Origin of the sequence: Chryseobacterium shigense, assembly GCF_014207845.1 — a bacterium.
GTDB lineage: Bacteria > Bacteroidota > Bacteroidia > Flavobacteriales > Weeksellaceae > Chryseobacterium > Chryseobacterium shigense_A.
In genome coordinates, this window is the sequence record NZ_JACHLC010000002.1 from 57,672 (window position 1) to 115,342 (window position 57,671).

At 37.8% G+C, this 57,671-nt stretch carries 49 protein-coding genes and 3 riboswitches (1 of these 52 only partly in view); of the genes, 19 read left to right on the forward strand and 30 right to left on the reverse strand.

Annotated elements, in window-relative coordinates:
- Positions 1 to 1,220, reverse strand: the 5' portion of a protein-coding gene (gene hutH / locus HNP36_RS10115) for a histidine ammonia-lyase (RefSeq protein WP_184162501.1). 301 nt of this gene lie to the left of the window's left edge; only the first 1,220 of its 1,521 coding nucleotides appear in the window; its start codon is at positions 1,218 to 1,220; its stop codon lies off the left edge, out of view.
- Between the two features lie 96 nt (positions 1,221 to 1,316).
- Between hutH and HNP36_RS10120 the strand changes: the two genes are divergently transcribed.
- Entirely contained in the window at positions 1,317 to 2,567 is a 1,251-nt protein-coding gene (locus HNP36_RS10120; protein WP_184162504.1) for an NAD(P)/FAD-dependent oxidoreductase, read from the forward strand.
- A 34-nt stretch (positions 2,568 to 2,601) separates the two neighbouring features.
- On the opposite strand, the gene HNP36_RS10125 is transcribed toward HNP36_RS10120, so the two are convergent.
- The 4 genes from HNP36_RS10125 to HNP36_RS10140 form a co-directional block, all read right to left on the reverse strand.
- On the reverse strand, positions 2,602 to 3,207 hold the full coding sequence (locus HNP36_RS10125) for a hypothetical protein (RefSeq protein WP_184162507.1): 606 nt from the start codon (positions 3,205 to 3,207) through the stop codon (positions 2,602 to 2,604).
- Positions 3,208 to 3,272: 65 nt separating this feature from the next.
- The gene (locus HNP36_RS10130) at positions 3,273 to 3,875 is read right to left on the reverse strand and encodes a hypothetical protein (protein WP_184162510.1); all 603 of its coding nucleotides are present in this window, start codon (positions 3,873 to 3,875) and stop codon (positions 3,273 to 3,275) included.
- Between the two features lie 17 nt (positions 3,876 to 3,892).
- A complete protein-coding gene (locus HNP36_RS10135; protein ID WP_184162513.1) occupies positions 3,893 to 5,185 on the reverse strand; it encodes a phenylacetate--CoA ligase family protein in 1,293 nt (430 codons plus the stop codon).
- Between the two features lie 89 nt (positions 5,186 to 5,274).
- The gene (locus HNP36_RS10140) at positions 5,275 to 6,957 is read right to left on the reverse strand and encodes a M23 family metallopeptidase (RefSeq protein WP_184162516.1); all 1,683 of its coding nucleotides are present in this window, start codon (positions 6,955 to 6,957) and stop codon (positions 5,275 to 5,277) included.
- Between the two features lie 228 nt (positions 6,958 to 7,185).
- Here HNP36_RS10140 and HNP36_RS10145 point away from each other — a divergent pair, with 228 nt between their 5' ends.
- From HNP36_RS10145 to HNP36_RS10185, 9 genes are all read left to right on the forward strand, one after another.
- Positions 7,186 to 9,801 carry a hypothetical protein gene (locus HNP36_RS10145; protein ID WP_184162519.1) on the forward strand — a complete coding sequence of 872 codons (2,616 nt, stop codon included), beginning with the start codon at positions 7,186 to 7,188 and terminating at the stop codon, positions 9,799 to 9,801.
- Position 9,802: 1 nt separating this feature from the next.
- The gene (locus HNP36_RS10150; RefSeq protein ID WP_184162522.1) at positions 9,803 to 10,108 is read left to right on the forward strand and encodes a hypothetical protein; all 306 of its coding nucleotides are present in this window, start codon (positions 9,803 to 9,805) and stop codon (positions 10,106 to 10,108) included.
- 17 nt (positions 10,109 to 10,125) lie between these two features.
- Complete coding sequence (locus tag HNP36_RS10155) at positions 10,126 to 10,446, forward strand: hypothetical protein (protein WP_184162525.1); 321 nt, start codon at positions 10,126 to 10,128, stop codon at positions 10,444 to 10,446.
- Positions 10,447 to 10,684: 238 nt separating this feature from the next.
- Complete coding sequence (gene ileS, locus HNP36_RS10160; protein WP_184162528.1) at positions 10,685 to 14,074, forward strand: isoleucine--tRNA ligase; 3,390 nt, start codon at positions 10,685 to 10,687, stop codon at positions 14,072 to 14,074.
- Between the two features lie 59 nt (positions 14,075 to 14,133).
- Positions 14,134 to 14,514 (forward strand): TraR/DksA family transcriptional regulator, encoded by a 381-nt coding sequence (locus HNP36_RS10165; RefSeq protein WP_002983772.1) that lies wholly within the window; start codon positions 14,134 to 14,136, stop codon positions 14,512 to 14,514.
- Positions 14,515 to 14,594: 80 nt separating this feature from the next.
- Entirely contained in the window at positions 14,595 to 14,840 is a 246-nt protein-coding gene (locus HNP36_RS10170; protein WP_184162532.1) for a DUF6576 domain-containing protein, read from the forward strand.
- A gap of 20 nt (positions 14,841 to 14,860) precedes the next feature.
- The gene (locus tag HNP36_RS10175) at positions 14,861 to 15,046 is read left to right on the forward strand and encodes a DUF2683 family protein (RefSeq protein ID WP_184162535.1); all 186 of its coding nucleotides are present in this window, start codon (positions 14,861 to 14,863) and stop codon (positions 15,044 to 15,046) included.
- Entirely contained in the window at positions 15,046 to 15,684 is a 639-nt protein-coding gene (locus HNP36_RS10180; RefSeq protein ID WP_184162538.1) for a lipoprotein signal peptidase, read from the forward strand. Before HNP36_RS10175 ends, HNP36_RS10180 begins: the two co-directional genes overlap by 1 nt.
- 15 nt (positions 15,685 to 15,699) lie before the next feature.
- The gene (locus tag HNP36_RS10185) at positions 15,700 to 16,344 is read left to right on the forward strand and encodes a vancomycin high temperature exclusion protein (protein ID WP_184162541.1); all 645 of its coding nucleotides are present in this window, start codon (positions 15,700 to 15,702) and stop codon (positions 16,342 to 16,344) included.
- A gap of 3 nt (positions 16,345 to 16,347) precedes the next feature.
- Here HNP36_RS10185 and HNP36_RS10190 read toward each other — a convergent pair whose 3' ends face one another.
- Both HNP36_RS10190 and HNP36_RS10195 read right to left on the reverse strand, forming a co-directional pair.
- On the reverse strand, positions 16,348 to 17,268 hold the full coding sequence (locus tag HNP36_RS10190) for a helix-turn-helix domain-containing protein (RefSeq protein ID WP_184162544.1): 921 nt from the start codon (positions 17,266 to 17,268) through the stop codon (positions 16,348 to 16,350).
- A gap of 101 nt (positions 17,269 to 17,369) precedes the next feature.
- Entirely contained in the window at positions 17,370 to 18,701 is a 1,332-nt protein-coding gene (locus HNP36_RS10195) for a hypothetical protein (protein WP_184162547.1), read from the reverse strand.
- A 343-nt stretch (positions 18,702 to 19,044) separates the two neighbouring features.
- Here HNP36_RS10195 and trpS point away from each other — a divergent pair, with 343 nt between their 5' ends.
- The gene (gene trpS, locus HNP36_RS10200) at positions 19,045 to 20,013 is read left to right on the forward strand and encodes a tryptophan--tRNA ligase (protein ID WP_184162550.1); all 969 of its coding nucleotides are present in this window, start codon (positions 19,045 to 19,047) and stop codon (positions 20,011 to 20,013) included.
- Positions 20,014 to 20,181: 168 nt separating this feature from the next.
- Here trpS and HNP36_RS10205 read toward each other — a convergent pair whose 3' ends face one another.
- The 5 genes from HNP36_RS10205 to HNP36_RS10225 all read right to left on the reverse strand — a co-directional run bounded on the left by HNP36_RS10205 (position 20,182) and on the right by HNP36_RS10225 (position 24,909).
- Positions 20,182 to 20,877, reverse strand: coding sequence for a YjjG family noncanonical pyrimidine nucleotidase (locus HNP36_RS10205; protein ID WP_184162553.1), 696 nt, complete (start codon positions 20,875 to 20,877; stop codon positions 20,182 to 20,184).
- Positions 20,878 to 21,082: 205 nt separating this feature from the next.
- Positions 21,083 to 21,673: an RNA polymerase sigma factor gene (locus tag HNP36_RS10210; protein WP_184162556.1), complete on the reverse strand. Its 591-nt coding sequence runs from the start codon at positions 21,671 to 21,673 to the stop codon at positions 21,083 to 21,085.
- A gap of 197 nt (positions 21,674 to 21,870) precedes the next feature.
- A complete protein-coding gene (locus HNP36_RS10215; RefSeq protein ID WP_184162559.1) occupies positions 21,871 to 22,362 on the reverse strand; it encodes a hypothetical protein in 492 nt (163 codons plus the stop codon).
- A gap of 81 nt (positions 22,363 to 22,443) precedes the next feature.
- Positions 22,444 to 23,724: a methionine adenosyltransferase gene (gene metK / locus HNP36_RS10220; protein WP_184162562.1), complete on the reverse strand. Its 1,281-nt coding sequence runs from the start codon at positions 23,722 to 23,724 to the stop codon at positions 22,444 to 22,446.
- 234 nt (positions 23,725 to 23,958) lie between these two features.
- A complete protein-coding gene (locus HNP36_RS10225) occupies positions 23,959 to 24,909 on the reverse strand; it encodes a LysR substrate-binding domain-containing protein (protein WP_184162565.1) in 951 nt (316 codons plus the stop codon).
- A gap of 132 nt (positions 24,910 to 25,041) precedes the next feature.
- Between HNP36_RS10225 and HNP36_RS10230 the strand changes: the two genes are divergently transcribed.
- The 5 genes from HNP36_RS10230 (at position 25,042) to HNP36_RS10250 (ending at position 29,345) form a co-directional block, all read left to right on the forward strand.
- Complete coding sequence (locus tag HNP36_RS10230) at positions 25,042 to 26,529, forward strand: catalase (protein ID WP_184162568.1); 1,488 nt, start codon at positions 25,042 to 25,044, stop codon at positions 26,527 to 26,529.
- A 104-nt stretch (positions 26,530 to 26,633) separates the two neighbouring features.
- Positions 26,634 to 27,401, forward strand: coding sequence for an enoyl-CoA hydratase/isomerase family protein (locus HNP36_RS10235; protein WP_184162571.1), 768 nt, complete (start codon positions 26,634 to 26,636; stop codon positions 27,399 to 27,401).
- A 42-nt stretch (positions 27,402 to 27,443) separates the two neighbouring features.
- Positions 27,444 to 27,866, forward strand: coding sequence for a deoxycytidylate deaminase (locus tag HNP36_RS10240; protein ID WP_184162574.1), 423 nt, complete (start codon positions 27,444 to 27,446; stop codon positions 27,864 to 27,866).
- 9 nt (positions 27,867 to 27,875) lie between these two features.
- The gene (gene xerD / locus HNP36_RS10245; protein WP_184162577.1) at positions 27,876 to 28,790 is read left to right on the forward strand and encodes a site-specific tyrosine recombinase XerD; all 915 of its coding nucleotides are present in this window, start codon (positions 27,876 to 27,878) and stop codon (positions 28,788 to 28,790) included.
- Between the two features lie 42 nt (positions 28,791 to 28,832).
- On the forward strand, positions 28,833 to 29,345 hold the full coding sequence (locus tag HNP36_RS10250) for an NUDIX hydrolase (protein WP_184162580.1): 513 nt from the start codon (positions 28,833 to 28,835) through the stop codon (positions 29,343 to 29,345).
- A gap of 64 nt (positions 29,346 to 29,409) precedes the next feature.
- Here the strand turns inward: HNP36_RS10250 and HNP36_RS10255 are convergent, their stop codons facing one another.
- The 9 genes from HNP36_RS10255 to HNP36_RS10295 form a co-directional block, all read right to left on the reverse strand.
- The gene (locus tag HNP36_RS10255; protein WP_184162583.1) at positions 29,410 to 29,868 is read right to left on the reverse strand and encodes a heme-binding domain-containing protein; all 459 of its coding nucleotides are present in this window, start codon (positions 29,866 to 29,868) and stop codon (positions 29,410 to 29,412) included.
- Between the two features lie 4 nt (positions 29,869 to 29,872).
- On the reverse strand, positions 29,873 to 31,633 hold the full coding sequence (locus HNP36_RS10260; RefSeq protein ID WP_184162587.1) for an Ig-like domain-containing protein: 1,761 nt from the start codon (positions 31,631 to 31,633) through the stop codon (positions 29,873 to 29,875).
- Between the two features lie 23 nt (positions 31,634 to 31,656).
- On the reverse strand, positions 31,657 to 32,919 hold the full coding sequence (locus tag HNP36_RS10265) for a serine hydrolase domain-containing protein (RefSeq protein ID WP_184162590.1): 1,263 nt from the start codon (positions 32,917 to 32,919) through the stop codon (positions 31,657 to 31,659).
- Between the two features lie 211 nt (positions 32,920 to 33,130).
- Positions 33,131 to 34,060, reverse strand: a complete 930-nt coding sequence (locus HNP36_RS10270) for a 2-hydroxyacid dehydrogenase (protein ID WP_184162595.1) — start codon at positions 34,058 to 34,060, stop codon at positions 33,131 to 33,133.
- A gap of 57 nt (positions 34,061 to 34,117) precedes the next feature.
- Positions 34,118 to 34,513, reverse strand: coding sequence for a GxxExxY protein (locus tag HNP36_RS10275; RefSeq protein ID WP_194304129.1), 396 nt, complete (start codon positions 34,511 to 34,513; stop codon positions 34,118 to 34,120).
- Between the two features lie 119 nt (positions 34,514 to 34,632).
- Entirely contained in the window at positions 34,633 to 35,184 is a 552-nt protein-coding gene (locus HNP36_RS10280) for an acyl-CoA thioesterase (RefSeq protein WP_184162598.1), read from the reverse strand.
- Positions 35,172 to 35,924 carry a hypothetical protein gene (locus HNP36_RS10285; protein WP_184162601.1) on the reverse strand — a complete coding sequence of 251 codons (753 nt, stop codon included), beginning with the start codon at positions 35,922 to 35,924 and terminating at the stop codon, positions 35,172 to 35,174. Before HNP36_RS10285 ends, HNP36_RS10280 begins: the two co-directional genes overlap by 13 nt.
- Before the next feature lie 138 nt (positions 35,925 to 36,062).
- Entirely contained in the window at positions 36,063 to 38,201 is a 2,139-nt protein-coding gene (locus HNP36_RS10290; RefSeq protein ID WP_184162604.1) for a TonB-dependent receptor, read from the reverse strand.
- Between the two features lie 103 nt (positions 38,202 to 38,304).
- Positions 38,305 to 38,393: riboswitch (TPP riboswitch) on the reverse strand.
- A 96-nt stretch (positions 38,394 to 38,489) separates the two neighbouring features.
- Positions 38,490 to 39,260 (reverse strand): WG repeat-containing protein, encoded by a 771-nt coding sequence (locus HNP36_RS10295; protein WP_228456338.1) that lies wholly within the window; start codon positions 39,258 to 39,260, stop codon positions 38,490 to 38,492.
- A gap of 451 nt (positions 39,261 to 39,711) precedes the next feature.
- Between HNP36_RS10295 and HNP36_RS10300 the strand changes: the two genes are divergently transcribed.
- Complete coding sequence (locus HNP36_RS10300; protein ID WP_184162610.1) at positions 39,712 to 42,492, forward strand: bifunctional aconitate hydratase 2/2-methylisocitrate dehydratase; 2,781 nt, start codon at positions 39,712 to 39,714, stop codon at positions 42,490 to 42,492.
- A gap of 300 nt (positions 42,493 to 42,792) precedes the next feature.
- Positions 42,793 to 45,060 carry an aconitate hydratase gene (locus HNP36_RS10305; RefSeq protein ID WP_184162613.1) on the forward strand — a complete coding sequence of 756 codons (2,268 nt, stop codon included), beginning with the start codon at positions 42,793 to 42,795 and terminating at the stop codon, positions 45,058 to 45,060.
- A gap of 60 nt (positions 45,061 to 45,120) precedes the next feature.
- Here HNP36_RS10305 and HNP36_RS10310 read toward each other — a convergent pair whose 3' ends face one another.
- Positions 45,121 to 47,865, reverse strand: a complete 2,745-nt coding sequence (locus tag HNP36_RS10310) for a TonB-dependent receptor plug domain-containing protein (protein ID WP_184162615.1) — start codon at positions 47,863 to 47,865, stop codon at positions 45,121 to 45,123.
- A 291-nt stretch (positions 47,866 to 48,156) separates the two neighbouring features.
- A riboswitch (SAM-I-IV-variant riboswitch) is annotated at positions 48,157 to 48,255 on the reverse strand.
- 123 nt (positions 48,256 to 48,378) lie between these two features.
- Here HNP36_RS10310 and HNP36_RS10315 point away from each other — a divergent pair.
- Positions 48,379 to 50,604 (forward strand): outer membrane beta-barrel family protein, encoded by a 2,226-nt coding sequence (locus HNP36_RS10315; protein ID WP_184162618.1) that lies wholly within the window; start codon positions 48,379 to 48,381, stop codon positions 50,602 to 50,604.
- Positions 50,605 to 50,891: 287 nt separating this feature from the next.
- Here the strand turns inward: HNP36_RS10315 and HNP36_RS10320 are convergent, their stop codons facing one another.
- The 8 genes from HNP36_RS10320 to thiS are packed head-to-tail and all read right to left on the reverse strand — an operon-like array spanning position 50,892 to position 57,506.
- A complete protein-coding gene (locus HNP36_RS10320) occupies positions 50,892 to 51,599 on the reverse strand; it encodes a HesA/MoeB/ThiF family protein (protein ID WP_184162621.1) in 708 nt (235 codons plus the stop codon).
- Positions 51,600 to 51,631: 32 nt separating this feature from the next.
- Entirely contained in the window at positions 51,632 to 52,750 is a 1,119-nt protein-coding gene (gene thiH / locus HNP36_RS10325; protein ID WP_184162624.1) for a 2-iminoacetate synthase ThiH, read from the reverse strand.
- Between the two features lie 14 nt (positions 52,751 to 52,764).
- Positions 52,765 to 53,541: a thiazole synthase gene (locus HNP36_RS10330; protein WP_184162627.1), complete on the reverse strand. Its 777-nt coding sequence runs from the start codon at positions 53,539 to 53,541 to the stop codon at positions 52,765 to 52,767.
- Positions 53,538 to 54,152 carry a thiamine phosphate synthase gene (gene thiE, locus HNP36_RS10335; RefSeq protein WP_184162630.1) on the reverse strand — a complete coding sequence of 205 codons (615 nt, stop codon included), beginning with the start codon at positions 54,150 to 54,152 and terminating at the stop codon, positions 53,538 to 53,540. Before thiE ends, HNP36_RS10330 begins: the two co-directional genes overlap by 4 nt.
- A 2-nt stretch (positions 54,153 to 54,154) precedes the next feature.
- Complete coding sequence (locus HNP36_RS10340; protein ID WP_184162632.1) at positions 54,155 to 54,904, reverse strand: hydroxymethylpyrimidine/phosphomethylpyrimidine kinase; 750 nt, start codon at positions 54,902 to 54,904, stop codon at positions 54,155 to 54,157.
- The gene (locus tag HNP36_RS10345; RefSeq protein ID WP_184162635.1) at positions 54,880 to 55,467 is read right to left on the reverse strand and encodes a thiamine phosphate synthase; all 588 of its coding nucleotides are present in this window, start codon (positions 55,465 to 55,467) and stop codon (positions 54,880 to 54,882) included. Before HNP36_RS10345 ends, HNP36_RS10340 begins: the two co-directional genes overlap by 25 nt.
- Positions 55,464 to 57,275 (reverse strand): phosphomethylpyrimidine synthase ThiC, encoded by a 1,812-nt coding sequence (gene thiC, locus HNP36_RS10350; RefSeq protein WP_184162637.1) that lies wholly within the window; start codon positions 57,273 to 57,275, stop codon positions 55,464 to 55,466. The genes HNP36_RS10345 and thiC overlap by 4 nt, the downstream gene beginning before the upstream one ends.
- 24 nt (positions 57,276 to 57,299) lie before the next feature.
- On the reverse strand, positions 57,300 to 57,506 hold the full coding sequence (gene thiS, locus HNP36_RS10355) for a sulfur carrier protein ThiS (RefSeq protein ID WP_184162641.1): 207 nt from the start codon (positions 57,504 to 57,506) through the stop codon (positions 57,300 to 57,302).
- A 58-nt stretch (positions 57,507 to 57,564) separates the two neighbouring features.
- Positions 57,565 to 57,662, reverse strand: a riboswitch (TPP riboswitch).
- Positions 57,663 to 57,671: the final 9 nt, after the last annotated feature.

The following is a 57,671-nucleotide window of genomic DNA, read 5'->3' on the forward strand; positions in this document are numbered from 1 at the left end:
ATCTGGCTTTCCGCCGTAGTAGATGTTGCCGTGAACTGAACTCCCTGCATTCCGAAATTGAAGCCTAATTTACCTAAATTTACAAAAGGAGGCAAGATTTCGTTGATCTTTGCATTTAAAAGGTAGTTCAACTGCCTTTCTGCCAACATGGTCAGTTTTGTAACAACAATTTTCAGCTTGTCCATTTCCAGCGAAATATAATCTCCGTGGAAATTTCCACCGTGGTATACATGCTTGTCTTCTACATTGATGATCGGGTTGTCATTGGCTGAATTAATCTCATTTTCAAGAACTTTCTCCGTATACTCTAACGTATCTAAAACAGGTCCCAAGATCTGTGGAACACATCTTAAAGAATAATATTCCTGAACTTTTTCCTTGAATACTTTTTCCTGCTCTTCAAAATGAGTATAAAGATGGTCTTCTCTTTTTCTGATTAGTTTACTGTCAGCCAAATGCGTACGCATTCTTTCCGCTACTTTCTGCTGTCCGTAATGTTTTTTTGTTCCGTTTAAAGCTTCGGAAAGGTGATCATCATAAGCCTGAACAATTTCATTGATTGCACAGGAAAGCCTGATTGAAATATCTGTTAACTGATTCGCTTTGTAGGCATTAACGATTCCTATTCCTGACATAACGGAAGTTCCGTTCATCAACGCAAGTCCTTCACGAATCTCTACTTTGATCGGTTCCAATCCTTCTGCTTCAAAAACTTCTTTTGTTGTTTTTCTCCGTCCTTTGTAGAAAACTTCTCCTTCCCCGATCAGAACTAAAGCAAGGTGGGCAAGCTGTACCAAATCGCCGCTTGCGCCTACTCCTCCGTGTTCAAAAATCAATGGTGTAATATCTCTGTTGATCAACTCTTTAAGTAAATGAACAACGGATTGATGTACTCCTGAATTTCCCAGTGAAAGTGTATTGAGCCTTGCGAGCATACAGGCTTTTACTTCCTGCTCCGGCAAAGGGTTTCCAATTCCTGAAGAATGGCTTCTGATCAGGTTATACTGAAGCTGGTGCGTATCTTCATCGCTGATCTTGAACTGAGCCATCGGCCCAAAACCGGTATTGACACCATATATTACTTTATTTTTCGAAAATTCCTTTAAAAACTGAAAACTTGCTTCTACTCTATCTAAAAGTGATTCGTCCAGTTCAATTTTCCCGTTCTCAATGATAATTTTTTGAAAATCCTTCAGTTCTAAAAAGTCGTTTATTTTCATCAATTAAAAGTAATAGTTGCTAATTTTGTAAAATATTAATTATTTGTCACTAATTTTGCGGCAAAGATAGAATTATTATTAAAATAAAAAATCAAGATGGACAAAGAATTTGTTGATGTTCTTGTAATTGGTGCCGGGCCTTCCGGATGCGTATCTTCTTCATACTTAAAGAAGAACAATGTTAATGTGAAGGTTGTAGAGAAGACAAAATTCCCGAGACTGGTTGTAGGCGAAAGCTTAATTCCCAGGGTAATGGATCATTTTGATGAGGCGGGACTTTTTCCTGCCCTGGATAAAATGGGTTTTGAAAAGAAGCTTGGAGCACGTTTTTTACGGGGAGATGAAGTCTGCATTTTTGATTTCAGTGATAAATTCGGAGAGGGCTGGGACTGGACCTGGCAGGTTCCGAGGGCTGATTTTGATCATACTTTGGCACAGGAAGTCATCAACAAAGGTATTGACCTGGATTTTGAAACAGAAGTTACTGGTATTCAATTCGACGGAACAAATTCTATCACTACAGTAAAAAACAAAGACGGCAAAACCAAGGAAATTCACGCTAAATTCGTGATTGATTCCAGCGGTTACGGAAGAGTGCTTCCCAGACTGCTTGATCTTGAAAAGCCTTCAAAACTGTCTCCGCACTCTGCTATTTTCTCTCATGTAGAAGATATTAACAGAGAGGAAGGCGAAGAAGGAACGCTGATTTCCTTTGATATTATAGAAACTGAGGTATGGCTTTGGGTAATTCCTTTTTCCAACGGAAACACGAGCGTAGGAATTGTAGGTCCTACAGATTATATTGAAAAACTTTCTGAAAACGGTGATACTGCGGAAGCTTTGAGAAAAGCAATTTCTCTTTCTGATTATTATGTGAAACGTTTTGGCAATGTGGATTTTCTTTTTGAACCAAGACATCTGAAAGATTATTCGTGTTCAGTAAAACAATTATTCGGGGACGGATATGCCCTGACAGGAAATGCTTCCGAGTTCCTTGATCCTGTTTTTTCATCAGGAATGGCATTTGCCACGGAAGGCGGAATTACGGCTGCAAAATTAGCTCTAAGACAATTGAACGGTGAAAAAGTTGACTGGCAAACAGAATTCGCAGATTATATCCTTTATGGTGTTGATGTTTTTACAACATATGTGAAGGAATGGTATACAGGAAATCTTCAGGAGTTATTTTTCCATCAACCTGAAAATCCAGATGTAAAGAAGAAGATCTGTGCGGTTTTAGCCGGGTATGTCTGGAATAAGGACAATCCTTTCGTGAAAAAACACGATACTGTTATTAAGAACCTTGCGAATCTTATTAAACTTGAAAAACAACAGGAACAATCATAAAAAAAACCGGTCTGAATTTCAGACCGGTTTTGTTTTATTTAATTACCTTTTTAATTTCTGCTCCAAGTTTTTTACCTGTAACTTCATATGCTCCTGCAATTCTTCCATATTCCCAGGCAAAATCTTTATTCATCTTTTTTCCCTGGATTTTATCGGCCTGCAACCTCATCACTACATTTGAAGGATTATCTGTTTCTACAAAGGTCATATCCGCAGTTAATTTCGCTTCCTGTGAACCGATCATTCCGCCGTACCATCCTGCATAAATCCATTTTGCATCGATGATTAAAGTATATTTCGCTTTGGTATCATTTTTAAAGGTTACCTTTTTTGATTTACTGTTGATTCCTTTAAAGAAATAATTCAAATATTCGGAAGCCTTAAAATTTCCCCATTGAAATTCCCAGTTTTTCCAGACCGCTTCACTTTTTTTAGCTGTAATATCTGCTTTCCTGTTTTCAATATACTGTGCTTCCGTAAAGTTTTTTTCCTGATAAACAGCATTATCGAACTTCAGCTGAACATTTACTTCAGTCTGATCCTTTAAGAAATCAAAATTTCCTGATTCAAAATTGATCTGATTCTGGGCAAAAGTTGTAGTTGCCATTGCTACAAACAGCAGCAATAATAATTTTTTCATAGTTTATACTTTTTCTAAAAATTTGAAGTTTCAAATATATTATAAAAAGTAATCCCAATGAATTATTATTTTTTTTCTTTGTAATGATTTGCTTTTAAAGCCAGCATTTTTGAAGTTTTTGCATAACATTCTGCAATCCTGTCATTGTGGTTGGGAATTCCAATTACGTTATCTCCTGTTGCTCCCACCCCTTCTACAACCAATAACACATTACCGGGATTACTGGTTTCTACAAAAGTCATTCTGGAATCCAGTTTTGCAGGCTCATTGATAACTCCCCCGAACCACCCCTGGGAAATCCATGTAGGCTCTACAATGAGTGTATATTTTGTCTGTTCAATGTTGGTGGCTGCTTTAATATCGATATTTTTATTCCATGAAGCTAAAAATTTATCCGGAAAGCTTGTTTCTTTGGAATACTCCCAGTCCTTTCTCCACTTTTCAGCTTCTTCTTTTCCACCGGACTGTTCAATATCTTCCATTCTGTCTTTAATATACTGTTCCTCACTAATTTTCTTTTTGGCAAAAGTGACTCCATCGAATTTAAAAACTACTTTAATGAATTTCTGGTCTTTCAGGAATTTGTAATCTCCGGAAACAACTCTTACTCTTTGAGCCGTCAAACTTGTAAAAAGGATTACTAAAATCAGAAGAACTATTTTTTTCATACTTATGCTGTGTTTTTTTATCTTAAATCTATAAATGTGATTGGCTTTCTGCTGTTAGGGTTGAAAACGGTTTTGGAAAGAATATCAAAATCTATGATTTCAATCTTAGGGCTTACCCTTAATTTCGCACGGAAATGGTCACGCACCTCATTTACAAAAGTTTCATGTTCCTGTTCTGTGCTCAGTTTGATGATAATTTCATCCAAACCGATTTCATTAGACTGAATAACAATCTGATAGCATGAAATCGTATTAAAATCATTTAAAATATCATTCATCGCAGGCGGATAAAGGGTTGTTCCCTTATATTTAATCATCTGCTGTTTTCTTCCTACAACCGGGCCGAGCCTCATGGTATTTCTTCCGCAGCCACAAGGTTCATAATGTGCTTTTACAACATCGCCTGTTTTAAAACGCAGCAAAGGAATAGCTTCTACTCCTAAAGTGGTGATGGTAAGCTCACCACTTTCTCCTTCTCGGACAGGATTTTCATTATCATCAAGGATTTCTGTAATGATCAGTTCAGGATGATGATGGCCTCCGATCTGGAACTCACATTCTGTGAATGCGGTACTCATTTCCGTGGAAGCATAGGTTGAGAATAATTTAATATCCCATTTCTCTTTGATCTTCTGGGAAAGGATATTATCCGTAAAATCCTGGTTTTTGATGCTTTCTCCAATACAGACTGCTCCGTAAACACTCGAATTTTTATAATCCAGACTATGTTTTTCGGCATAATCTATCATTTTCAAAAGAAAAGACGGAACGGTAATGAGGTATTTAGGCTTGTACCTGAAAATAGAATCCCATTGTAGTTCGGGAATTCCGGGCCCCATTCTTACCACGCTGGCTCCCATCTTTCTTAATCCTAAAAAATACGCCAGGCCCGCCATGAATCTCTTGTCGATTGTGGTAATCATCTGTACTACATCTCCCTTCTGAATACCTGCACAGGCAAAAGAAATGGCTTCGTTATAGGCCAGTCTTTCAAGATCACCGTCAGACAGCCCGAAAGTTACAGGATCACCTAACGTTCCGGAAGTTGTACTGTAGTCTACAATTTTATCCGGTGTTATGCAGAAAAAATCATGATTGTATTGCTGCAGATCGTTCTTTGTGGTTGTAGGGATCTTCTGCAAATCTTCCAGTGTCCGGATATCTGCAGGATTTATATTGTTTTCTTTGAATAATTTCTGATAAAAAGGTGAATGAGTTTCAAGATAAGGCATCAGTTCCTGAAGCTTTTGCTCCTGAAACTTTTTTATTTCCTCAATACCTGATTTTTCGATGGCCGGATAGAATTCCAATGATTTTTATTTTTAAGTAACAAATTTATTTATTTAAAATTAAAAGATTGAATGATTAAAAGATTTAAAAAATTATTAACCGCTATAATTTAACGCTGAAAGGTAAAAATTTGCGTATTTATGTTTCCGGCCGTATTGGTTGTGGTTACTTTTAAGGTATGTAAACCTGAACCTTTTGGACATTTTTCATCGAAAACATAAACAAAATCATCTTTTGTCCGGGCAAAACGAAGCCATTTTCCATCCAGTTCCGCACGGAATGAAACAATGTCGCCAATTTTTGCTGTTCCTTTAAACCTCAGTGAGCTTCCGCCAATAAGTGCGCCTTCTTTCCAACCTGCAGAAACAGAAGGCTGACTTTGATCCAACAGTAAAACTGCAGTTCCGAGCCTGTTAAATTCAGCTTCTACCCGGTCACCGTTCCATTTTCCTTTAACAACATCTTTATCACTTCCATAATCGAACAGCACAACTACTTTTCTTTTTTCTTCGTCCGACAATTTTCTGTTGGGTTTTATTTTCAGAGTATAATTATCATGAACAGGTATGTACGGATTCTGTATAACAATGGTATTTGACACTGCATCTGGATTGTTTTTTTCGTACATATTAAAATTCACGGCATCATATAATGCATTTTTGCTGAGACTGATTTCTGCATTTTCGGCAGTAATGGTTTTTCCTTCACCCGGCATTACAGTTTTATCCGTTGAAGAAATTTTATCTGAACTTTTATTTAAGCGGATTTTTGTGACCAGTCTGCCTGTATTTCCATTAACATCTTTCAGAACAATTTCAATGTTATGAATATTTTCATCCCGAAGTTTGATGATTCCATTTAAATCAGAAAGACTATAGTTCTTCAGTGTCATTCCCGGCAATTCCGATAAATGCTGAATACTCATCTTATCTCTTACAAATTTGGCATAATCTATACAGCCATTGATATAACGGGTATCATCATAACTTACTTTATCTATAGAAAAACTATAGATCAGCTTGTCGTCCATTAATAATTCTGCATGATAAATTCCAAGATTAAATCCTTGGTTTGCTTTATCCACAGCTTTCACGGCAAGGCTTATTTCCGGTGAACTCACCTGAATAACATCGGTTGTATAATTACTTCCGCTCTTTTTCACAGTGATTCCATTAGCTCCGGGCTCGTAAGTACTGAAACGCCTGTCGTACCAATAAAGTCCACTGACCGTTGGCACAATACCATCCGGAATCTTAAAGCCAAACAGTAAAGGATTAATGCATTCTTCTGTTTTCGTATCCCTGATCTCAAAATGCAGGTGCGGACCTGCCGAACCTCCTGTATTTCCGCTCAAAGCAATAGTTTGTCCTTTGGTTACAGGAAACTGCCCGGGAGAGAATGTGATATCCTGCTCCCATTTTTCATCTTTGTATTGTCTTTCTTTTACATATTCATCCAGTTGAGGAAAGTATTTATTGAGATGTGCGTATACCGTTGTATAGCCATTCGGATGGGTAATATAAATGGCATTTCCAAAACCATAACGCTCTACTTTTATCCTGCTTACATAACCGTCTGCAGCGGCAACAACCGTTAAATTCTCCTGGCTGTTGGTTCGCAGATCAAGCCCCATATGAAAATGATTGGAGCGGACGGCTCCAAAGTTGGCGGCCAGCTGCATGGGGATATTCAGCGGATTACGGAAATAGTTTTGCGGATAGTCAGTTTGAGCCTGAGTGATGATATTATTAATAAAACAAATAATAAGCATCAGTTTAGGAAGAATTTTCATCAGCATTTGGGTTTTAGGGTCTATTTAAATATACAAAATTTCGGCCAATAAACGGCTGCTGCCATAACCTGCTTTTAGAATCACTTTTATTTTTATACGCCAAGTTTTGTCGTTTCCAGCATTGATATTTGCTCTGTAAAGATTCAGATGAAAGAGTGATTCCTTTTTACCCGAATCTACATACCAACAATCAAAACATGAAAATATTATTAATGAAAAAATTTAACGATGAATTTTAAAGACCCCTTAAAAAGGATGGACGACTTTGATAAGATAAGTCGCGAAATATGGGCAGATATGAAAGGAGAGAAGGTCGCCACCAATTCTATAGAACCTTTTTTCACAAACCTATGGGTGGATGAGGGAAAGCTTTTCAGATTACTTGCTTCTTCCACAGATTTCAATACCTATCTGTTTGATGCAAAGAAAAACTTTATAGACTATTTGCAAGAAGTAGAAAAAGTAAACCTGGAAGAAATACCTCCTGCGAAAATTGACAACGTAAGAGTGAAGACCAAAATGATTGAGAAATTGGTCATCCAGGAACCTAAAATAGATCCAAAACAATTTCAAAACTCTTTTTTGGAGCGTATTGATCAAAAGGTATGGGTTAATGTAAGTCCCGGCTATATTGATCCTAAAAGTTACACTCATCACACGGAAATAGGAATCAGGGAGAGAAAAATTGACTGTACCATCAATATTCCCTATCGCAAATATAACAGGGAAGCCACACGAACTGTCATAAATGAGGTAGAAACCACCATAAACTATTCTTCAAAATCTCCTGATGCTATAAAAATTAATCTTAGTGATGTGGAAGATTATATGGATGTTATCACCTATCTTTTCCCTTATCACCGGGAGATGGCACAGGTAGGCCTGATTGCTCATTTTGAAGAAGCAGGAAGCGGGCTTACCTCAATTGATGATCTGATGTTCTTCTATAACCAGCTTCCTAATTTTGCCCTGACAGGTGTGGACTACAAAGGAAAAGCAAAGAAGCTTTCGGATCAGATGTTATGGGATCATTTTTTACAGTTCTTAAATTTTGATTCCCAATTGATTCGTGATGTAGACTCAATAGGAAAAGCTGCTGCCCTGGCAGTAGAACCTTTCAGAGACAAAAGCCGGTATGCGATCCGCATTCTCACAGCTATTTCCGGAGAATTCGTTTATAAAAAGATTAAAAATGATCCCAAACTCATTCTTCACATTTATCATTCTTTAGATGGGGAGAGCGTGTACATGGGAAAAGGTATTATTTCAGATACCAATCAGGTTGCCTATGGTCAAATGTTTGAAAACAAAGAACTTTTTGTCATTTACGTTACGGCTTTCATGCAGGCTCAGCATGCAATGGATGACGCTCATCAACCTCAGCAAAAAGGTTCTCTTTTCGCATTAGGAGTCAGCAGAGATTCTGATACGATAGAAAGACATTGTGAGCTTACAGGATATTTTATGGAAGGAGATCTTGATAATATCGTCACCCTGATTAATACCGTAAAAGTATTTAATCTAAAAACGAAGGAAATTGAAGCTGAAAATGAAATTGAAAACGGAGAATTCAGACCACTGGACATGCTGCATCTCAAAGTGTATGAAAAGGTAAAACTTCGTACGGGTAATATTCAAACTCTTGAAACAGATACTGAGGTTCCTGCATTATTTCTTTATCATATAGCTCAGAAAAAAGCCGCGGAGGATGCGCTAAGATGTCTTCGCGTTGTTGCTGATCTCATAATTATATCAGCCAGTCTTGCGACAATAGAATCCGGAGTCTCGGGATTGCCTTTATATGTAGCTTATGCAGATATCGGGGTTGCCCTTTCAGATTTTTATATAGAAACCCAGCTCAGAGATGAGCTTAAAATGACCACAAAAGGGAGAAAGCTTTTGGAATTATGGGATGATATTTATATGGCTCAGGGTACAGCAAGTGCAATGGCGAGCATGCTCCCTAAGGCAGAAAAGGCACTGGATGCCACAGTAGAAGTATTATACACTTCCAGGTATCCGCGGCAACAGGAAAGCATACAAAAGTTAATTAAAAATACATTATATTCGTTTCCATTAAGAAATTATTCTAAAAATGGATTAACAGTTCTTTTAAAAAACAGCGTTAAAAATATTACCAAGCATTCTTCTGATTTTGAGAAGCTGAAAATGCTTTTTGTAGAGAATGCGGCGAAAGAAATAGGTGTACTTCATAAAGGAAAATTATTTTTTAAAGGAAAGTCTCCTGCAAGGACTGATATTTTTTTAGATTATATCTACAGAAAAGCAGGCGGAAATCTAGCTAAACTTGAAGATGAGTTTAGCAGGTTCGCTGGGATGGCAGAGAATCTTACACCGCACATTAGCCTTACTGTTGAGGAGTTTAAAGCTGGGTTAAAAGTTCTTGAAGAAACCCAAATCACCCCAGAAAATGCAATTGATTATATATATGACGTATTACCATATTTTAACCATCATATAGTTAATAATGAAGTTGTGATGATTTCTGATTCCAATTGCGTCAATGTAGTTCAAAAAGTAATAGAATATTTAGCTACAGGAAAAATCTCATCAGCAATGCATTCCAAAGGCCAAAATGTTGAAATTTTGGAGGAAATATATGGAGGAGAATTTTCTTTGCCTGTTAAAATTGAGGATATTAGAACTATTGATATAGCTGAGGGCGAAATTGGAATAATGTATATTTATAAAAAAGGATATAAATATGGTCATGTTTTTAATGTTATAAAAACAAATAAGAGACTAATGCTTCTTAATGGGCAAAAAGGACTTATGCAAACATTTGAAAAAGCGGAATTTGTAGAATATTTAAAAGTAAAATAATATGTTAACAGACAACAAAATGCTAGAAATAGCTAATAAGTACGTCAGCCAAATAGGTCAAGAAATAAATATTGAGCTTATAGTTTTTAGTGAAATTAAAAAAAGTTATGGAAATGTTTATGGTTATGTCGCCAAAGATTCTACAAAACATCGTTTAGCTGGCAACGGCCCATTTCTTGTAAAAAATGATACGGGTATAGTCATTCAATTTGGAACATCTGACGATGTAGAGTATTATTTAAATGGGTATGAAGATGGTACATGGAAACCTAGCACTCATGGCGTTTGGGATCCTAATCAGAATTAATATTTATAAAAATCCACATGCTAACAGAACAAGAAGTAATAGAAATTGCGAAAAACTATCTAAGTAAGCAAAGCGAAAAAAGTGGATACGACCTCGTTATCCTTGATAATGCTGAAATTAAAAAACCTTACGGAATAATATTCAGATATAATACAAAAAAATTTAATCATACAAGAGATTTCAATGATAAAACTTTAATCGGGAACACCCCATTCTTGGTTGAAAATAAAACTGATAAAATTGTAATATTTGGATCTTCAAATGAACTTGATTATTACATTCAAGAATACGAGGCAGGAAAATGGCCAGATATGCCAAGACTTAGCGATTTTGAATAATTTACGGCCACCCTTCGGGTGGCTTTTTTATAGATAAAACAACTTTAATTTCATGCTCAAAACAGTCATAAAAATTTACTTATTGACTATTCATCATTCACTTTTTCTCACTTCCTTCATTTATATTTCTGAAATTGAACTTTTTAATAGATATTACCTAAATAAAACATATATTATAAACCGACAAAATTCACTAAATTTGCAGACTTAATTAATCAACGATATTGAGATATTTACAATGAGCCAATTTAAAGAATACAAAAACCTCAACCTTATTGACGTAGCCGAGAATGTAGCCGAATTTTGGAAACAGAATAAAACGTTCAGTAAAAGTGTTGAGATTCGTGAGGGTAATCCCGAGTTTGTTTTTTATGAAGGTCCGCCTTCCGCAAACGGTATGCCGGGAATTCACCACGTTATGGCCAGAGCATTAAAGGATATTTTCTGTCGTTATCAAACCCAGAACGGGAAACAGGTTTTCCGTAAAGCGGGTTGGGATACACACGGACTTCCTGTGGAACTGGGCGTAGAAAAAGAATTAGGAATTACGAAAGAAGATATTGGCAAAAAGATTTCAATTGAGGACTATAACAAAGCCTGCCGTGAAGCGGTAATGCGATATACAGACGTATGGAATAGCCTTACGGAAAAAATCGGATACTGGGTAGACCTTGAGGATCCGTATATCACCTATAAGTCAAAATATATGGAGACGGTTTGGTGGCTTTTGAAGCAGTTATACAACAAAGATTTACTCTACAAAGGGTACACCATTCAGCCGTATTCCCCAAAAGCAGGAACAGGGCTTTCTTCTGCGGAATTAAATATGCCGGGAACGTATCACGATGTTTCTGATACTACGATTGTAGCTCAGTTTAAAATAAAGAAAGAATCTTCTGATTTATTTAATGATATTGAAGGTGATGTGAGCATCCTTGCATGGACAACAACTCCATGGACGCTGCCTTCCAACACAGCACTGGCTGTAGGAAGAGATATTGAATATGTTTTGGTTAAAACCTTTAATCAGTATACTTTTGAACTGGTAACAGTTGTTTTGGCAAGAGTTCTTTTAGAAAAGAACTTTGGTAAAAAATATGTTGAAGGAACTCATGAAGACTTCGCTGATTACACATCAGAAAGTAAAACAATTCCTTATCAGGTTCTAAAAGAATTTACAGGAGAAAAACTAGCCGGAACCCAATACGAGCAATTAGTTCCGTGGTTTACGCCAAATGACACTCCTGAAAACGCTTTCAGAGTGATTTTAGGTGATTTTGTAACGACAGAGGACGGAACCGGTATCGTTCACATCGCACCTACTTTTGGTGCAGATGACGCAAGAGTGGCAAAAGAAGCCGGAATTCCGCCAATGCTTGTAAAAGACGAAAATGATAATCTTGTTCCGCTGGTAGATTTACAGGGAAGATTTATCAGGGGAGAAAATGTTCCTGAACTATTCTCAGGAAAATACATCAAAAACGAATATTACGATGACGGAACCGCGCCTGAAAAATCCTGGGATGTAGAGCTGGCCATTTTATTGAAAACAGAAAATAAAGCCTTCAAAGTAGAGAAATACGTCCACAGCTATCCGCACTGCTGGAGAACTGACAAACCGGTATTATATTATCCGCTGGATTCATGGTTTGTAAAAATGACAGCCGTGAAAGACAGGTTGGTAGATTTAAACAAAGAAATCAACTGGAAGCCCAAATCTACGGGAGAAGGACGTTTCGCAAACTGGATTGAAAATGTAAACGACTGGAACCTTTCCCGTTCAAGATATTGGGGAATTCCGTTGCCGATCTGGAGAACCGAAGATCTGAAAGAAGAAAAAATCATTGGTTCCGTAGAAGAACTGTGCAACGAAATTGAAAAATCTATTGAAGCAGGGTTGATGACAGAAAATCCGTTCAAAGATTTCATCATCGGAGATATGACTGAACAGAATTATGCTTCGGTTGATTTACATAAAAATATCGTTGACAAAGTAATTCTGGTTTCAGATTCAGGAAAAGCAATGAAGCGTGAAAGTGACCTCATCGATGTTTGGTTCGACTCAGGTTCCATGCCTTACGCTCAGTTGCACTATCCTTTTGAGAATAAAGAATTAATTGACAATAATAAAGCATTCCCGGCAGATTTCATCGCGGAAGGAGTTGACCAGACCCGTGGTTGGTTCTACACCCTTCATGCGATCGGAACAGCGGTTTTTGATTCGGTTGCTTATAAAAATGTAATGAGCAACGGGCTTGTTTTGGATAAAAACGGTCTGAAAATGTCAAAATCCAAAGGAAATGCAGTAGATCCGTTTGAAACACTTTCTGTTTACGGACCGGATGCAACACGCTGGTACATGATCTCCAATGCCAACCCTTGGGAAAACCTTAAATTCGACATTGAAGGCATTGATGAAGTAAGAAGAAAATTCTTCGGAACACTTTACAACACTTACTCATTCTTTGCTTTATATGCGAATGTTGACGGATTCAATTATTCTGAAAAAGAAGTGGAAAACCGTCCGGAAATCGACAGATGGATCCTTTCTGAACTAAACCTTCTGATTAAAGAAGTAAAAGCATTCTACGAAGATTACGAACCGACAAGAGTAGCCAGAGCCATCAGCACATTTGTGAACGACAACCTGAGCAACTGGTACGTAAGATTATGCAGAAGACGTTTCTGGAAAGGAGATTATTCTGATGATAAAATATCTGCTTACCAGACTTTATATACCTGTCTTGAAACCGTAGCGAAATTATCCGCACCAATTGCTCCGTTCTTTATGGATCAGCTGTATCAGGATTTAAACAAAGTAACAGGAAAAGACCACTATGAATCTGTACATTTAACAGACTTCCCTGTAGCAGATGAAAGTCTGATTGACCAGGATCTTGTGGAGAAAACACATTTAGCCCAGAACATCACAAGTATGGTTTTCTCATTGAGAAAGAAAGAAAATGTAAAAGTTCGTCAGCCATTGCAGAAAGTTTTGGTTCCGGTTCTTGATTCCAAAACAGAAGAGCAGATTTTAGCAGTTGCAGACCTGATCAAACAGGAAGTAAACGTTAAAGAATTACAGTTAATCAATGCAGAAGAAGCATCACATTTAATTGTAAAACAGATCAAACCCAATTTCAAAGCATTAGGCCCTAAATTAGGAAAAGATATGAAAGTGGTTGGAGCAGAAATCGCCAGCCTTGATGCAGAACAGATTACAAAGCTTGAAAAAGAAGGAAAATTAGATATCCAGGGATACGAAATTACGCCTGACGATGTGGAAATCTCTACAAAAGATATCCCGGGATGGACAGTAACTTCCGATGGAAAAACAACTGTGGCATTAGATTTGACATTAACAGAGGGATTAAAATCTGAAGGTATCGCCAGAGAGTTCATCAACAGAATTCAGAACCTGCGAAAAGAGAAGGACTTTGACCTGACAGACAGAATTAAAATCTTCATTGAAGAAAATTCACCTTTCATTGAAGATGTTAAGAAAAATGAGGAATATATTTCTTCAGAGGTCTTGTCAAATAAAATAGAAATTGTATCTTCACTTTCAAATTTTAACGAAATTGAAATAGATGAGGTTAATTTTAAGATAAATGTTGAAAAAAATTAACTTATAGTTAATGTATTTCGAATTCCATTTCATAATTTTATTAAAAAAGAGAAAAGAATATGTCAGACGAAAGAGTTAGATACAGCGATGCTGATTTACAGGAATTTAAAGCAATTATAAAAGAAAAAATAGAAAAAGCAGAGAAAGATCTTCAGCTGATCAGAGAAAGCTTTATCAACGACCAGAATAATGGAACAGATGATACTTCTCCTACCTTTAAAGCATTTGAAGAAGGAGCAGAGACATTGAGCAAAGAGCAGAACTCTATTTTAGCAGGACGTCAGGAAAAATTCGTTCGTGATCTTAAAAACGCTCTGATCAGAATTGAAAATAAGACGTATGGCGTGTGCAGAGTAACAGGAAAGCTTATTCCTAAAGAAAGACTTTTAGCCGTTCCCCATGCTACACTGAGCATTGAAGCGAAAAATATGCAGAAATAAACCGTAAGGTTTGTAAAAATAATATTGGGTTTATATCGTATTTACGGATACTTTATAAACCTAATTTTTAATGTATACCCATGACCGGAGTAGTTATTTTATTGATTATCGTCGCCGCAGTTTTACTGTTTTTCAACAGGGAATGGATCAAAAACAGATTCTTTCCTGATGAACATAAGAACTATACCATCGATGATCAGTTCAATTCCGATAAACGGGACAGGGAAAAAGAAATCGACAGACTTTTGAGTAAGATGGGCAAAAACGGCATCAATGATCTGTCTGCAAAAGACAGAAAAAGACTTGACGAACTGTCCAAAATGTAACCATATAAACAGAAAAGAAAATGGAATCTATCATAGTACATCCTAAGAATCCTATGGAGCTGAGTGCACTGAAAAGTGTTTTAAAGGAAATGAACATTAAATTTGAAAAAGCTCACACCAAAAATACTTTCCATACGGAAAAAGTGGCGAAGAAAATTTACGATAAGAAAAACCCAGAGAAACCTTCTAAACCAAAAGGGCTGTAATGAAAAAGATCTTAGCTATAACATTCCTGGTATTGTTAATTGATCAGGCTTCGAAGATTTATATTAAAACCCATTTCAATCTCGATGACAGCGTTTCTGTTTTCCCGGGGTTTAAACTGACTTTTGTAGAAAATCCGGGAATGGCGTATGGACTTCACTTCGGAGGAATTATCGGGAAATATTTCTTAGTAATTTTAAGAATTTTCCTGATTGGAGGGATGATTTATATGTTCAAGAAATGGCTTAAAGAGGGAGCTTCCAATTATCTTCTGATTCCTATGTCCATCATTTTTGCAGGCGCAATCGGGAACCTTATTGACGGAATGTTTTACGGAATGATTTTCGACAGCGGAATGGTTTACGACCAGAGTATCGACAGATGGATCGGGTACGGCGGAATTTCAAAATTTGCTCCTTTCGGACAGGGATATTCTGCTTTCATGAAAGGCTGTGTAGTAGATATGCTTCACTTTCCTCTCGTAGACTGGTACGTTCCTGACAGCTGGCCTATAATAGGAGGAAAACACATAGAGTTCTTTAAATACATTTTCAATGTCGCGGATTCCGCCATTACGGTAGGAGCTGCTTTATTATTAATATTCAGAAAAAAAGCTTTCCCTAACGGACTTGAGTTTTAAAAAACAGTATTCCGGATGAAAAAAGTAATTAAAAATATTTTTAAAATTTTCCTGCTTCTTCTTGTTGCGGGAATTATTTTTATCGCATGGGCCAACTACAGCATCAGAAAGGAAAGCAGCCCTTTTATTTCGTACAGCATCTCTGACGTCCCGGAAACCAAAGTAGCCTTACTGCTTGGAACCGGTAAAACGCTAAGTAACGGAATGCCTAACGCCTATTTCTACAACAGGATACAGGCTGCTGTAGATTTATATAAAAGCGGAAAGATCAAATATATTATCGTAAGCGGAGACAACAGTACCAAAGATTACAATGAGCCGGAAGATATGCAGCTCACCCTGATGAAATACGGCATTCCAAAGGACAGCATCATCATGGATCATGCCGGATTCAGAACACTGGATTCTGTAGTGAGGGCTAAAGAGATCTTCGGACAGACCAGACTGGTTATTATCTCACAGAAATTCCACAATGAAAGAGCGGTCTTTTTAGCCAAAGAAAACGGGATAGAAGCTTTTGGCTATAATGCCAACGATGTGAATAAATATGCAGGGTTAAAAACAAATCTCAGGGAATATCTTGCCAAAGCAAAAGTATATTGGGATCTGCTTTTCGGGGTGCAGCCCAAGTTTGGAGGGGATAAAATCCTAATTCAATAATAATTAACTTACACTCCTGTATTGGGCAGGTGTAACAGCCGTATGTTTTTTAAAGAAATTCACAAAGTGTGAAGACTCCTTAAAACGAAGTTTAAAAGCTATTTCTTTTATGGATAAATCTGTTTGCTGCAGAAAAGTTTTTGCATTATGGATCAGTTTAGCATCCAGATGTTTTTTTGCAGATCTTCCGGTTTCCGTTTTTAGTTTCGAGCTCAGATAATTAGGATGAACAGCCAGTTTTGATGCAAAATAAGCAATATTATAGTCTGTGTTTTCCGAGCTTTGAGAATCTTCATGAAGCAAAGTGAGAAAGCGGTTGCTTAGAGATTCTGTCTTTTTTACGGCCCCTTCATTATGTTGCTCTTCCTCTAATGAATATTGGTTGTACAGCCGTCTTATTTTCATGAAGAAAGTAAGAATTGCAGACGCCATAATTTCCACAGAATCAATTCTTTCTTCTTTTTGATATTCTTCATATATATAATCAAATATCTTAATCAGCTCTGCCATTTCTTCATCAGAAATAATAATTGGAGTAGATTTCTCAGCCTGAAAGTATTCGAAAACAGAAATAAAATGTTTTAGCTTTAAATATTTTTCAATAAACTGATCAGAGATGATTACGGAATACTCCAGGAAATCAGCATGAAGCATTGTACAGGAAACAATCTGATTGGGCGGCGAAATAAAGATGGCGGGACCTTTTAAATTCTGTTTCCACTTTCCAATTCTCATAATTCCCTCTCCCTTTAAAAGTAATTTAATAGCATACGAATTATGTTTAAATGGCGGAACTTCCAACGAAGGATGCGTCCAAAGTTTATCCATCACGTCTAAATACAGCCCTTCATATCTTGAAGGCGGCATATTCACAGCATTAAAAAAATCATCAAAGGTTTCAAAATAAGGAATATCATTTTCCATGACAAGAATTTTAAGTAAAGTTATCAATAATTAAACAAAAAAAATGGAATATGAACGAGATTACCCCATCCATATTCCTGAAAAAAAACACAAATGATAAACTATTTTGAAATCAATTGCTCTAATCTTTCTAATTTTTCATGTAAAGCAGCAATTTCAAACTGTTGCTTTTTAATGGATGCTTCCTGTTCAAAGCTGTGAAGATATAATTCTTCTATCTTTTCCAGTTGCTGGATGCTTAGCTGCGTTAAATCAAAATCAAACCCACCTTCAGATTTTTGTAATTCTTTAATGGATATCACACCTGGTAAATGATGATTCTTTTTTACAAAATCTCTTACCTCCTCCAGCTTACTAAACTTATACTCCGGATCAATATCAGAAATACCGGTAAAATACTTTTCAAAAACGTAATCCGGATATGTTGCTCCCGTAGTAACAATACTTCCGTTAACTTTCAGTTTCTGGGCTCCGGTAAAGGTTTGCTGTTCGCTATAGCCAATACTCAAAGTATTATTAATATTAAATCTTCCGTCAGTTGCAATTTCAGCTTTGGTAATTGAATTTGTATTAAATTTCAAAGGTGATGAATTACTTGTTCCCACCAGGAGTGAAGTGGCAGATCCCCCTCCGGAAACCTGTGCAGCCGCATTAGAATCTACATAAAGCTGTAAGCTACTAACTCCAGAACTTAAAACAATATTAGCTGTACCAGTAGCAGATTCATGTGTAATCGAAGCTCCACCACCGTTATTGGAAAAATCGGTATTTCCTGTACTTCCCTTAAAGGAAAGTCTATTTCCAGCCATTGTCACTACCCTATTACCTGTTAAAGTTCCATCACTATTATAAATATTTTTAACAGCAACCGGGGTACTGCTTATGCCATTAATAGTGGTCGTAAGAAAATTAGTGGCCGATACATCATTACTTACTGACTTCACAAGATTTACACTCGCACCAGTCACTCCATTTACCGTAGTGGTTAAAGTATTACTGTTTGCAGTAGAAGTATTACTCACTGAATTAACAGCCGGAGCAGAAGCCGAAACTCCATTTATAGTAGAAGTAATTGTATTGGCAGAACTTCCAAGAATATTGGTTGTGTTTGGCTGAAAAGCAATCCATTTTACGGCAGCTGCATCATAATAAAAATACCCGGCCTTTGTAACCTCAATTGTTTTTGTTGTAGTTGGTGAAGCTGCCTGGGTAACAAATACAATGGCTCCATTTTGGTTTGTTCCATATAATGCATCTTTTGATTTCAAACTATTTCCTGTAAGTCTTGGTGCAATAATACCGTCCGGAATAGAAGGCGCTGAACTTGAAACAATATCCAGCGTTGCCTGAGGAAAGCCTGTATTTATTCCTACTTGGGCTCTCGTTAAACTATTAATCAATAGAAAACCTGTAATAATAAAGTAATTTTTCATTTTTAGTGTTATATAAGGGGTTATTAAAAAGTATATGAAATTCCTTATATCGATGAAAATTTGTATCAGATTCAGTCTTACAATCATGTACAATTACAATATTCCTTTTGTATAAGTAAATTTCAGGGTACAAATTTCCAGCAAAAACCAATGATAAGCATTGCAAGAATTAAATCTATTAATGCAAAAATTGAATGTTATTATTTCAGTTAAATCCCCTAAATGATAAAAACATTAAAAATTATTTCAAAAAAATTAAATCTGATTTTCAAACACATTCTGTAATATAATCACTCATTTTCATTATTTTTGCTGCTTAACATATAATTTATAATCATATAAAATGTCAAGAATTCTTACCGGCATTCAAGCCACCGGAACACCCCATCTTGGAAATCTCCTTGGGGCTATCATTCCTGCAATTGAACTTTCCAAGCAGGAAGGAAATGAATCATTTTTATTTATTGCCAATCTTCATTCTCTTACCCAGATTAAAGATGCGCAAGTTTTAAGACAGAATACCTACGAGATTGCTGCGGCTTGGCTTGCTTGTGGGCTGGATACGGAAAAAACATATTTTTACAGACAAAGTGACATCCCTGAAACCTGTGAACTTTCTTGGCATTTATCATGTTTTTTTCCTTACCAGAGATTAACGCTTGCCCATTCCTTTAAGGACAAGGCGGACAGACTTCAGGACGTTAATGCCGGCCTGTTCACCTACCCTATTCTGATGGCTGCAGATATTCTACTGTATGATGCAGAGATTGTTCCTGTAGGAAAAGACCAGCTTCAGCATCTGGAAATAGCACGTGATGTGGCATCAAGATTCAACAGCCAGATGGGAGAAGTTTTTGTACTGCCTCAGTCTGAACTTCAGGAAAACACGAAATATGTTCCGGGAACAGACGGCCAGAAAATGTCTAAATCCAGAGGAAACATCATCAATATCTTCCTTCCTGAAAAGGAACTGAAAAAACAGGTAATGAGCATAGAAACTGATTCCAGATCTCTGGAAGAACCGAAAGACCCTGAAACAGATAAAGTTTTTGCCATCTATGAACTGATTGCCACTCCCGAGCAGACGGAAGAGCTAAGAGCTAAATATCTTGCCGGTAACTTTGGCTACGGCCATGCAAAGGCAGAGCTTTTAAACCTGATCTTAACGCGTTTCGAAAAAGAAAGAGAAATGTTTGCCTATTATATGAACAATCTGGACGAACTGGAGGCCAAACTTCAGGAAGGCGCTGCAAAAACAAGAGTTGTTGCAACAGAAACCATTAAAAAAGTAAGAGCAAGCTTAGGAATTTAAATACCAGATAACATTGCATTATTTTTAGAAAGAATAAAACAATGCATTTCATCTCTGAACTTATAGACAATATCCCAACCGGGATATTGTTTTTTTTATAGTCCTTATGAGACTGCTCCAAACTGATAGAGCTATGGTCCAGGTTCTGCTTGAAAAAGCTATATGTTTTTATAAATATTCTTTGATCTGCAAGAGATGTGTAATTGCCTTTAAACCATCTTCCTGTCTGTTTTCTTTATAAACATCAAAAAAGATCACATCTATTCCATAGTTTTGGGAGCCTGTAACATCCGCAATCCAGTCGTCACCTATCAGGATGCTTTCTTCTTTTCCTGCCTCTGCACGTCCCAGAGAATATTCAAAGATTTTTGGATTGGGCTTTCTTACCCCTACGGAATCTGCACTGGTAATGGTGTTAAAGTATTTATCTATACCTGAAAGTATACATTTTCTCTCTGTCACCTCTTGAAATCCGTTGGAAATAACATGTAATGTATAATGTTTAGATCTGAGATATTCCAGAATATATGCAGCTCCTTCTACCAGTTCATTGTGGTTGAGTATCTTATCCAGGAAATGTTCTTCAAAATATTGTGAAAGTTCTTCATCGTCCACCCCGAAATGTTTGAAAGTATCATAGAAACGATGCTTCCTCAGATATTCTTTACCGATAATACCGTCCCGGATTTTTTCCCAAAGGCTTTCGTTAATTTCATGATAGACAGAATGAAATTCTTCAAAATCTATATTATAATGTAAAGCGATTTCCTGCTTTTCAAAAAGGTCTTTAATGGTAAGGTAAGCATTCTTACGGTGATCCCAGAGCGTATTGTCCAGGTCAAAAAAAATGTGCTGAATTTTCATACAGCACAAAATTACTCAATTTAATTTTTGGAAATCGGAAAACTCTTGCTCTTGGTTTTTACCAGTTCAAGACTTTTTGAATAATTCAGTAAAAAATCAATTGTTTGTTTCTTAGGTTTCAAAGTTTTCACTTTTAAGGAATCATTTTTTTTCATAGGCGAAAAGTATGTTTTCCTTTAAACGTGAATTTTTTAAAAATATTATCCTATCTGGTCAATACAATGTTATTTTCATCCATGATTTTTCTCAGGTTGATTAATGCATAGCGCACCCTGCCCAATGTGGTATTGATACTCATGTTGGTATGATCCGCAATTTCTTTGAAGCTTAAACCATCAAAAAATCTTAATTTAATGACTTCCTGCTGATTCTGTGGCAGAAACTGAAGCATTCTCAGCAAATCCTCCTGAATCTGCATGGTTACAAGGTGATCTTCAATATTTTCCGAAGGCTCTCTGATCAGGTCAAAAATAGAATACTCGTCTGTTTCAAAAGTGGTTTCCGAAACTTTTACGTTTTTCGCTTTCAGTCTGAAATGATCAATAATAAGGTTGTGTGCGATTCTCTTCGCCCAAAGAATGAATTTACCTTCTTCGTTATACCGCCCTTCTTTCAGCATCAGAATGATCTTCATGAATGTATCCTGAAAAACATCATTGGCCAGGTCTTCATCATTAATTTTGTAAAAAATGAATGTAAACAGTTCTCTCTGATGACGATGAATAAGGGCTGATAGGGCTTCTTCGTCTCCTTTCTGGTAAAGGGAAATTAGTAGGCTGTCCGTTTTTGATTTCATAACTCTTCTCAATAATAAAAAATTTGCAGACCAGCAATTCTCCAGATATTCTATCTGGCCCTAGCTGTAAATACAAAACAGTTTTTTAGAGTAAAGTAAAATCAATAGGCAGTACAATTATTATATGGTGTAAATATAATAATTTTTTAATAACTGTTAACCTATTATTAAATTTTTACGGGAAAATTTAATAAAAATCATTTAAACATATCATGAATAAAGACGGTAGGGATATTTAATGTTAAATTAACATTTAATCCTTTCATCTCTTTTCCGTTCAAACGGGCATCTCCGATTGGAAAAGCATAGCCTCCCGTAAGGTCTAAAAGCCCGAAAAGGGTAACTCCTATCTTCGGTGCAATGTATTTATTGGTTCCTTCCGCCCCCATCAAAAAATAATAGGAATGGTAGAAATCTACATTTTTCTCAAAATTAAGAAGTACCTCTGCCTGCAGTTTCGGCATAACGGCAAATTTGGAATTTGCAGATCCCATGAGTGCAGATGCGCCCAGACGGTAAATTACATCATCATTTTTCAGAAAAAGCAGCTTGCCTCCCAATTCCCCAAAACTCTGGTTCTGGTAGGTATACCCTACAGTAACCATTTTGTGCATCGTATACTGCGCCTTTGTCATTGTGCTCAGGAAAAACATACAGAGTACCACAACTGCTGATCTAAAATTCATCATCTCTAATTATTTAAAGTGTAAAATTAAAAAAAACTGCCTTATCCGAAGATAAAGCAGCCTATTTATTATTCTGAAGAGAAATTAGATCCCGAAAGCGGCTTTAATTTCATCTACTTTGTCAAGTTTTTCCCATGTAAAGAACTCTAGTCCTGTAAGGGTAATTTCATTTTTCTGACCTTTATTGAATGTTTTGTCAGCTACATAATGCTCTTTCCCCATATGTCCGTAAGAAGCTGTTTCCTGGTAAATAGGATTTCTCAATTTCAGGTTCTGCTCAATAGCGTAAGGTCTTAAATCGAAGATAGTGGAAACTTTTTTAGCAATTTCACCATCATGAAGATCTACTTTTGCAGTTCCATAAGTATTAATGTATAAACCACAAGGCTCTGCAACACCAATAGCATAAGAAACCTGTACCAAAACTTCATCAGCCACTCCTGCAGCCACTAAGTTTTTAGCAATGTGTCTTGTAGCGTAAGCAGCACTTCTGTCTACTTTTGAAGGATCTTTTCCAGAGAAAGCACCACCACCGTGAGCCCCTTTACCTCCGTAAGTATCTACAATGATTTTTCTTCCTGTAAGACCTGTATCTCCGTGAGGGCCTCCGATCACAAATTTTCCTGTCGGGTTGATGTGATATTTGATCTGATCATTGAACAATGCTTTGATCTCCTCAGTCTGTTGAGCTACCACTCTTGGTACAAGGATATTTTTGATATCTTCACGGATCTTGTTCAGCATTTCTTCTTCAGTTCCGAAGTCATCATGCTGGGTAGACACTACAATAGAATCAATTCTTACCGGCTTATGGTCATCAGAATACTCAATAGTTACCTGGCTTTTCGCATCCGGACGAAGGTAAGCAATCTCTTTTCCTTCTCTTCTCAATACAGAAAGCTCTTTAAGGATAGTGTGGGCAAGGTCCAGAGCAAGCGGCATATAATTAGCCGTCTCGTTGGTTGCATAACCGAACATCATCCCCTGGTCACCGGCACCCTGTGCATTGGCTTTAGCTTCAAAAGATTCGTCGTTTACGGCTCTGTCTACTCCCTGGTTGATATCCGGAGACTGTTCGTGGATAGCTGAAATCACTCCGCAAGAATCCCCGTTGAACATATATTCTCCTTTAGTGTATCCAATTCCGTTGATAACATCTCTTGCGATAGTCTGAACATCAAGATATGCATCAGATTTCACTTCTCCGGCCAGTACAACCTGTCCCGTAGTTACAAGGGTTTCGCAGGCAACTTTAGAGCTTTTATCATATGCTAAAAAGTGATCGATTAATGCATCGGAGATCTGATCGGCAATTTTATCCGGATGTCCTTCTGAAACTGATTCAGATGTAAATAGATAAGACATATTATTCTTTGTTTTTTTAGATTAAAAAATATTTGAAGAAAAATAAGAATAAATTGCCCAGAAAAAGAATACTGTTTTAGCATATTTTTAGAGAGGTTGCAATCAGGTCAAATTTTTCCTCGTTTATAAACGTGCGCAAATTTAAGTACTATTTTTTTAATACTCAAAAATTTTATCCTTTAATTATAAATTTCTTACAATTAATGATTTAAATCACGTTGTTACTTTGCCGGTTTATTGTGGTTTGATGCTCACAAACTCTTTCGGATTGGCATGGTAATTAAGCTTAAGCTCTAAAGATTTTTTAATGGAATGTGATAATTCATCAATAATTTTCTGCTTAAACGTAGGCTTATAATAAATAATACTGATTTCCCTGTACGGGAAAGGTTTTTTGAATCTGAAAACATTCTCTTTCTGTTCATCTGAAAGCTGGCTCAGTGCCAGTTCCGGCAAAATACTGATTCCCCCTACTTTATCCACCATGTGAACCAAAGTCTGGATATTGGAAGCTAAAAAATCTAAATTTTTCGGCTTTAACGTATTTTCTTTTAAATGACAGATATTTTCAAATTGATTTCTAAGACAGTTTCCTTCTTCAAGAAGCCATACCTTTTCTACATTCAATTCTTCCGGAACAACATAAGAGTTCTTTTTATTGGCCTCCGTATTGGAGCTGTAGATCATCAGCTCTTCATTGAAAAGGAAGTCCTGGTAAAACTCATCAGCAGAATCATATGGAGTGGAAATGATTCCCGCATCCAGCTCACCTGCTTTCAAAGCTTTAATAATATTATCAGTTGTCATTTCCTTTACATTCATCTGGATCTTTGGGTTATCTTCCAGAAATTTAAAAATCTCTGTAGGTAAAATGAAAGAAGAAACAGTAGGGATGATTCCCAGGTTGATTGTTCCGCCCAGGATATTGTTCAAAAGATTTGCTTTATTTTTCAGCTCATTGACAGATTCTATAATTACTTTTGCCTGATCAATGATCTGAAGCCCGACATCTGTAGTACGGATCGGGTGTGTTGTTCTGTCGAATACCTTCACATCCAGTTCATCCTCAAATTTTTGTATCATCGCACTTAATGTAGGCTGTGTAATAAAGCATGCCTGAGCCGCTTTACCAAAATGTTTGTACTTATCTACAGCGATAAGATACTCAAGTTGCTGAATGTTCATTTGATTAATATTATCTATTACAAAGATAAAATGTTTTTGCTATTTGTAATCAAAATTTCAAGTAAATTTGATATTTAATACGTCTGCATAAGACAGTTTACAAGGGAAATCAACCATACAAATCATAACTATATGGATTCTAAAAAATTAACGCTGAGTAATGGCGCACCTTATTTTGAACATCAGGACTCACAGACCGTAGGGCCAAGGGGACCTGTTCTTCTGCAGGATTTTATTCTTCAGGAAAACCTTGCGCACTTTGTCAGGGAAAGAATCCCTGAAAGAATTGTACACGCTAAAGGAAGCGGAGCTTACGGAACATTTACCGTAACACATGACATCAGCCAATACACAAAAGCCAAATTATTTTCAAAAGTCGGAAACTCATGCAGGATGTTTGCCCGTTTTTCTACGGTGGGTGGAGAAAAAGGCAGTGCGGATACAGCAAGGGACCCGAGAGGCTTTGCTTTAAAGTTTTACACAGAAGACGGAAATTGGGATCTTGTAGGAAACAATACGCCCGTATTCTTTATTAAGGATGCAAAAAAATTCCCGGATTTTATCCATACTCAGAAGAGAGTTCCTAAAACCAATTTAAAAAGCGCCACAATGATGTGGGATTTCTGGAGCCACAATCCTGAGTCCCTTCACCAGGTTCTTATATTAATGTCCGACAGAGGTACACCTTACGGCTACAGGCACATGCACGGATTCGGATCTCATACATTTGCGATGATCAATGCTCAGAATGAAAGAGTATGGGTAAAGTTTCATTTTAAAACAAAACAGGGAATCAAAAACTTCACCGACGCAGAAGCCGTAAAGATGGCCGGAGAAAACCCGGACTTTGCACAGGAAGATCTTTGCAATGCTATCGAAAATGGAGACTTTCCGAAATGGACCATGTATATCCAGGTAATGACGGAAGAACAGGCAAAAGATTTCAGATGGAATCCTTTTGATGTTACCAAAGTATGGTTCCACGATGACTTCCCTATGATTGAAGTGGGAGAAATGGAACTGAATGAGGTACCGGTCAATTATTTTGCACACGTGGAACAGTCTACCTTTTCACCAAGCAGCCTTGTTAACGGGATAAGCTTTTCTCCGGACAAAATGCTCCAGGGAAGGTTATTTTCTTATTCTGATGCCCACAGATACAGAGTTGGGGTGAATTCTCATCAGCTGGAAGTAAACCGATGCCCTTTCGCAGTTAATAATTACCAGCGAGACGGCTTTATGGCAGATTCAAGTGAATATCAGGACAAACCGAATTATTATCCGAACAGCTTTGATGACATCAAACCGGATTCTTCCTATAAAAATTATGAATATGAACTGGACAGTGCCCATGTTGCAAGTTACAACAGGAACGAAAATGATGATGACCACTATACCCAACCCGGACTTCTGTACACAAAATCTATGACCGCTGAAGACAGAGAACACCTAATCAGTAACATAGTAGGAAGCATGAAAGGAATTACCGGACCGAAAAAAGATGAGATTATCAACCGCCAGCTATGTCATTTTTTCAGGACAAATATTGAGCTTGGCATGAAAGTAGCTTCTCAGCTAAATATCAATATAGATGCAAATATGATGAACCACTCAAAATAGTATTTTGAAGGATTCATCAATTAAAAGGAAAAAAAACTAATATTTTTTCCTTTTTTTTGTAAAAAATTCATAATTTGCAAAAAATAATATTTTATAGTGGAAAAATGAGTTACGAAAATATATTATTAGAGAAGGATGATAAATTAGCTGTTATTACGATAAACAGACCACAAAGCTTAAATGCTTTAAATGCGAAAACGATTCAGGAGATCAGTTCAGCAATGGATGAACTTAACGCTGATGAGTCCTGTAGAGCAATTATTATTACAGGAAGCGGCGAAAAATCATTCGTAGCGGGAGCTGATATAAAAGAATTCAGTGATTTTGGACAGGAAAAAGCCGAAGAACTGGCCAGAAACGGGCATAATACCCTGTTCAACAAAATTGAAAATACATCTAAACCTGTTATTGCAGCCGTTAACGGTTTTGCACTGGGAGGAGGTTTAGAGCTTGCCATGGCATGCCACATCAGATATGCATCAGAGAATGCAAAACTGGGACTTCCGGAAGTAACACTGGGATTAATTCCAGGATATGGAGGAACTCAAAGGCTTCCTAAACTTGTAGGAAAAGGTATTGCCAACGAAATGATCTTCTCTGCCAAAATGATTCCTGCTCAAAGAGCAAAAGAAATCGGATTGGTAAATGAAGTATACCCAATTGAAGAATTATTAACCAAAACAAAAGAATTAGCGAGTATTATAGCCAATAACTCACCAATGGCTATATCAAAGGCAATACAGGCCGTAAACTTGTCTGATACAGATAAAGGTTTTGAATCCGAAATCAAGTATTTCGGGGAGCTTTTTGAGATGCAAGACAAGCAAGAAGGAGTTACAGCTTTTTTAGAGAAAAGAAAGCCTAACTTCTAGATTTTTAATCCAAATTATTTCGAAAAAAACTAATGTTGCGGTATGAATAAGTTTGATAAAGCTTATCTAAAAATGGCTCAGGAGTGGGCAAAACTATCCTACTGTAAGAGAAAACAGGTAGGAGCTCTTATCGTAAAAGATAGGATGATTATTTCAGATGGTTACAACGGAACTCCTTCGGGATTTGAAAACTGCTGTGAAGATGAAGAGGGAAAAACACACTGGTATGTACTTCATGCGGAAGCCAATGCTATATTAAAGCTGGCCGCTTCCACTCAGTCTGCAAAAGGTGCCACGTTATATTTAACGCTGTCACCATGCAAAGAATGCAGTAAATTGATTCTGCAGGCAGGAATTACAAGATTGGTGTATATTAATGAGTATTCAGACGACGATGGAATAGCTTTCCTGAGAAATCATGGTATTGAAATAGAACAAATATCGGACTGTGAACTAAAAAAATAAAGCACAAATATGACTTGGGATGAAAAGATCAAAGATTTTGAAATATTTCTTCGCTTCGAAAGAAATTTTTCAGAAAACACTCTCGATGCCTATATTCGAGACATTAAAAAATTAAAAGATTACGCCGAAGTGGATCTGGAAAACGTCGGTCCGGACTCTATCGGTTATGAAAACTTACAGGAGTATATCTTCAATCTTTCCAAACAGAAGTTTAGCGAAAGATCTCAGGCAAGATGGATTTCTTCCATAAAAGCTTTCTTCAAGTTTCTGCTTGAAGACGAGTATCGGGAAGACAACCCTGCATCCTTGCTTGAAGGCCCAAAACTGGGATTATATCTTCCTGACACCTTAAGTCTGCCTGATATCAATAAGATTATCGCAGCCATTGAGGCAAATTCTGACCTCGGAAAGAGAAATCATTGTATCATTGAAGTTCTTTACGGATGTGGATTACGCGTCTCTGAACTTATTGACCTGAAAATTTCGAACATCAATTTCAAAGAGCAGTACATCAAAGTAAACGGAAAGGGTAATAAAACACGCTTCGTTCCTTTGGCTGATTATACTGCCGAACTTTTGGAAACCTACATTAATGAGGTACGTTCGAAAAACAAGATCAATAAGAAATATGAGGATACGCTGTTCCTTAACAGCCGCGGGACATCTATGTCCAGAGTGATTGTATTTCTGATCATTAAAGAACTTACAGATAAAGCAGGCGTAAGCAAAAAAATATCTCCACACACATTCAGACATTCTTTTGCAACACACCTTTTACAGAATGGTGCAGACCTTCGTTATATCCAGGAAATGCTGGGACATTCCAGTATTACCACTACGGAAATCTATACCCATCTGAAGACAGAAGAACTCAGGGATGTAATTTTGAGTTACCACCCGAGAAATATTAATATCGCTCAATGAAACGAAGTTCCATCTGACCTTTGAAAAAATGATTATAAACAGATGAAATTATTGAAATACTGCCCGAGCTGTGGCAAAGAAACCCTGCACTGGGACGGCGAAAAGAAATGGAGCTGTCCCGAATGCGGTTTCAACCTCTACAATAATGTTGCCGGCGCTGTAGCTGTTGTTATCCGATGTGGTGACGAGATTTACCTTACCAGAAGAAACCGTGATCCCAAAAAAGGAAAACTTGATCTGGCCGGAGGTTTCGTAGATCCAAAGGAAAGCGCAGAGGAAACTTGCAAAAGGGAACTTTTTGAAGAGCTTCAGCTTGATGTGGATATTTCAAAACTAAAATATCTTACCAGTCTTCCGAACGTTTACCAGTATAAGGAAATTGATTATAATACAATTGATCTCTTTTACGAATATAATGTTCCGGAAAAATTCGAGGTGAGCCTTGAGCTTTCTGAAATATCAGAAGCGAAATGGATTCCACTGAATACGCTGGATATTAATGATATTGCATTTGATTCTCAGAAGAGATTTTTTGAGGAATATTTAAAACAGTAACAAACGGTTATTATAAAAAATTTTCTCCCGCAGATTATAATTTGCGGGAGTTATTTTATTTGAATTAATAAGATTTAGATTTCAGCATTTCCTCGAAATACTGGACGAGTAATGTTCTTTCGGCTTCTGTGAGATTAGCCTCTTTGTGATAGACGATGTATCCGGGCATGGGCATCGCTTTGCTTTGAATCGTTTGAACAGACTTGTTCAGCATGCTTTCTTTCAGCTCTTTATTATATGTGCCCCAGACTGAAAAATTGAGGTGCTCCCTACCTTCATTGATATGACTTTTTATTGACCATGAAACAGGTGCAAAATAAGCGTATTTGGGATATACCGTTTCATTGGAATGGCAGTCGTAACAGGCTCCCTTTATCAACCCCTTGATTTTTTCAGGTGTCTTTTTCGCATCAACAAAGTTCACGGCTTTATCTACAGGTTTATTCACTTTGTCCACAGGAATAAACTGGATGAGTGCAAAAACTACAAGTGTCCAGAATAATACTTTCTTTAGCGTTTTCATACCTTTACTTTACCGGTGTCAGTACTGCATTACCGGATTCTGACTTCACTTCTTTATTTATCTCTTTTTGTACAGTTTCTTTCGAAGTTTCTTCTGCAGGAGCAGTATTTACAGGCTTAGGAGCGATTCCCTTAGGATTGTCTAACGTTCTGGTGTCTTTCAGGTCCCAATCTTCTTTGGTTTCCCATAACGGACGTACAATAGCTTTTTTGTAGAATACATAGGAATCTTCAGCAAAGGTTTCAGTTTCAAAATCTGCTTCGTCCCAGAATTTATTTCCGTTGTTGTCTACCAATATCCTTATGATATATTCGTTGGGTTTAAGAATATCGAATTTTACGTTATTTCCTTTGGTATATTTTGAATAAATAACTTTATCTGAACCATCCAAAAGCTGGATCCAGTAATTTGCATCCGGAGCATTCTGAATTGCAAAGGCAAGACTTCCGAACTGGTCTACCTTTTCTACTTCAAAATCAAAACGCTTTGACTGGAAATTTTTAGCATAATAAGATGATACTGTTTCTTTTGGAACCGTAAACTGATATTTTTTCCCGGGTACAAAATCTGAGTGGATCTGAATCTGGTAAGGATCTGTTTCGGAAATGCTGGCTGTAAATTCCTGGGTGGTCAAACTATCACTTTTTAAAGTCCATTTTTCAGGACTGATTTTATCAATGATATAGCCGGATCTTATCTTAAAATCGGAATTCGGGGCAATTAAAGGCCCTCCACTGTCGTTTTCAAGATCCATCGCATTTTTCTTATTGTATTTGTAGAAAACAGAAACGGTATCCTGTTTCACTCCGTTATCATAACTAAATTTAAGATTTTCTGTAGCAGCCTGTCCCACATCATTCTTTACCGCATCAAACCAGATTTTCACCGTATCTGATTTCGGGCGGTGAGTTACTTTAATATCTTTTAATTTATCATTGACGGAAGCTACCTTTACATTTTCCGGATTGCCTTCAAACGTCATGACAATTCCGCCCGGAGCTTCCTTCATTTCAAGATATTTCAAAGGTTTTTTGGAAGGATATAATTTTAGATTTAACCCTGAAATGGATTTCTCAAAATTGATTGTTTCTTTCTGAAAACCAATTTTTTCTTTACCGGGATCATAAACAGAGTTTCCATTCTCATCTTCAAAAGCAATGATTTTATATTTTCCTGTAGTAAGATAATTCAGTTCATAATAGCCGTCATCATCAACCTTTGTAATGTAGTAAGGCTTCTGCTTATAGTTCATGGTATCTTTTACCTGATAGAGGCCTACTACAAATTTATTTTCTCCTTCTTTCTTTTTAATGGCTACCGCATCTGATATGTCCCCACTGATGTAAAGGTCATCCAGCTTATCTCCCGTAGAAAAAGCAAAATTGAAATACCGGAGAATATTGGTTTCGTTATTATCCGCAATTGAGTTCCCAAAATTGAAGTTATAGGTAGTATTGGCCTGAAGGGTATCTTCCCACTGGATCAGCACATATTTATTGGCAATATTGGAAGGAAGAATCCGCTTTATATTTTTGATAGGCGGAGAAATGATCAGGTTTTTATTGATGTCCTTCAAGGTAATATATTCGTCGAAATCCAATCTGAGCTCGTGGATATCCCTTTTAACATTCACTCTTGTTGTGTCAATATTTGAGCTTAAAAATTTCGGAGCTATGGTGTCTTTAGGACCGCCTACAGGAGCCCCGACTCTTGCACAGGAATGTACAAGAAAAGAGATGACGAATAATAGAAGAAGTCTTTTCATATATGTTTAAGCAAAATTAAACATTATTCTCCAAAAACTTCATGTCCGGCATTCAAAGTATCTTTATTATCACTCATTACACTGTGCAGCTTATCTTTCTGAACCGGAAAATCTTCAAACAACCCTGATAAAGCAAGTGCTGTATATACTTTATTTGAGTATTTGTTTCCAATAGCTACAATGGTAACCTTAGATTTCAGCAGATGGGCAAAAACCGAGTTGGTTCCGTGCCACCAGCCGTTATGATAGGTAAGCTTCTCACCGTTATCGAAGACCTTCATCCTGAAACCAAGACCATAGTTATTCATTCCTGCTTTTTCATTACTATACGGTGTGAAAACCATCTGCATCAGATCTGGTTTTAAGAAATCTTTTGAAAACATAGCTTTTGAAAAGTTATACAGATCTCTTGGTGTGGTGTACACATTTTTATCACCATAAATAAGATCCAGCCTGTCGAGAGGGTACAACCTGTTTCCACCGTAATAAAAAGACTGTGCAGCTGTAGGAATATCTTTCTCCTGAAAAATATAAGTATGTTCCATTTTCAGCGGCTTAAATATCATTTCACTCATAGCCTGCGGAAAAGGAGTTTTGGTGATTTTCTCTATCAGTAAGGCTAATAATGCAAAATTGGTATTACAGTACATAAATCCCGTATCGGTCTCTCTTGCCAGATCGGGTTTGTATTTGACGATCATATTCAGAACGTCCTGATTGGTAATGAAAGTTTTTGAAAGTTCTGCCGGAGCAGGCTGTATTTTGGGAATAAAATATTCGTATTTGGGAAGACCGCTTCTCTGGTCAAGTAAGGTCTGTACAGTAACATTCGGGTAAGGGAATCCCGGGAAATATTGGGTAAGGGGATCGGACAGTTTAATCTTTCCTGCTTCCACTAATTTCAGCATTGCCATTGCCGTCAGGGTTTTTGAAACGGAAGCTACATGCAGCGGTGTATTTTTATCAATCGGCATCTGGTTTCCTTCTCTTCCGAAGCCTCTGTAATTCTCGTACAGGATTTCGTCTCCTTTTGCGACAAGTATGCCACCGCTAAGGTCGCCGCCTTCCCAGATTTTTTTATAATACTGATCGATGTATCCTGTTATAGTCCCTTTATCTCCAAGCTGGCTGTCTTCTTTGGTAAAAATATTATCCAGGTCTACATCTCCGTAGTTCGGAAGACCGGTTGTATTTTCAGCCGAAGCCTGTTTGGAATCAGCATTTTTTTTACAGGAAATAAGGGATAAAAAAACAGTTACAATAAGTACAAAATTACGCGTCGTCATGAGTATCAAAAATGAGCAGCAATTTAATAAAACTCAAAATAAATTCTCAATCCGGAGCGTACATTATGAATTATTTAACATAAAAGATAAAAAAGCGGAATTATAAAAAGGAAAAAAACAAAGGAAAGCTGGTAGGACCGTGAAAGCTAATTGCAATTTTTTTTGCATTCTTCATATTTGCGTTTTCAGCCTTCTCTGCTTTCTCAGCGAATTAACAGTATGATGCTATAATTTTATCTACAATTACCTGTGCAAGCTTTTCCTTACTTTGGTGAGTCCATCCCGCAATGTGTGGTGTTACGATTGCCTTGTCAGATTCCAGGAGATATTTCAGGTCCTCATTTTCTGTTTCAAGGTTTTCGAAGGAAGATTTTTCATATTCCAGAACATCAAGACATGCTCCTTTTACTTTTCCGGATTTTAAAGCCTCAACTAAATATTTAGTTTCAATATTTTTCCCTCTTGCTGTATTAACGAAATAAAAGTCTTTTTTCATTTCTGAAATGAACTTTTCATCAACAAGATAATGGGTTTCAGAAGTAAGCGGAATATGGAGGCTTACTATATCCGAGGATGCTTTTAATTCATCTAAACTAACCTGAGAAGCATATTCATCGGACAGTCCGGGAAGAATATCATGAAAGACAACTTTACAACCAAAGCCCGAAAATCTTTTAGCTGTAGCTTTCCCCATGTTTCCATATCCTATAAGTCCTACCGTTTTTCCAAGCAGCTCATCGCCCCTGTTTTCTTCACGAAGCCAGATTCCGTTCTTTACTTCCCGGGAAGCAATGAAAAGGCGGTTCATTAAAATCAACAGCATTCCTACCACATGTTCTGCTACAGAATCCCTGTTCCCTTCCGGAGAATTAATCAGCTGAATTCCTAATTTCTCTGCGACCGGAATATCAATATTTTCCATTCCGGCTCCAACTCTGGCAATGAATTTCAGATTTTTCCCTTTTTCCAGGAAGTTTTTATCCAGGGGGATTCTGCTCCTGATGATAATCCCGTCATAATTTTCAATTTTATTGCAAACCTCATCGTAGGAAGAAGTGAAATCCTCTTCCAGTATAAAGTTTTTAGCTAAAAGCTGTTCTGTGATGAGAGGATGGTTTTTATCCAGAAGGAGAATTTTCATTTTATTTTAAAACACAAATTGCACTAATTATTTTCACGAATAACACTAATGATCATTTTACAACGTCCCATTAATGACTCTTTTTACTCCATTTTTAAATTGGAGAGTATTAAAATTGATCAGCATTCCAAGTTTGCAATTACTTAAACGAAGATATGTCAGAATCTGAGCTAAATGTATATCGTTTAAAGACTCCACGGATTTAATTTCTAAGACAAATTTATTTTCAATCAAGAAATCCAGTCTATATCCTACATTCAATTTTACTTCATCATAAACCAATGGCATTGGCTTCTGCTTTTCTACCAATAGATCATGCTTACTAAGTTCATAGAACATACACTCTTCATAGGCACTTTCCAAAAGTCCGGGACCTAATCTTTTATGAACAAGATATCCTGCTTCATAAATTATTTTTGATATCTCATTTTCTGAAATACCTGATGTTGTCATTTTTTTTCATTTATTTTAGCACAAATCATTTGTGAAAATTTGTGCACATATTTGTGTTGTTTGTGTTTAAGCTTTCTAAAAGGCGCTAACACTTAGCAATTGAATCTATAGAAGCTAATTTACTTTTTATCTTTCTTTGATTCTTTTGTTTCTTCCGGCTCCTGAAATAACTTTTTAAGCTCTACAGATTCCAGAGGCTTCATTCTTCCGGAAAGGATCAATGACAGTTCTTTTCTTCTGAAAGCTGCGGCATGTCTCAGTTTTTCTTCTTCTGTTTGCGGAACCATATCCGGAATAGGAATAGGGCGGTTAAATTCATCCACTGCCACGAAAGTATAAATACCTTCGTTGGTATGAATTTTCTTCTGGTTGATAGGATCGTCCAGCCAAACATCTACATACACTTCCATGGAAGTGGAGAAAGCTCTTGAAACTTTGGATTCCAGAACCACCACTCCGCCTTCAGGGATCGGGTGATTGAAAGAAACATGGTTTACAGATGCCGTTACCACTCTTCTTTCACAGTGTCTTGCTGCAGAAATAGAAGCACAACGGTCCATTTTTGCAAGAAGCTCACCCCCGAAAAGGTTTCTTAAAGAATTGGTTTCATTCGGAAGAACAATATTAGTCATAATGGTCAGGGATTCTGACGCCTTTTTTACTTTTGCCATTGAGTCTTAGTGTTGTTTTGAACTGCCGGAGATGCTTTAACTTCTTTCCCGGCCGGTTTTGCTAATGAATCTTTTTTCAGGGAATCTGAAACAGCTGTTTCGGGACTGTGTACCATTACTTTTATGGTATCTTTTACAATTCTGTGTGTGGAAGTCTGGACGGAAACTGTATCAAAAGATTTCTTTCCGAACAGAAGTTCTTTTTGGGTAAATGCCAAATACAGAATTCCCAACACCGGAATGATAAGGAGGAAAATCCAAAGAATCGATTTTTTAAATTTATAATCTTTTCCTTTGTTTTCTGCAGGGCTGATCTTCTCTCCATTGTTGATATCGGAAAGCCTGATTTCTTCGAGTCCATAAAAATCAGGACGTCCTGATTCTATCCTTTTACCTTTGAAATGGGTTTTATCATCTTCAATATGGATCGCTCCCAGATTCTGAATTTCAAGGAACTGATCTGCCTGAAGTTTTTTCTTCCAGAAATCAGTCTGGATCTTCAGATCGCTTTTGGAAGCCTCCAAAGACATCTGTTTTTCTCCGGCTATAAAAGCTGCCAGCTCATCAGACTGTATTTCATAATCCCCGGCAAAAACAATTTCGCTTGCAGGCGGAAGGATGCTTCCGTTCTCAGAATTAATAATTGCTTTGGAATTTTTAAGCGAAAACACACCGAAGCCCGGAACCGTCACAGTTCCAAATTGTTTCAGATATTCTAAAATGTAAGCTGAAATATTCATTTGCCAGCAAATTTATAATTTTTTCGTGACTTTCTGAAGAGATTTATAGGATATCAAAAAAGACTGCCGGAACAGTCTTTTGACAAATATGTATAAAATTCAACGGATTAAAACCTGTTTGACAAATTATCATCCATATTATTGAATTTTCCAGCTGATCCCGAACATAAAGTTAGTTCCCGCCTGTGAAAAATAATATGGATCGCCTCCGTAAACCGCTCCGTTGTTGACATACTTTTTATTGAATAAATTATTCACCAGTAATTTTAATGCAATATCATTATGAGCTATGGTGAACTGGTATTGTGCATTGAAATCCGTGAGAAAATAATCTTTCAGCTGAAGGTTTTTATCTCCCGTATTATCCAGGTACTGCTTCCCGACATATTGATTCGTTAAAGCAAACATGAAACTTTTAGAAGGATTAAACTTCAGTCCAAGATTGGCAATAATATTCGGGGAGAATGAAATATCGGTATTACCCAGATTCTGTAAGGTTCCGCTATTTTTGATTTTAAAATCAAGGTTCCTGTTCTGGCTAAGGCTGATATTTCCGTTCACTTCCCATTGCTTTGAAAGTTTGGCCAACGCACCCATCTCAATCCCTCTTCGGTAACTTTTCCCTGAATTTGTTCTGATAAATGCTCCAACATTATTCAGCTGTCCGTTCAGCACCAACTGGTTAACGTAATACATATAATACAAATTGGCTGTCAGAGATAAAATCCCAAACTGCTTTTCAATTCCTGCTTCAAAATCGTGCAGTTTTTCAGCTTTTACAGTATTGTCACTCATTAGGTCATCCCTGTTTGGCTCGCGGTGGGCATGGGCATACGAGAAGAAAACTTTTCCGTTTCCTATTTTATAATTCACTCCGGCTTTCGGATTGAAGAAAAGCCAGTTTTTATCAAGATTTCCTCCTTCCCCGTCACCGGCAGTAAGGATTTTTGTATCATAATCAATATTTCTGATCTGAAGATCCCCAAAGAATTCAAAATGATCTCCGGTTCTCCATAAAGCTTTCGCAAAACCTGCCAGCTCAGTTTTTACAGAACGGTTTCTATAGTATTCATAATCATTAATCTCCGGAAAATAAACTCCCGTAACATTCCCAAAGTGTCTTCCATAATACTGGTTTGCCACAACTCCAAAGTTGAGATCAACATTATCCAGCTTTCCATAAAGTGTGGAAACCATTCCATAAAAATCATTATCCAGCCATTTTTTCCTGATAAAATCCGTTATTTCCACCGGAGAGCCGTTTACAACCGGCACCGGCAAATTATAATTGGAATAATGGGTAGCATCCGCATCTGTTTCATCTACTCTTTTATAATTCTCGTAGTATCCTCTTCCTTTGGTATAATGAAGGGTCGTTTCAAGATTCCAGTTATCATTAAATTTCTGTTCCCATAAAAGCTGGTAATGATTCTGCCTGTAATTATCCGTTTCATTGTCATAGAACTTCTCTTCCCCGGTAAACAGATCTGTATACTGCCCTGAGTAATTGAATTTCGGGTTGGTTTCCCAGGTTGGTCTGTCGATCCCGTTCCAGGCTTGATAGGTTTTTTCTTTTCCTCCAAAAGCCATCAGACGGAGTCTTGTTTTTCCTTCCTCAAATAATGCGGTGAAGTTGTAAGAATCCAATTTTGAGGAAGCCCTGTCTATATATCCATCCGAATGAATACGTGTGTATCTTCCCATAACCGAAAGCCTGTTTTTCCAGAACTTTCCGGAACCTGCCTCTGCCGAATATTTATAGGTATTGAATGAACCATAGCTGTCATCCGTCTTGAAGTACATTCTTTCATCAGGGTCTTTGGAAATAACATTAATGCTTGCCCCGAATGCGGAAACCCCGTTGTTAGAGGTCCCAACCCCTCTCTGAATAACAATCTGGGATGCGGAACTCGTAAGATCCGGCACATTTACAAAGAACGTCCCCTGACTTTCGGAATCGTTATAGGGAACGCCATTCATCATGACATTGATTCCTTTTCCTTCCACTCCACGGATTCTGAATCCTGTATATCCAACTCCGTTTCCGGCATCAGAGGTAGAAATAATAGAAGTTTGATTTTTTAAGAGTATCGGAAGATCCTGCCCCAGATTTCTGCTGTCCACATCTTTCTGTACGTTAATGATTTCCTTGGCAACCGGCAGTCTTTTGGTAAAACTGACCGCTTCAATTTCCCTTACTTTCAGGGAATCTTTATTTTGAGCCTGGACAAAGGCTGCAGAGCCTACGGTAAGCCCTAAAAAAAATAATCCTTTCATTCTATAAATTTTTAAAATTTAATGAATAAAAGGGGCAGATTATGATGAGTTATTAGTAATTGGTAATAAGTAATATTTTGAGAATTACTCATTGCTCATTACCTATTGCTCATTTTAATTTCCCTAAACGGCATTATCCGTTCCAGGTTCATTGGGTATAATCTCAGCCTGTTAAAGCACCCCTTTATTTCAGCCGCAAAATTACAAAAAAAATATGAGATACGGGTTGCTGGATCCATGGAACGGATTTCAAGATGAGCATTGTAGAATTTAAACTATTTACAACCGTTAATAAGTCTTATTCCTTGCATCAATATAGTAATAGTTCTTTTCGTCTTTTGTAACCTCAAACATCCTCCCCAGCTTCCACGTGAAGTTTCTTTTGATATTGGAATATTCAAAAGGGACAATCACTTTATTATTCACATCAATTACTCCGAATTTATCATTATGAGAAGCCACGATCATCGGATTTGCAACATCATCACCCTCCATAATGTACAAATACTGATATTGAGGATAAATCTGATATTGCCTGTAATCTGCCGCATTTACAAATTTGGCTTTTTCAATAATTCCGTAAAAACCATTCAAAACATAAGCCTGATATAACTGCTGCTTATAATCATCAAACTTACATTGACCAAGATCTGAATCTTTAAACTGATAAACCCTCTTTCCTTTCTTATCTACACGGTATGAAATCATATCCTTTTCTACCGTAGCATATTCCCTGGTTCCGAATTTCCTTACTTTTTCGTTGGGAGAGTTCAAAAGATTGCAGTCTTCATAAAAAAAGACAGCAATATGGTATTCAGGTTTGATGATAAATTTTCCATTTTGATTAACATATCCAAATTTTCCATCTTCTTTTTTCGGGATCAGAACAGGAAGCTCCTGATGAATTACCACAAGATCCGGGTTCGGTTTAGCCCCTGCGGGTGTCTTTTTCACTACAGGTTTTGCTATATTTTTAATGGGTAATTTCTTCACAGATTTCGCCTGTGAAAAAACGAAAACCGAAATAAATACACATAAAAGATTCAGGATATTTTTCATATTCATCATTTGCCTGCAAAATTACGGCCAAAAATAGAAATTATCAAATTCATATTTATAAAGAATCTAAATAATTTCAGCTATGAAAAATATTAAAAATCCGTAAATTTGGGAACATTTTTAAGTGTTTGATAATCTATATAACGTTTTCAAGATATGATTTTGGATATTTGAGATAATCAAAAAAGGTAAGTGTTCCTGAAAAAGGCTTTACAGCAAACCAATCTCAGGCAAGCCATTTACACTTCCGGAAAATCATATACTTAACTTTTAAGACGGGACATTATCTCACATTTTGAATGAAGCAGATTATGTTGTTACTGCTAAAGTCGTTTTTTACGACAGATTTAAATAATTTTATTGTAATTTAAACACTGTTAAGAGAAATGGCAGGATATAAACAACTGTTTTTAAAGATCTGCGATTTAAAATTGAAAAGACTTCTATTATTATGAATATGTATCAGGATTACATCCAAGAAATTGAAGAAAGAAAAAACCAGGGGCTTCACCCAAAGCCAATTGATGGAGCAGAATTATTAAGCGAAATCATTACACAAATTAAAGATACAGCTAACGAATACAGAGCTGACTCTCTTAAATTTTTTATTTACAACACTTTACCGGGAACAACAAGTGCTGCCGGAGTAAAAGCTAAGTTTTTAAAAGAAATCATTCTTGGAGAATCCACGTTAGAAGAAATATCTCCTGCTTTTGCTTTTGAATTGTTATCTCACATGAAAGGTGGGAAATCAATCGAAGTATTGCTGGATTTAGCTTTAGGTAATGATATTGCCATCGCTAAAGAAGCCGCAAAAGTTCTTAAAACACAGGTTTTCCTTTATGAGGCGGACACTACCCGTCTGAAGGAAGCATACAATAGCGGTAACGAAATCGCAAAAGAAATCCTTGAAAGCTACGCAAAAGCAGAATTTTTCACCAAACTTCCTGAAGTTGCCGAAGAAATCAAGGTGGTTACTTTCATTGCCGGTGAAGGAGATATCTCTACAGATTTACTTTCTCCGGGTAACCAGGCTCACTCACGTTCAGATCGTGAACTGCATGGTAAATGCATGATTACGCCTCAGGCTCAGGAAGAAATCAAAGCTTTACAGGCACAGCATCCTGATGCTAGCATTATGCTGATTGCAGAAAAAGGAACAATGGGTGTTGGTTCTTCCCGTATGTCAGGAGTAAACAACGTAGCCCTTTGGACAGGTAAACAGGCAAGTCCTTATGTACCATTCGTAAACATTGCTCCGATTGTTGGAGGAACAAACGGTATTTCTCCGATTTTCCTTACTACAGTTGACGTAACCGGTGGTATAGGAATCGACCTTCAAAACTGGGTTAAAAAATATGATGATAAAGGAGAATTAGTAAGAAATGATAAAGGAGAGCCTGTTTTGGAAGAAGCGTATTCTGTAGTCACAGGAACTGTTCTTACCATCAATACAAAGACTAAAAAATTATACAACGGAGATAAAGAACTGAAAGACATTTCAAAATCATTTACTCCTCAAAAATTAGAATTTATCAAAGCAGGGGGTTCTTACGCTATCGTATTTGGTAAAAAAATCCAGACGTTTGCCGCAAAAACTTTAGGAATTACACCTCCAACAGTTTTCGCTCCTTCCAAAGAAATTTCCATTGAAGGACAAGGTCTTACTGCGGTTGAAAAAATCTTCAACAGGAATGCTGTAGGAACTACACCTGGAAAAGTTTTACACGCGGGTTCTGACGTTCGTGTTGAAGTAAATATTGTTGGTTCCCAGGATACAACCGGTTTAATGACCGCTCAGGAATTAGAATCAATGGCAGCAACCGTGATTTCTCCAATCGTAGATGGAGCTTATCAGTCAGGTTGTCACACTGCCTCGGTTTGGGATAAAAAAGCTCAGACGAATATTCCTAAATTAATGAAATTTATGAACGATTTCGGAGTAATCACAGCACGTGATCCGAAAGGTGAATATCATTCCATGACAGATGTTATTCACAAAGTTCTTAATGATATCACAGTTGACGAATGGGCAATCATCATCGGAGGAGATTCTCACACAAGAATGTCCAAAGGAGTTGCTTTCGGAGCTGACTCAGGAACTGTAGCACTGGCTTTGGCAACAGGCGAAGCTTCTATGCCGATTCCTGAATCTGTGAAAGTGACTTTCAAAGGAGATATGAAAAAGCATATGGATTTCCGTGATGTTGTTCATGCAACTCAGGCTCAGATGCTGAAACAATTCGATGGCGAAAATGTCTTCCAGGGTAGAATTATTGAGGTTCACATAGGAACTCTTCCGGCTGACCAGGCATTTACATTCACAGACTGGACTGCAGAAATGAAAGCTAAAGCTTCTATCTGTATTTCTGAAGATGATACTTTGATCGAATCACTGGAGATTGCTAAAAGCAGAATCCAGATCATGATCGACAAAGGAATGGATAACAAAAACAGAGTTCTTCAGGGCTTAATTGACAAAGCAAATAAAAGAATCGAAGAAATCAGAACAGGTGATAAACCTGCCTTAGCTCCTGATGCCAATGCAAAATATTATGCAGAAGTAGTTGTTGACCTTGATGTAATCGTTGAGCCAATGATTGCCGATCCGGATGTAAATAACGAAGACGTTTCCAAGAGATATACTCACGATACCATCAGAGATCTTACTTATTATGGGGGTGAGAAAAAAGTTGACCTTGGCTTCGTAGGATCTTGTATGGTTCACAAAGGAGATTTAAAAATTGTTTCCCAAATGCTTAAAAACCTTGAAAAGCAAAATGGTAAAGTAGAATTTCTCGCACCGTTGGTGGTAGCTGCTCCTACTTATAATATCATTGATGAATTAAAAGCTGAGGGTGACTGGGAGTTTTTAGAAAAATATTCAGGTTTTGAATTCAATGATAATGCACCAAAAGGAGAAGCCCGTACACAATACGAAAATATGATGTATCTTGAGCGTCCAGGGTGTAACCTTTGTATGGGTAATCAGGAAAAAGCTGAAAAAGGAAACACTGTTTTAGCTACTTCTACCCGCCTTTTCCAAGGAAGAGTAGTTGAAGATTCCGAACGTAAAAAAGGAGAGTCTTTATTGGCTTCTACTCCTGTTGTTGTACTTTCTGCCATCATGGGAAGAATTCCTAATATTGATGAGTACAAAGCTGCTGTAGATGGCATTAACCTTACAACGTTCGTCCCTTCTATTAAAGAATTGGTTGCAGTTGGTCATTAATACAACTAAATAATAGTAAAAAGACTATTTTAAAAATAAGTAAAATGGAAGATTTAAAAAAATCTTCCATTTTTTGTTTAGAATCTTTCTATTTAAGACTGGTAAGAATTATTTTAACCTATATTAAGATCAAAAAATTCATTTTTTCCTTAACTTCATAGTCATTAAATATTTTAATCATTCATCATATTTATCCTTTTACATAGAGTGTAGGAATAGATTTTGATGTATTGTATCAGATGAATTTTCCGTTTAAAATTCTGGAAAATCTATTAAAAAGAATAAAAATTAAATTAAGATATGACTTTTGATATTGATATGATCAAAAAAGTGTACGAGCGTTACCCCGAAAGAATTGCTGCGGCAAGACAAATCGTGGGAAAACCTCTTACCCTTTCAGAAAAAATCCTTTATACCCACCTTTGGGAAGGAAATGCTACACAGGCATATGAAAGAGGAAACTCTTATGTAGATTTTGCACCGGACAGAGTAGCCATGCAGGATGCAACTGCACAGATGGCACTTTTACAATTTATGCAGGCGGGAAAAGCTAAGGTAGCCGTTCCTTCAACTGCCCATGCCGATCACCTGATTCAGGCGAGAGTAGGCGCTGAAGCAGATTTACAGGAAGGTATTAACAAAAACTCGGAGGTTTTCAACTTTTTGAGCTCCGTTTGTGATAAATACGGAATCGGTTTCTGGAAACCCGGAGCAGGTATCATTCACCAGGTTGTACTGGAGAATTATGCTTTCCCCGGCGGTATGATGATCGGAACGGACTCTCATACGGTAAATGCAGGTGGTTTAGGAATGGTAGCTATCGGTGTAGGTGGTGCTGATGCGGTAGACGTAATGGCAGGAATGGCCTGGGAGCTTAAAATGCCAAAACTCATCGGGGTAAAGTTAACCGGTAAAATGAACGGATGGACTTCTGCAAAAGACGTTATCCTGAAAGTGGCTGGAATCCTGACCGTAAAAGGAGGAACAGGATGCATCGTGGAATATTTCGGAGAAGGAGCAGAATCTCTTTCAGCAACAGGTAAAGGAACGATCTGTAACATGGGTGCTGAAATCGGGGCTACAACTTCTACTTTCGGATATGATGATTCCATGAGAAGATATTTGGCCGCAACAGGAAGACAGGATGTAGTAGACGCTGCTGATAAAATTGCCGAACACTTAACAGGTGATGCAGAAGTATATGCAAACCCGGAGCAATATTTCGACCAGCTGATCGAAATCAACCTTTCAGAGCTTACTCCACACTTAAACGGACCTTTCACTCCGGATCTGGCAACTCCTGTTGCTGAATTCAGAGCTAAGGCCGAAGCTAACGGATGGCCTCTGGAGGTGGAATGGGCTCTTATCGGTTCCTGTACCAACTCTTCGTATGAAGATTTATCAAGAGCAGCTTCCATTGTAGAAGATGCGGTAGCAAAAGGAGTGAAGCCAAAAGCAATCTTAGGGATCAACCCAGGTTCCGAACAGGTAAAATTCACAGCAGAAAGAGACGGATTCCTGAATTCTTTCAGAAAATTTGAAAATGCAAGAATCTTTACCAATGCATGCGGACCTTGTATCGGACAATGGGACAGAGAAGGCGCTGAAAAAGGAGAGAAAAACTCCATCATCCACTCTTTCAACAGAAACTTTGCCAAAAGAGCTGACGGTAACCCGAATACCCATGCATTTGTAGCTTCACCGGAAATGGTAGCTGCTGTTGCGATCTCCGGAAGATTGGATTTCAATCCGATTACAGATACTTTAACAGCTGAAAACGGTGAGCAGGTAAAACTGGATGAGCCTAAAGGTTCTGAATTACCAGCCAGAGGATTTGCTGTTGATGACAACGGATATCAGGCACCATCTGAAGACGGTTCTTCAGTAGTTGTGAATGTAAGTCCTACTTCGGACAGACTTCAGCTGTTGGAAGAATTTCCTGCATGGGATGGTAAAAACATTACAGGAGCTAAGGTATTGATCAAAGCTTTCGGAAAATGTACAACCGACCACATATCTATGGCAGGACCATGGCTGAAATACAGAGGTCACTTAGATAATATTTCAAACAACATGTTGATTGGAGCTGTTAATGCTTACAACATGGAAACCAATAAGGTTAAAAATGAATTAACCGGTGAATATGGTGAAGTTCCGGCTGTACAGAGAGCTTACAAAGCAGCAGGAGTTCCTACCATTGTTGTGGGAGACCAGAACTATGGTGAAGGTTCTTCAAGAGAGCACGCTGCAATGGAACCAAGACATCTTGGTGTAAAAGCGGTATTGGTGAAATCATTCGCGAGAATCCATGAAACGAACCTTAAAAAACAAGGAATGCTTGGGATCACTTTCGCTAATGAGGCTGATTATGATAAAATCCGGGAGGATGATACGGTTAACTTCTTAGATCTTGACCAATTCGCTCCAGGAAAGCAGCTGACTTTAGAATTCGTTCATGCTGACGGAACTAAAGATATTATTATAGCCAACCATACTTATAACGATCAACAGATTGATTGGTTCAAAGCTGGTTCTGCTCTTAATCTGATTAAAAAGCAACAGAATTAATTGTTAGATTAAATTATTATAGAGAAGCGGCTTCCTTTGGAAGCCGCTTCTCATTTTATTTTAAAACTTAAACTCCACTCTGGCAAAAAGGAAACGCCCTCCTATACCATACTGGGAAACCTGCCTTGAATACACAAACTGGTTATCAGCCGTTAACGAACTGATATTCGGACTTTTGGAAGGCAGTACATTAAATATATTATTACTTCCTATTGTCGCCGAAATATTCTTGCTGAAATCATAACCGACGGAAAGATCTGTCACAAAACGTTCATTCAATACAAAATGTTCTCTGCTTTCGGTAACGCCGTCAAAGTTGGCATCCAGCACATCAGCATCTGTTACTTTTCCAAAGTAGGAATTTCTGAGGGAAACAGTAAGCGCTGCAAGTCTCAGCGTATTGGCAAGGGTAGCTTTTATACGCGGCACAGCTTCCTCAAAATATACTCTGTTAGGTTCTGAAAAATAATTATTGATCTGGCTTACCAGTTTAGGCGAGGCATGAATATCCCCGATTCTTCTCGTCTGGTTAAAGTTAAGGCCCAGATTGTTTTCCAGAGAAATTCCTTCCGAAAGTCTTGAATTCTGGGAAATCGTAATGTCTAACCCCTTTGTCTGAGAATCCACTGCATTGGCAAAGAAATTCGCAGCGCTGGCCCTTGCAAGGTCGAATGCCCCCTGAAGAACCGCCTGATCAGATCCCGGTGCAAAACTTCCTTCCGGACGGTAGAATAAATCAGTAAGCACTACTCTGTCCTTGATTTTTATTAAATAAGCATCCGCTGTAAACACTAAACTTAGAGATGGAATCTTCCACGTAATTCCCGTGCTGTAGGATTGCGAAGTTTCCTGTTTTAATTTTGGTATTCCCAATGCCTGAGCCGCTTCAGAATTGTTCCTGAAAGTTCCCACTTGTGTTGTTTGTCCTTTCTGGATCAGTGTAGAGGTAGAACTGTAATAGATCTGTGCCAGAGAAGGCGCTCTGAATCCTGTGGAAACAGCTCCTCTCCAGTTAAAGTTTTTAGCCAGTTTTACATTGGTTGCCAGTTTATAATTGAAAGTAGAGCCGAAGTCTGAATAATTTTCAAAACGTACAGCTCCTTCCACTAGCCACCAATCAGTTGGCTCAATTTCAACATCTGCATAGGCCGCAACACTGTTTCTGCTTCCGGAAACCGCATTATCAGGACTGAATCCCGGAAACACCTGTGACCCTGCCGGTCTTATATTGTTAAAAAAATCAGTTGGTTTTTCATTATCAGGAGTAGAGGCTGTCACTACGCGACCATAGATATCATAGGAAACATATGAGTTTTCATTTCCTGCATTCACTTTGTAGTTTTCATAACGATACTCCCCTCCAAAAGCTACATTCAGACCGTGAAGTACATCATACTTCTTAGAGAAATCCAGATTCAGTGTATTTTGTAAAAATTCAGACCCTCCAGCATCAAAAGTTCTTGGTGAATTATCACCCAGGGATGCGTTAAATGTATTCACTACCCCAAAATTAAAGGCATTTTTCCCGAACGTATTGCTTAAATCCACATTCCAGCCGTTCCATTTTCCTTTGATTCCTCCGGCTAATGAATAATCATTCACAGTTGCTTCAATTTGCGGAAGATATCCGTTCGGGGTAACAGCATTGATATTTCTTTCTGTATTCGGCAAGCGGTAAAAACCTCCGGCATTTCCTAAACGGTAGCTATATCCTCCAAAAGAATATACTTTCCAGTCTTCATTCACCGGGATTTCAGAGTTGAAAAAAAGCTGTGCCGACTGCAATTTAGACTGCCCTGCTCTCAAGCTGAAATCTTTTCTTTCCAACCCTCTATACTTAAGCTCCTGATCCGTAAAATCCTGTTTTAATAAGCCTTGCAGTGCTATAATACTGTTCGCTCCTGCTATCTGGGTCTTGAAATCCTGTGAAAAATAATCAACCTGCAATGCATATTGCTTCACTGTATTAATGATCTGCTGTGTATTAGAAGTATTGGTAATATTCTTATATAATCCGTCTATATTCACTCCATTTTGTAGTGCCCTGTAATTAATGGCATTATAGGCGTTAAAAATATCTCCCTGACGTACGCCAGCCCTTGAATACGGGTCACGATACTGCACTGATCCCGTTACATTGACGAACCCTTTATCACCGATTTTTGCTCCGTAATTCAGATCTGCAGAAATGGTCTGTCCATCTACTCCACCGGAAAAATTATTGGCTGCCGGTGAAGCATATCCTCCTAAAAACACCTGTCCTGAAAGCCCCAGTCTTCTTTTAAGGCCTAAATTCACGACCCCGGCAATAGCATCGGAACCATACTGGGCAGAAGCTCCGTCTCGCAGCACTTCTATTTTATCTAAGGCAAAAGCAGGGATAGCATTAAGATCTGTTCCTACTGAACCTCTTCCCGGAGTCAGGGTAACATTGATCAGGGACGACTGGTATCTTCTTTTTCCGTTAAGCAAAACCAAAACCTGATCCGGACCAAGTCCCCTGAGAAGAGCAGGATCTACAAAATCGGTTCCGTCATTAACGGTATGTGAGGTAGAGGAAAATGAAGGCACTACATAGTTAAGGGCCTGGCTTATATTATTAACAGGACTTTGTCTCAAAATCTTTGAAATATTGATAATATCTACCGGAACAGGTGTTTCCGTAAGCGATCTCCCCGATCCTCTTGATCCCAGAATCACTACGTCATCAATTTTTTTGGATGATGCAGAATCCGTCTGCCCGAAGTAAAATGCTGAAATAAAAGTTGCTGATGCTATGATTATTTTTTTGTTGAAAGTATGCATGTTTTTTTCTATTTTTTTATTACTAATTGTATGATTTCAGGCAATAATTTTCCTGTAACCTTATGTTTAAGGTTACGGTCAAAAGCCGGAATGGTTGGTATTATTTTTTAAAGATGTCTAGAAACAACAACACATGCGCATATGGAAATGGCATGAAAACAGGTCAGAATAGTAAAATGACACTTCACGATCTGAGAAACTAAAATTTAAATTGGTAATGTGATTTCCCTTGTCTTTAAACATTGATTTTATTTTTTTAAAACAAAAATTTCAAGATGGGAGGAAAAATAGAGAATAAACATTTTTTCCGGGCATACCGGCTTATCTATTTCAGCACCTTGCTTGTTTTTGCAGGTTGCTATCCCATCTATGAGATTCTTGATAATTACAGGGCAAAGATATAAATATTTCGGAAATAAAAAAATAATTGCTAAAAAATTTAACTTTTCGCAAATTCTACCGTAACAATTTCCCTTTTTTTACGTCTAACAGAAATAGTAGTAAAAAAACATTATGAAAAAAACTATATTGACGCTATCCTTGCTGGGGTCATTTTTTGCCTATTCACAGGAAAAGACCAGTACCAATACGGAAAAGGAGAAACAGATTGAAGGTGTTGTCATTACCAAAACTAAAAAAGCCGTTGAACAGAAAGCAGATCGTACGATCTTTGATTTTTCCGAACAGCCACAGCTTAATAACGGTAATGTTCTGGAAGGTATAAAAAAGCTTCCGGGGCTGATCTCCACTGATATTGCCGGAATGATGTATCAGGGAAAAGTGCTGGACGTTTATTTGAACGGAAGACCTTTAAATATTACATCAAATGAATTAAATTCCTTCCTGGAAGGGATGCCTGCCAACTCGGTGGACAGAATAGAAGTGATCACACAGCCCGGCGCAGAATTCCCCGCTACTTCAGGAGGCGCCATCATGAATATCATTACGAATAAAAATGCCAATAAATATTTAACCGCAACTTATTCGGGCAATTACTCATTTACGAATTACGATAAATTCAGAAGCAGAGCCACTAATTCCTTAAATCTGAATGCAAGAAATAAATTATTCGGATGGCAGCTGAACGTAGGCCAGAACTACCGTGAAAGTATGTTAAATGGTGATCAGGATATCCTACTGCATAATAATACAGACAGAATAGCACGCGGTTACTTTGCAAAAGCAGGGGTAACCTTTGATCTTGGACAGGATAGGCTATTGCTGAACTACGATATTTATCACAACAATAATGATAATTATACCCTAAGCAACGGTATAGGAGACAGGACTCCGGATAACAGTCCATTAGGCTATTACCTGAGAGATTATGATTTTACTTCTTCAGATATTGCCCACACCAACACTATAAGACAGGAAGCAGTGGCGACCTACCAGAAACGCTTTGCGGATAAATCTCAGAAACTGGATTTCCAGTTTGGATATACAAAAGCTTATACAAAGTTCGGCCAGGATAATGTGTTCCTTGATAAAACATTCTATGGGCCATTTGAACCCCAGCCAAGAGATATTCTCGGAAATGTACTGAGCAATAATTCCGATATGAGGGTTGCTAACTTTAAAATAGATTATTCTCAACCGATCAAACTTCTGGATGGAGGAAAAGTAAGTTTGGGAGGGTTATATGAAAGACAGGATTATGATACGGAAACCAGAGGCCTTACCAATCTGGAATACCAGAGACAGACAGCTTCCACTTATCTTGAATTTCAGGCAAAGCTGAAAAAATTTGATTTTACTTTAGGAGCAAGAGCAGAAAATTATGACATTTCCGGGATTACAAGAACGATAAAGGATAATGCTGTTCTGGAAAGGGATTTAATACCTTTCAATAAGTTCAAGCTTTTTCCGAATGCCAGTGTACAGTATAGCCTGATTAATCAGGTGTATGTGGCAGCGAACTACAACAAAAAGATTACTCTGCCAAGCATTTCTGCCCTGAACCCGAACAATGTCATATTTGGAAGCCCAAACACCCAGGTAACCGGGAACCCGGATCTCCAGCCTACGATATTTGACAATTATGAATTGAAGGTTTCTGCCTTTGATTACGCTTTCATCGGATACAGTGTAAGTTCTGCGAAGGATCAGGTAGCACAGATCATCATGAAAAACGGTAAGAATCTTTACAATAAGCAGGTGAATATTTCGAATATGAAAATTCACAACTTCAATGTAGGTTTACCTATTCCGTTTATGATTTTCAGCAAACCGATGAGCGAGATCATGAAGTTTAATTTCAATCCTGATAAGATTAATTTCATGTACCTGTATGCTGGTTATCAGAAACATGACATTGATAATCTGAATAATAAAGGATTCTGGATCTTCAATATCATGACACAACTAATCTTACCGAAAGATATAAAGCTGACGGCCAATTACAGTTATCTGACACCGAAAGCCGGATATTTCTACTTTACGGCAGATAAACCGTTTAATAATAACCTGGATATTACGTTGACTAAAAAATTCATGAACAACCGTCTTACACTTTCTGTTTTCGCGAATGATATTTTCAACGGACAGGTAATGCAGGTGTATTCCAATCCGCCGGAAGGACAGCCTGTAATGATCAGAAGTAAGTATGATACGAGGAATTTCGGAATTTCCATCAATTATAAAATTCCAACCAAGAATAAACTGGCTAAGGAGGATGCGAATATCCTGAACCAGACTAAAAAAGAGGATAATGGCGGCGTAATGCAGAGTCCACAGTAATTTTTGTAGTCACAAATTATAAAATGAGGTAGTAAGATAATTTTACTACCTCATTTTCTATAAGAAGTAATTTTATTAACCACAGATTACACAAATCTGCACAGATAATTGCGCATAATTTTAACAACTTCAGATAAAGTATAGTATAAACATTTTTACAAATCCGTGTAATCTGTGGTTAAAATTCTATATACTCTTAATGCAATAAAAATTTCTTTTAGTAAGATCAACACAGTTATAAAGTTTCCTATCTTAATGAGAGTAAGTTTGTATATCAATACCATAATTTAAAAATCTATGGTCTGGAATTTCCAGTTCAAAGTATCAATAAGGATAAGCTGATCCGGCTTTATTGGGAGTTCTGTAATGATTTTTAAAGCCAGCATGGCCATCATGCTGCCTACAATACCCGGAAGCGCTCCCAAAACTCCCAGGCTGTCGCAATCCGGAATATTTTCTTCAAAAGGCAGCTCCGGAAAGATATCCCTGAGGTTTTTACTGCTTTTATAATTAAAAACGGCAACCTGTCCTGAAAAACCCAGTATACTTCCATAAATCAAGGGTTTTCCCAATTTCACACAAGTATCGTTAATTAAATATCTTGCTGTAAAATTATCAGAACAATCGATGATTATATCATATGATGAAATGATTTTTTCTGCGTTAGAAGAATTAATTTTTTCATTTATTGCGGCACATTTTACCTGATGATTAAGTTTTTTCACAAAAAGTTCTGCACTTTTTACTTTTGAGGTTCCAACCGTGTTTTCAGTGTGAATGACCTGGCGGTTCAGGTTGTGAAGCTCTACCTCATCAAAATCCACCACGCCCAAATTTCCGGCTCCGGCTGCTGCAAGGTATTGAATAACGGGACTTCCCAAACCTCCCGCTCCAATCACAAGAACTTTAGACTTGATGATTTTCCGCTGACCATCAAGTCCAATCTCTTCTATGAATATCTGCCGGCTGTATCTTTCGAAAATATCATTACTCATCGCTCATTAATTATTTTGAACCATTAAGATTTTTAAATTCCGCTGTATGCAGAATCCCAGTCTTTCATTACCGGATCATAGCCTGCTTTTCTGATGCTGTTTTTTACTTCTTCCATGCTTCGTTCATCGCTGGTTTCAAACTGTTCCAGAGATTCAACATCCACAGCATAGCCTCCCGGATTTGTTTTTGAGGCAGCACTCATGGTTGTTGCTCCTAAAGAAATGATATGGTTCCTGAATTTTTCATTTTCCCTTGTGGATATTGAAATTTCCAGGTCTTCATTCCAAATTCTGTAGGCACAGATTAATTGCAGGAGATCTTTATCTTCCATGATAAAATTAGGCTCAATAATTCCTTCTGCCGGCCTTAGTCTGGGGAAAGAAACGGAAAACCGACTTTTCCAGAACTGCTTCTGAAGATAATCAATATGAAGTGCATTGAAAAAGCTGTCTACCCGCCAGTCCTCAAGCCCGAGCAACACACCTAACCCAATTTTGTGAATTCCGGCTTTGCCAATTCTGTCCGGTGTATCCAGCCGGAAATGGAAATTTGATTTTTTCCCTTTGGGATGGTATTCTTTATAAACTTCCTGATGATAAGTTTCCTGATACACCAAAACGGAATAAACGCCTTCCTGATGCAACTGCAGATATTCTTCTTCTGATAAAGGCTGTACCTCAATTGAAATGTTGGCAAAATGAGGCTTTAACAGACGGACAGCATTCAGAAAATAGGTAATTCCTACTGTTTTATTAGCTTCTCCGCTTACCAATAAAACGTGGTTGATTCCCATTGATTTTAAGACGGAAGCTTCTATCATGATCTCTGTATCGGAAAGGGTTTTGCGCCTTACATCATTATCAAGGCTGAAACCGCAGTAGGTACAGATATTCTGGCACTCATTGCTGAGATACATGGGTGCATACAGCTGAATGGTTTTTCCAAAACGTTTTTGGGTAAGCTGTCTCGTCATTTTCGCCATCAATTCGAGCTCTGTTGCAGCTGCAGGAGAAAGCAGGTTCAGAAAATCATCCAGAGTTCTATGCTTCTTGTGGAGACTGTTAAGAACATCAGAATGGGTTACTTTTCCGAGTTGAGCTTTTACCTCATCCCAATTATAGTGTTCAAAAATATCTTTAAAGCTGTTCATTACGTTTTACTTTATCATTCAAATAAAAAAGAGGTTAATGGACTTGATGCTTCGGCATGATCTGCTATTGCGCCCAGCCCTGATTCAAAAGCTCTTCTCCCGGCAATCACCCCTTCTTTAAACGCCAGAGCCATATTGACAGGATTTTGCGCTACAGCTATTGCGGTATTCACCAGAACTGCATCTGCTCCCATTTCCATTGCTTTTGCAGCATCCGAAGGCGCTCCTATTCCGGCATCTACTACCACCGGAACATTACTCTGGCTGATAATAATTTCCAGGAAATCCAATGTTCTCAACCCTTTATTAGTCCCGATTGGCGCTCCCAGAGGCATTACTACGGCAGTTCCGGCATCTTCCAGACGTTTGCACAAAACAGGATCTGCATGAATGTAAGGCATCACAATAAATCCGAGTCTGGCTAATTCTTCCGTGGCATAAAGGGTTTCAACAGGATCAGGTAGAAGATATTTGGGATCGGGGTGGATCTCCAGTTTTACCCAGTTTGTTTCCAGAGCTTCTCTTGCGAGCTGTGCTGCCAATACGGCTTCTTTGGCTGTTCTGGCTCCCGAGGTATTAGGTAAAAGATGGACTTTTGCGGGTTTTATAGCTTCCAGCAAACCATCTTCTGAAGATCCGGAATCAATTCTTTTTAAGGCCATGGTCACCATTTCACTTCCTGAAGCGATAATGGAATCGGTCATTTCCGAAAGACTCCCGAATTTTCCCGTTCCTAAAAATAACCTGGACTCGAAAATCCGGTCTGCTATTATTAATTTCTGATTATTCATATCATTGCTTTTTTAAATTCACTGATGACAGCAGGACGGCTGGTGATTTCTCCTGAAACTGCGGCACCATATATTCCGATTTGCTGAAGCAGTTTAATATCCTGAAGTACAATACCTCCTATGGCGTAGATTTTCGGAATGGCGATTGATTTTTCTTTTAAACTTTCAATAATATTCCTGTAGCCTTCAAATCCCAGAATGGGGCTCAATTTTTCTTTTGTTGAAGTAAATCTAAGCGGGCCTAGGCCGATATAATCACAGGGTTCATTTATTCTTTGAAGAACATCTGCAATGGTGTTGGCCGTTCCACCGATTATTTTATTTTTACCTAAAACGTGTCTTGCAATTTCAAGGGACACATCTTTTAAGCCTAAATGAACACCGTCTGCATCAATATTTTTTGCAATATTCACATGGTCATTAATGATACAAACTGCCTGATATTCTGTACAAAGTTTTTTTGAAATTTCACAGAGCTGAAAAAACTCCCTTTCATCGACATTTTTCCAGCGTACCTGTACCCATTTTATTCCATTATCAAGGGCTTTTTGAATATTAAGTTCCTGTTCAGGTTTTGCCAATCCCTGGGATATGTATTGTAATTTTTCCATAATTAAACTGAATGAAAACCCAGTAAAGAAGGGTTACTCTTTAAAAATTTCTCTATGTATAATTTCCCTTTTACGCATGCTGTTTCAAGGTTTTCCCCTTTAGCCAGCCATCCTGTAACAGCTGAAGACAGAACACATCCTGAACCGTGTTTCGGATAATAGGCTGAAGGCTCTCTTATATCCGGCTCCAATAAAATTTCTTTCCCGTTCCAGATCAGGATATCTGTACCTGTTTTATCATTCCTATGCCCTCCTTTGACTAATACAGCAGAAGAATTACCGGACTGATTTAAAAGACCACATTCATGTAAAACATTGTATTCATTATAATTAGGTGTAATAAGGTCAATCTTTTTTAAAACCCCCGTTAAAAGAGGAAGAGTTTTCAGGTCAAAAAAAGAAAACTCCGATGTACTTTTTAATACCGGGTCCCAAATGATTTTTATTTCTGAATTATGTGATCGTATTGTTTCTACAATCTTTTCCAGGAACATAGCATCTTTCACTACTCCTATTTTTAGAGCTTCTATAGAATAATCCTGCATTAAAACATTTATAGATGTCAATATTTCATCTATAGGGCGCCATTCTATACTTAAACACCGGGATTCTGTCTGGACTGTCATCGCTGTACAAACACCCAGCCCCATTACTCCAAGCTGCTCAAATGTTTTTATATCTGCTAAAAGGCCTGCTCCACCCGAGGGATCAAATCCCGCAATACTCATCACAAAAGGACGTCCTGTTTGCATTTTCTGAATGTCTTTAAAGGTTGATCACTTTCCCAAACTGCTCCTAAAAGTGCTGCTCCATCTGCTCCGTTTTCAAATACTTTGCAGATATTGTTTTCATTAACTCCTCCCAAAACAATTAATTTTACGGCTTGGTTATTCCTATATTTAATATTCTCTATTACAGTGGATTCTTTGCCATACCCTTTTTTAGAAATACTGGGAAAAACCGGACTGATAAACGCATATTCCCATTCTTCTCCCAGTACATTATAGGTTTCAATATCGTGAACAGAAGTGGAAATCATATTTCGTCCTTCATAAGACTTATAAATCCCTGCATTCCGGTCAGTTTCCCTGAAATGAAACCGGGAAATACCATGATCCTTCCCCAAATCATAATATCCATGAAGTACCAGCTGAGGATAAAATTTCTCATCAATACGATACAGGAAATTTTTTATTTCTTCCCGGCTTATATTAGGTTTTCTGATGTGGAGCAGATCCAGCCCTTCCCGAAACATTTCGTTAATAATCTCCGTCTCGTTCCGGACTGTTATTTCAGGAGTGATAACAAGGATCATATATAAATTTCTTTTCCTTTTTCAATAAATTCCTGGGATTTGTCCAGCATTCCCTTTTCCGCGGAATCACGGATTTCCTGGGTAATTTTCATGGAACAGAATTTAGGACCGCACATAGAACAGAAATGGGCAATTTTGGCGCCTTCTGCCGGTAAAGTTTCATCGTGATAAGCTCTTGCCGTATCCGGATCTAATGAAAGGTTGAACTGATCTTCCCATCTGAATTCAAACCTGGCTTTGCTTAAGGCATTATCCCTGTATTGTGCTCCCGGGTGCCCTTTCGCAAGATCTGCAGCATGGGCAGCTAATTTGTAAGTAATAACCCCAACTTTTACATCTTCTTTGTTGGGAAGGCCTAAATGTTCTTTAGGAGTTACATAACACAACATGGCACATCCAAACCAGCCAATCATTGCCGCCCCGATTCCTGAAGTGATATGATCGTAACCCGGCGCGATATCCGTTGTTAAAGGTCCTAAAGTGTAAAATGGTGCTTCGTGGCATTCTTCCAGCTGCTTATCCATATTTTCTTTGATCATGTGCATCGGTACATGGCCGGGACCTTCAATCATTACCTGTACATTATGCTTCCATGCGATTTTGGTAAGTTCACCTAACGTTTCCAGTTCTGCAAACTGAGCCGCATCATTGGCATCGGCAATAGATCCGGGACGCAGACCGTCTCCCAAAGAAAAAGCTACATCATACTTCTTCATAATTTCGCAGATCTCTTCAAAGTGTGTGTATAAAAAGTTTTCTTTATGATGGTAAAGACACCATTTTGCTATGATGGAACCTCCTCTGGAAACTATTCCCGTTACTCTTTTAGCAGTAAGATGAATGTATCTCAATAAAACTCCCGCGTGAATAGTAAAGTAAGACACTCCCTGTTCCGCCTGCTCAATTAATGTATCTTTAAAAACTTCCCAGGTAAGATCTTCCGGAACTCCTTTTACTTTTTCCAGCGCCTGGTAAATAGGAACTGTACCAATGGGAACCGGGCTGTTCCTGATAATCCACTCTCTTGTTTCGTGGATGTTTTTCCCTGTGGATAGATCCATAATGGTATCTGCTCCCCAACGGCAGGCCCAGACTGCTTTTTCCACTTCTTCCTCGATGCTGGATGAAACGGCACTGTTTCCGATATTGGCATTAATCTTAACTAAAAAATTTCGCCCGATGATCATCGGCTCGCTTTCCGGATGGTTGATATTATTGGGTATGATCGCTCTTCCGGCAGCAATTTCGTCTCTCACAAACTCAGGAGTGATCTTATTTTTGGGAGTATTGGCTCCGAAGCTGTTTCCCGGATGCTGAGATGTCATTTCTTTGGAAGCTGTTTCCAGCTGTTCAATCCGCTGGTTTTCCCTGATTGCTACATACTCCATTTCCGGGGTGATGATTCCCTGTTTTGCATAATAAAGCTGGGTAAGCTCCATCTCTTCTTTTGCTACTTTCGGTTTGTGATCGTAGCCGAAACGCAGCTCATCAAGACGTGGATCTGCAAGGCGGGCTTTTCCGTATTCTGAGGTAATTCCGTTCAGGATATCTACATCTTTCCTATCCAGAATCCACTGTTCCCTGATCCTTGGAAGCCCTTTTGTGATATCAATGGATGCATTTTCGTCTGTATAAGGACCGGAGGTGTCATAAATGGTTACCGGTTGGTTTTCTTCCAGAGTACCATTAGTAAGCTTTGTGGGACTGAGGTGAATTTCACGCATTGCTACGCTGACAGGGTGTATTTTTCCTTCAACATAAATTTTTCTGGCGTTCGGAAATGGCGAACAGGTGATTGAATGGGCCATAATTTTTGTAGTATTAAATGAGAATTATCCGCCCTGAGTGGCAGTAATGATTAAAACTGAATCTTTATCTTTAAGGAAGGTTTCTGCCCAGGCGGACAGTGGAATAATGCGGTTGTTCAGGGCTACGGCTATTCCTTTTTTCTTTCCGGGTATTTCCATAGCCATGAGCGCTTCCAGATTACCGGGAAGTACTTCAAATGTTTTCGTTGTGTGGTTGATTGTAAGTTCCATTCCTAATTATTTTACATATACTTTAGGAATGGCCCTTATTGTACAATAGAATGTACAGTAAAAGTCATTTACTTTTCCCTACGCTGGTATAATCCAGATCAGGTTCGAAGGGTAAAGTCTCAGTCTGCATATTTACAGACACCCCTAAAGTTGGTTCGAAGTTAG

Excerpts from the sequence above, each read along its gene's own strand:
- HNP36_RS10120 (WP_184162504.1), top strand. The coding sequence starts at position 1,317 with ATGGACAAAGAATTTGTTGATGTTCTTGTAATTGGTGCCGGGCCTTCC.
- HNP36_RS10125 (WP_184162507.1), bottom strand. The coding sequence starts at position 3,207 with ATGAAAAAATTATTATTGCTGCTGTTTGTAGCAATGGCAACTACAACT.
- HNP36_RS10130 (WP_184162510.1), bottom strand. The coding sequence starts at position 3,875 with ATGAAAAAAATAGTTCTTCTGATTTTAGTAATCCTTTTTACAAGTTTG.
- HNP36_RS10140 (WP_184162516.1), bottom strand. The coding sequence starts at position 6,957 with ATGAAAATTCTTCCTAAACTGATGCTTATTATTTGTTTTATTAATAAT.
- HNP36_RS10145 (WP_184162519.1), top strand. The coding sequence starts at position 7,186 with ATGAATTTTAAAGACCCCTTAAAAAGGATGGACGACTTTGATAAGATA.
- HNP36_RS10150 (WP_184162522.1), top strand. The coding sequence starts at position 9,803 with ATGTTAACAGACAACAAAATGCTAGAAATAGCTAATAAGTACGTCAGC.
- HNP36_RS10155 (WP_184162525.1), top strand. The coding sequence starts at position 10,126 with ATGCTAACAGAACAAGAAGTAATAGAAATTGCGAAAAACTATCTAAGT.
- ileS (WP_184162528.1), top strand. The coding sequence starts at position 10,685 with ATGAGCCAATTTAAAGAATACAAAAACCTCAACCTTATTGACGTAGCC.
- HNP36_RS10165 (WP_002983772.1), top strand. The coding sequence starts at position 14,134 with ATGTCAGACGAAAGAGTTAGATACAGCGATGCTGATTTACAGGAATTT.
- HNP36_RS10170 (WP_184162532.1), top strand. The coding sequence starts at position 14,595 with ATGACCGGAGTAGTTATTTTATTGATTATCGTCGCCGCAGTTTTACTG.
- HNP36_RS10175 (WP_184162535.1), top strand. The coding sequence starts at position 14,861 with ATGGAATCTATCATAGTACATCCTAAGAATCCTATGGAGCTGAGTGCA.
- HNP36_RS10180 (WP_184162538.1), top strand. The coding sequence starts at position 15,046 with ATGAAAAAGATCTTAGCTATAACATTCCTGGTATTGTTAATTGATCAG.
- HNP36_RS10185 (WP_184162541.1), top strand. The coding sequence starts at position 15,700 with ATGAAAAAAGTAATTAAAAATATTTTTAAAATTTTCCTGCTTCTTCTT.
- HNP36_RS10190 (WP_184162544.1), bottom strand. The coding sequence starts at position 17,268 with ATGGAAAATGATATTCCTTATTTTGAAACCTTTGATGATTTTTTTAAT.
- HNP36_RS10195 (WP_184162547.1), bottom strand. The coding sequence starts at position 18,701 with ATGAAAAATTACTTTATTATTACAGGTTTTCTATTGATTAATAGTTTA.
- trpS (WP_184162550.1), top strand. The coding sequence starts at position 19,045 with ATGTCAAGAATTCTTACCGGCATTCAAGCCACCGGAACACCCCATCTT.
- HNP36_RS10205 (WP_184162553.1), bottom strand. The coding sequence starts at position 20,877 with ATGAAAATTCAGCACATTTTTTTTGACCTGGACAATACGCTCTGGGAT.
- HNP36_RS10210 (WP_184162556.1), bottom strand. The coding sequence starts at position 21,673 with ATGAAATCAAAAACGGACAGCCTACTAATTTCCCTTTACCAGAAAGGA.
- HNP36_RS10215 (WP_184162559.1), bottom strand. The coding sequence starts at position 22,362 with ATGATGAATTTTAGATCAGCAGTTGTGGTACTCTGTATGTTTTTCCTG.
- metK (WP_184162562.1), bottom strand. The coding sequence starts at position 23,724 with ATGTCTTATCTATTTACATCTGAATCAGTTTCAGAAGGACATCCGGAT.
- HNP36_RS10225 (WP_184162565.1), bottom strand. The coding sequence starts at position 24,909 with ATGAACATTCAGCAACTTGAGTATCTTATCGCTGTAGATAAGTACAAA.
- HNP36_RS10230 (WP_184162568.1), top strand. The coding sequence starts at position 25,042 with ATGGATTCTAAAAAATTAACGCTGAGTAATGGCGCACCTTATTTTGAA.
- HNP36_RS10235 (WP_184162571.1), top strand. The coding sequence starts at position 26,634 with ATGAGTTACGAAAATATATTATTAGAGAAGGATGATAAATTAGCTGTT.
- HNP36_RS10240 (WP_184162574.1), top strand. The coding sequence starts at position 27,444 with ATGAATAAGTTTGATAAAGCTTATCTAAAAATGGCTCAGGAGTGGGCA.
- xerD (WP_184162577.1), top strand. The coding sequence starts at position 27,876 with ATGACTTGGGATGAAAAGATCAAAGATTTTGAAATATTTCTTCGCTTC.
- HNP36_RS10250 (WP_184162580.1), top strand. The coding sequence starts at position 28,833 with ATGAAATTATTGAAATACTGCCCGAGCTGTGGCAAAGAAACCCTGCAC.
- HNP36_RS10255 (WP_184162583.1), bottom strand. The coding sequence starts at position 29,868 with ATGAAAACGCTAAAGAAAGTATTATTCTGGACACTTGTAGTTTTTGCA.
- HNP36_RS10260 (WP_184162587.1), bottom strand. The coding sequence starts at position 31,633 with ATGAAAAGACTTCTTCTATTATTCGTCATCTCTTTTCTTGTACATTCC.
- HNP36_RS10265 (WP_184162590.1), bottom strand. The coding sequence starts at position 32,919 with ATGACGACGCGTAATTTTGTACTTATTGTAACTGTTTTTTTATCCCTT.
- HNP36_RS10270 (WP_184162595.1), bottom strand. The coding sequence starts at position 34,060 with ATGAAAATTCTCCTTCTGGATAAAAACCATCCTCTCATCACAGAACAG.
- HNP36_RS10275 (WP_194304129.1), bottom strand. The coding sequence starts at position 34,513 with ATGACAACATCAGGTATTTCAGAAAATGAGATATCAAAAATAATTTAT.
- HNP36_RS10280 (WP_184162598.1), bottom strand. The coding sequence starts at position 35,184 with ATGGCAAAAGTAAAAAAGGCGTCAGAATCCCTGACCATTATGACTAAT.
- HNP36_RS10285 (WP_184162601.1), bottom strand. The coding sequence starts at position 35,924 with ATGAATATTTCAGCTTACATTTTAGAATATCTGAAACAATTTGGAACT.
- HNP36_RS10290 (WP_184162604.1), bottom strand. The coding sequence starts at position 38,201 with ATGAAAGGATTATTTTTTTTAGGGCTTACCGTAGGCTCTGCAGCCTTT.
- HNP36_RS10295 (WP_228456338.1), bottom strand. The coding sequence starts at position 39,260 with ATGAAAAATATCCTGAATCTTTTATGTGTATTTATTTCGGTTTTCGTT.
- HNP36_RS10300 (WP_184162610.1), top strand. The coding sequence starts at position 39,712 with ATGAATATGTATCAGGATTACATCCAAGAAATTGAAGAAAGAAAAAAC.
- HNP36_RS10305 (WP_184162613.1), top strand. The coding sequence starts at position 42,793 with ATGACTTTTGATATTGATATGATCAAAAAAGTGTACGAGCGTTACCCC.
- HNP36_RS10310 (WP_184162615.1), bottom strand. The coding sequence starts at position 47,865 with ATGCATACTTTCAACAAAAAAATAATCATAGCATCAGCAACTTTTATT.
- HNP36_RS10315 (WP_184162618.1), top strand. The coding sequence starts at position 48,379 with ATGAAAAAAACTATATTGACGCTATCCTTGCTGGGGTCATTTTTTGCC.
- HNP36_RS10320 (WP_184162621.1), bottom strand. The coding sequence starts at position 51,599 with ATGAGTAATGATATTTTCGAAAGATACAGCCGGCAGATATTCATAGAA.
- thiH (WP_184162624.1), bottom strand. The coding sequence starts at position 52,750 with ATGAACAGCTTTAAAGATATTTTTGAACACTATAATTGGGATGAGGTA.
- HNP36_RS10330 (WP_184162627.1), bottom strand. The coding sequence starts at position 53,541 with ATGAATAATCAGAAATTAATAATAGCAGACCGGATTTTCGAGTCCAGG.
- thiE (WP_184162630.1), bottom strand. The coding sequence starts at position 54,152 with ATGGAAAAATTACAATACATATCCCAGGGATTGGCAAAACCTGAACAG.
- HNP36_RS10340 (WP_184162632.1), bottom strand. The coding sequence starts at position 54,904 with ATGCAAACAGGACGTCCTTTTGTGATGAGTATTGCGGGATTTGATCCC.
- HNP36_RS10345 (WP_184162635.1), bottom strand. The coding sequence starts at position 55,467 with ATGATCCTTGTTATCACTCCTGAAATAACAGTCCGGAACGAGACGGAG.
- thiC (WP_184162637.1), bottom strand. The coding sequence starts at position 57,275 with ATGGCCCATTCAATCACCTGTTCGCCATTTCCGAACGCCAGAAAAATT.
- thiS (WP_184162641.1), bottom strand. The coding sequence starts at position 57,506 with ATGGAACTTACAATCAACCACACAACGAAAACATTTGAAGTACTTCCC.